Genomic DNA, 45590 nt, shown 5'->3' on the forward strand with positions numbered 1-45590 from the left:
ACAGCATCAGCTCGATCGGTCGGCCCTCTTGACTCGGGACGCGAGCCACGGTGATCCTCGTCCCGTATCTTGCTCCGGTCATGACAACTCTGGGGACGTGGGTAGTGACCATGGCTCAACGCCCGTACCACAGGCGCAAAGACGTCACCGTCTTGTCGCTGCTCCTCTTCGTGCTGGCCATGGCACTGGGCCCCACGCCGAGTTCGGCGGCCGGAACGGACTGGTGGATTCCTGCCGCACGCCCCACGCCGGACTCTCAGATCGACGTCACCGGCGAGCCGTTCAACGGCACGAACTCCGCGGGCGAGGTACGCGGGTTCGTGGACGCCCACAACCACCTGTTCTCCAACGAGGCCTTCGGCGGGCGGCTCATCTGCGGCAAGCCGTTCTCCGACGCGGGCATCGCCGACGCGCTCAAGGACTGTCCCGAGCACTATCCCGACGGTTCCCTCGCGATCTTCGACTACATCACCCACGGTGGCGACGGCAAGCACGACCCGGTCGGCTGGCCGACGTTCAAGGACTGGCCGGCGTACGACTCGATGACCCACCAGGCGAACTACTACGCCTGGATCGAGCGCGCCTGGCGCGGCGGTCAGCGGGTCCTCGTCAACGACCTCGTCACCAACGGCGTGATCTGCTCGGTCTACCCCTTCAAGGACCGCGGCTGCGACGAGATGACCTCGATCCGGCTGCAGGCGAAGCTGACGTACGCCATGCAGGACCACATCGACGAGATGTACGGCGGCACCGGCAAGGGCTGGTTCCGCATCGTCACCGACAGCGCCCAGGCCCGCGAGGTCGTCCGGCAGGGCAAACTGGCCGTCGTCCTGGGCGTCGAGACCTCCGAGCCGTTCGGCTGCAAGCAGATCCTGGACGTCGCGCAGTGCGACAAGGAGGACATCGACAAGGGCCTCGACGAGTTGTACGACCTGGGTGTGCGCAGCATGTTCCTGTGCCACAAGTTCGACAACGCGCTGTGCGGGGTCCGCTTCGACGAACACGGGCTCGGTACGGCGATCAACGTCGGCCAGTTCCTGTCGACGGGCACCTTCTGGCAGACGGAGAAGTGCACGGGCCCGCAGAAGGACAACCCGATCGGTCAGGCGGCGTCGGATGCCGAGGAGGACCTCCCGGACGGCGTGGAGGTCCCGGAGTACGACGAGGACGCGCAGTGCAACGTCCGTGGTCTCACCGATCTCGGCGAGTACGCCCTGCGCGGCATGATGAAGCGCCAGATGATGGTTGAGATCGACCACATGAGCGTCAAGGCCACCGGTCGGGTCCTGGACATCTTCGAGGCCGAGTCGTACCCCGGTGTGCTGTCCTCGCACAGCTGGATGGACCTGAACTGGACCGAGCGGGTCTACTCCCTCGGCGGCTTCGTCGCCCAGTACATGCACGGCTCCGAGGAGTTCGGCGAGGAGGCCGAGCGCACGGACGCGCTGCGCGCGAAGTACGACGTGGGCTACGGCTACGGCACCGACTTCAACGGCATCGGCGACCACCCCGCCCCGCGCGGCGCGGACACCCCGAACCCCGTCACCTACCCCTTCCGCAGCGTCGACGGCGGCTCCCTCATCGACAGGCAGACCACCGGCGAGCGCACCTGGGACTACAACACCGACGGCGCCGCCCACGCCGGCATGATCCCGGACTGGATCGAGGACATCCGGAACGTCGGCGGCCAGGGCGTGGTGGACGACCTCTTCCGGGGCGCCGAGTCCTACCTCGACACCTGGGGCGGAACGGAGCGGCACCAGGCCGCAGCGAATCTCGCCGAGGGCGCCTCGGCCGCGGCCAGTTCGGCGGAGTCGAACCCGTTCACGAGTTACGCGCCGGGACGGGCCGTGGACGGCGACGCGGACACCCGCTGGGCGAGCGACTGGAGCGACGACCAGTGGCTGCGGATCGACCTGGGCTCCACGCACCTGGTCCGGCGCGTCACTCTCGACTGGGAGCGCGCGTACGGCAGGTCGTACCGCGTCGAGCTCTCCACCGACGGCGTGAACTGGCGGACCGCCTGGTCCACGACGACCGGCGACGGCGGCCTGGACACGGCACGGTTCACCGGCACACCTGCCCGCCACGTCCGGGTCCAGGGCCTGGACCGCGGCACCGACTGGGGATATTCGCTCCGCGAGGTGGGCGTCCACGGCAGCTGAACGCCCACTCCGAGTGCCGTCTCCGCAGGAAGCGAGCAATCGCCCCACCGATCTGTTCTGCCGTCATCCCCGCCCTGTTCTGCCGTCATCCCCGCACCCGACGGCCCACCCCCCCACAGGAGGACACCTCACATGAGTCGACGACAGGCCCCGGAGCCCGCTGAGCGCACGGCCTTACCCTGGCGCAACAAGGCGGTCGTGGCCGCGCTGGCAGCCGCCCTGCTGGCCGGGCCCGGTGTCGCGCAGGCCGCCCCGCCGGCCGCTCCGGCGCCCCAGGAACAGGTGGCGGCGGCCAGCATCACCTGGACCCTGGAACGGGCGAGCAACCCCACCCAGGACCAGCAGACGGCCTACAACCTCATCACCTCGGCCATGAACGCCGCGGTGGTCCGGTACAACAACCTCAGCGATCTGGGGAAGAACATCACCGTCCGCTACGACCCGGGCGTGCCCACCGCCGACGGCAACATCAACGGAACCATCCGCTTCGGCAACCGCAGCTACATGACCGAGCGAACCGCGCTGCACGAGATCGCCCACACCATCGGAGTGGGCACGAGCTCCGGCTGGTCCTCCCTTGCCGCGGGAGGCACCTGGCGCGGCGCTCAGGCCACGGCACTCGTCAAGCAGTTCGACGGTTCGAACGCCACGCTGTCCACCGGGGGTGGGCACTTCTGGCCCTACGGTCTGAACTACGAAAACGAGTTCTCGAACACGGCGGCCGATCGCCACGTCCGGATTGTCGCCGCCATGGTTCGTGACGGTATGTGATTCAGGGCTGACGCCTGGGGGCGGTCACCGTCCCCAGGCGCGTCGGCGCCCCCGTCGGCGTCTCCTCCAGCGGGAAGTGGCATGCCGCCGTGTGGCGCAGTGGTCCGGGCGGGGGAGTGGGAGCGGCCTCGGCGCAGATGTCCTCCGCATGCCGGCACCGGGTCCTGAACCGGCACCCGGACGGAGGGTCGGCCGGGGAGGGAATCTCGCCGGTGAGCAGGATGCGCTCCCTCCTCGCCCCGCCGCCGGCCGTCAGGGACGGGGCCGCCGACAGCAGGGCCGCCGTATACGGGTGGCTCGGCCGCTCGAAGACCTCCTCCGACGGGCCCGACTCGACGATCCTGCCGAGGTACATCACCGCCACGCGGTCCGCCACATGCCGCACCACGGACAGGTCGTGCGAGATGAACACGTACGACAGCCCCAACTCGTCCCGCAGATCGCCCAACAGGTTCAGGACCTGCGCCTGCACCGACAGATCCAGCGCGGAGACTGGCTCGTCGCAGACGATGACCTCGGGCTCCAGCGCCAGCGCGCGGGCGATCCCGATGCGCTGCCGCTGCCCTCCGGAGAACTCCTGCGGATAGCGGCGGGCGTCGGACGCGCGCAGCCCGACCATCTCCAGCAACTCACCCACGCGCGCGGCCCGCTGGGCGGCGGGCACGAGATCGCGGTGCGTACGCCAGGGCTCGCCGATCAGATCCGCCGCGCACAGCCGGGGGTTGAGCGAGCCGAACGGGTCCTGGAAGACCATCTGCACCTTGCGGCGCCAGGCGAGCAGCTTCGCACCCGACAGCGAGAACGGGTCCACTCCGTCGAACCGCACGGTGCCCTCGTCGGGACGCTCCAGCATCAGCAGGATCCTGGCCAGCGTGGACTTGCCGCAGCCGGACTCGCCGACCAGGCCGAGGGTCTCCCCGCGTCCCAGGGTCAGATCCACGCCGTCCACCGCGCGCAGCCTGGTGCTGCCCTTGGCGGTGCGCGGTATGGAGAAGCTCTTGACCAGGCCGGTGGCCTCCAGCAGGGTCTTCGTCGCCGGCTCAGGCATCGGCCAGTTCCTTCCCGAAGTGACAGGCGGCGGCGCGGTCGGCTCCGGTCGCGGTCAACTGCGGCCGGTGCGTGGCGCACACCTCGCGGGCCATCGGACAGCGTGTACGGAAGGCACAACCGGTCGGCACGGAGCGCGGGTCGGGCGGGCTTCCGGGGATGGAGCTCAGCCGGGAGCCCTTGAGCTGCTCGGCCGGTACCGACTCCAACAGCCCCCGGGTGTACGGGTGGTGGGGCTTGCCGAACACCTCGGCCACCGGCCCGGTCTCCACGACCGTACCCGCGTACATCACGGCGACCCGGTCCGCGTGCTCGGCGACGAGGCCGAGGTCGTGGGTGATGAGGACCAGAGCCATCCGCTGCTCGCTCCGCAGCTCGCCGAGGAGGTCCATGATCTGGGCCTGCACGGTGACGTCCAGGGCCGTCGTGGGCTCGTCGGCGAGCAGGACCTTCGGCCGCAGCGCCACCGCCATCGCGATCAGCAGCCGCTGGCGCATCCCGCCGGAGAACTGGTGCGGGTAGGCACCCGCGCGGGAGCGCGCCTCCGGGATGCCGACGCGTTCCATCAGCTCCACGGCCTTCGCCCGCGCGGCGCGGCGGGACATCCGCTCGTGGATACGGAACGGTTCCGCGAGCTGCGCCCCGACCGTGTGGACGGGGTTGAGCGCGCTGAGCGCGTCCTGGAAGACGATGCTCAGGCCGGGACCGGCGAGCCTGCGCCTTGCCTGTGCTCCGAGACTCAGCAGGTCTTCGCCGTCCAACCGCGCCTGCCCGCCCACGACTTCGGCGGCCGGATCGAGCAGACCCGCGACGGCATGGGCGGTCATGCTCTTCCCGCACCCGGACTCGCCCAACAGGGCCAGCGTCTCGCCCGAACGCACGGCGAAACTCACGCCGCGTACGACGGGGACGGGCCCGGCGGGCGTACGGATGTCGACCGAGAGGCCGTCCACGGCGAGGGTGTCGGGCGGAGTTGGCGCGGGGGTCGGAACCGGTGTGGTCGCGCTGGGTTCGGTGGTCGGGATCGGTGCGGTGGCTGTGGGTTGGGTGGTGGGGAGTGGTGCGCCGGCTTTGGGCTCGGTGGTGGGGGGCGGTTCGGCTGCCTTGGGTTCGATCGTGGGCAGCGGTGCCGCGGCCTTGGGCTCGGTCGTGGGCAGCGATGCGGTCGCGTCGGGTTCGGTGAGCGAGACCACGCCGCGGCCGGCCCCCGCGCCCCCGTTCACCGGACGAGGCCGCCACGGCCGCCGCCCGCCGCGCCGCAGTCCGTGACGCCAGCGCTGGCCCGGGTCGGTCGAGAGGCGCGCCCAAGCGGCGAGTACGGTCGCGGACACCGTCGTGATGACGATGGCGAGGCCGGGGAAGACCGCGATCCACCACGCGCTCTGCAGCTCCTGCCGGCCTTGAGCCACCATCAGTCCCCAGCTCACGTCCGGCGGCTGGATGCCGATCCCCAGGAAGCTCAGCGACGACTCGGTCAGCATCACGAAGCAGAAGTCGAGGGCGGCGACGGTGAGCAGGGTGGGCAGGACCGTGGGAGCGACATGGCGTCGGATGGTCGCCCAGCTACTGGTGCCGAAGGTGCGGGCGGCGTCCATGAACAGACGGCTGCGCAGTTCGGCGGACTCGGCACGCGCGGTGCGCAGATAGACGGGGATCCGGGCGATGGCAAGAACCAGCACGATGCCGGAGGCGCTCGGCGAGAAGACGTACAGCACGACCACGGCCAGCAGCAGGGAGGGGAAGCTGAGGATCACATCGGCGATCCGCAGGGACACGTTCTCCCGCCATCCGCCGTGATAGCCCGCCCACATGCCCCAGACCGAGCCGACGACGAGTGAGCACAGCACGGCGGGCACGGCCACGGACAGCGTGGTGCCGGCCGCCGCGATCAGCCGGGCGGCGACGGGGCGCCCCAGGGAGTCGCTGCCGAGTACGAAGGCCCAGCCGTGGTCGAGACTGAAGGGCGGGCGGCCCGGATCGCGCAGGTTCTGGCGCGTGGCCAGATCCCCGATGAGATAAGGGCCCAGAACGGCGGACACGGTCACGGCGAGCAGAACCAGCGCCGCCGCGAAGGCGAACCGGTCCTGGAGGAGCAGAGCGGGCCACTTGCGCCGCACCGCCGCCCGGTCGGACCCGAGGGCGGACTCTTGGTCCTGGCCGCTGTCCTTCTCCATGCGCAGCATGTCGCCTCCCTGACTCACGCCGCCGCCCGCTGCCGCACACGCGGGTCGAGGAGCGCATGGCAGATGTCCACCAGGATGTTGAGCGCGAAGATCACCAGAGCGGTCAGCAGCACGGCGGCCTGCAGTACCGCGAAGTCACGCTGAAGCACCGAGTCGATCATGAGCTTGCCGATGCCGGGCCAGCCGAAGATGGTCTCGACGACGACGGCCCCGTTGACCAGCCCGACGGCGAGGTCACCCGCGACGGTGAGCGCCGGTGCGGCGGCGTTGCGCAGGGCGTGCCCGAAGACCACCCGCGACTCACGGGCGCCCTTGCTGCGCGCCACTTTCACGTAGGGGGCGGTGAGCGCGGAGACCATGGCGCCGCGCACCACCTGGACCAGCACGCCGAACGGGCGGATGAGCAGTGTGGCCACGGGCAGGACCCAGGCCGCCGCGCCGTTCGTGCCGGAGGTGGGAAGCCAGCCCAGCGTCACCGCGAAGACCAGCACCCCCATGATGGCGAACCAGAAGTCGGGAACGCTCGCGGCCGTCGAGGACAGAAAGCTCGCGATCCGGTCGGTCGCCGAGTTGGGACGGTACGCCGCCAGGCTGCCGATCACCACGGCACCCACAATGGCGAGCAGCATCGTCCACCCGGCCAGCTGGAGGGTGGCGGGGAAGGCCCGTAACACCGCCTCGCCCGCCGGCTGGGCGGTGCGCAGCGATTCGCCGAAGTCGAGCCGGGCGACCTGGGCCAGGTAGTCGCCGAACTGGGTGATCAGCGGCTGGTCGAACCCGTTGCGGGCGGCGAACTCGGCCCTCATCTCGGGCGTCGCGCTGAGCGGAAGGTACAGATTGGCGGGGTCTCCGGTGAGGCGGGCCAGGAAGAACACCCCGAGGACCACGACCAGCAGGGGGATGACGCTGGAGACGGCTCGGCGGCGCAGCATCGTGAACATCGGTCCGCTCCTCCCTCAGTCCGCGCGGCGCATGTCGGCGAGCCGCATCTCGTCATTGGTCGCCGAGTCGGGTCGGTAGCGGACGTCGGGGGAGAGGGCGAGGATGCCGGTCATGTTGGCCATCACGGCATCCCGTACGACCTCGTCGTTCTGGAGCGCGAACGTCTGCGCGAACGCCTTCTGCCGCTCCTCGCCGGAGGCGAGCTGCGCCTTGGCTATCGCCGCGTCGAGTTCGCGGGTGCCGTAGCTGCTCTGGGCGCCCTCGCTGCCGTAGATCTGGCCCATCGTGAACGCGGCGTCTCCCGCCTGGTTGCCGTGCTGCGCCTGGAGGAGGGTGGGGCCCGCGCCGCGCGGGAAGGGGCGCAGCAGGTACTCGAGCCAGGCGTTGACGTCGAGCATCCTGATCTCGACCTTCAGCCCGGCCTTGAGCAGGCCGTCCTGCACCACCTCCATCGCCTCGGCGGCCTTCGGGTAGATGCCGTTGCGGCCGATGATGGTGATCGTGGTGTCGGTCGGGACTCCGTCGGCGCGGGCCTCGGCGACCAACTCCTTGGCGCGCTCGGGGTCGTACGGCCACGGCCGGATCCGCGGGTTGTAGCCGGTGACGCCCTTCGACACGAGCTGTCCACTCGGCCGGCCCGCGAAGACCGCCGTGACCAGTCCCTCCCTGTCGACGGCGTAGTTGATGGCCCGGCGGATCCGGATGTCGTCGAGGGGCGCTTTGGTGGCGTCCATCCGGAGGTAGGAGACCTCGTTGGTGGCGAACTCGACGGCACGGTCGCCCGCCCCGTCCTCGGGAGCGAGCCCGATCGCGACGTCCGCCTCGTCGTTGGTGACCATGGCCGCGCGAACGCTGCCCTCCGCCCGCCATACGTACTTGGCCGCGGCGAACTCGGGGGCTTTGCCCCAGTACCCGGGGAAGCGCTTCAGCCGTAGGAACCGCCCCTGGCTCCACTCGTCGATCCGGTACGGCCCGGTACCGATCGGCTTGCGAACCCGGGCCCCGGGATCCGTACTCGGCGGCACGATTTCGACGAAGGACAGGCGGAGCGGAAGGATCGGGTCCGGGCTCTCTGTCGAGACCTCAAGTGTCGTGTCATTCACGGGCGTTGCGGTGACTTCCGCGTCCGTGAAGATGTAGCCGTCGACGTTGCACTCGATGTCCGAGTCCGTGGCGCGCTCGATCGAGAACGCGGCCGCCTCTGCCGTGAACGGAGAACCGTCGTGGAACTTGACCCCCTCGCGGAGCGTGAAGGTCCATGAAGTGGGCGAGGTGCGAGTCCACTTGGTGGCCAGGGCCTGTTCCAGCCGTCCGGTGGAGGGATCGCGCTCGGTGAGCGCCTCGGTGATGTTGGCCCGCGTCACGCGACCCGTCGCGGTGAGCGAGGCGTCACAGGGTTCGAGGGTGGGTGGCTCCTCGGGCAGGACGATGCGCAAGGTGTCCGGGCCTTCGCCGATGGGGTCGGCGCCGGCGACCGAGCATGCGGAGACGGCGAGGAGGACGACTGCGGATGTGAACGCGCCCGACGCCCGCAGGCGGCTGCGCCGGGCGAGGGGAGGAGTGTGTCTTAAGCCTGAACCCGCCACTGTGCCTCCGCGCTGGTCGAGGCGATCAAGGATCCTTGTCCATAAGGGAAACCGACGTTTAGATATGTGGACGCCATAGCCATTATTAAGTCGGCGAGGGTGAACGCGTCAAGATGTGCGCAGTGGTGGAAGCCGCTGGTGGGGCGCGGCTCGTGGCCGATCGGTGAGGCGGCCGCGAGATCCTTCGCGGCCGCCTCGTCCGCTGCTCAGCGACGTACGAGTTCGATCTCGTACTTCCTTGTCTGTGCCCCGTCCTCGCTGGTCACGGAGACGACGGCCGAGGCCCGACGGGGATCGCCGGCCCTGTCGACCGCGACGGTGGCGTAGGGGTCGCGTGCCGTCGCCGTGACCACGGCACGGTTCGGGTCGTCGGTGACGACACGGTAGGTCGTGGTGTCGGGGTCGAACGGTGCGACAGGGACCCCCGCCACCTCGATCGACGCGGCGGCCGCCTCCGAGGAGAGCCCAGGTGTCCTCGCGAACAACTCGATCTCGCTCATGGTGATGTAGCCGCCCTGACGGGCGGTCATGACCACGCGCACCCCGGTCGCCGGCCCCGCCTTCAGCGGGACGTCGACCACCGGCGTGCCCCCGGCCCCGACCGCGATGTCGCCGCTCGCGTCGACCCACGTACCGTCGGCGGCACTTCGCACCTGCACTTTCAGGCTCCCAGGGAAGGACACGTTGGTCCCGTCCCGGTGGAAGTGCGCCACGACGCGGTTCAGGTCGCGGGCCGCCGGGAGCGTGAAGGTGATCGTGTCGGACGGGTTCTTGGTCCCCGACTTCCAGTTGGACCAGGCCTTCTCGGACAGGTCGCCGTTGCGCAGGCGTTCCGCGGAGTATCCGTTCTCGGTGAAGGTGGCGGCGACCGAGACGCCGTCGTCGGACGCGATGTTGGTCTCCACCGGTTCGGTGACCTGCACGCGTACGGCCGCGTCGACCGTGCTGCCGTCGACGACCCGCGCGGTGCCGCGCAGCGTCACGACTCCGGTCGTGTCGAACGCCCCGTCAGGTGCCGGGTCCCAGGTGACCGGAAGATCGGCCCTGCCGCCGTTCCTGCCGACGCCGACGACCGTGGTCGGCAGCTCCGGCTTGCCGCCCACGTAGGTCTTGGCGCGGCCGGGGAGGGTCGAGCCGATCGTGTCGATGGTGACGACCGCCTTCGCGGGGAACTCCCGCCCGAGCGAATCGGTCGCCCGGCCCGTGACCCGTACCGTCCCGGGATCACGCCACTTCCGGTCCGGCGGAAGGTTCCACACCACGGGGAGCGAGCCTCGGGCGCCGTCCCGGAACACCGGCGTCACCGCCCCCGGCAGCTTCGGCGGCAGGCCGGGGACGGTGAACGCCTCGGCCGGCTCGGTACGCAGCACCGTCTCGTCGGTCACGGTCCAGCGCTGATTGGCCGCCGAGGTCGGCGTGTACGTCGACACCTTCGCACCGTCCGCCGAGGACTGCCCGCTGACGTCGATCAGGCGGCCGGTGGCGGCGTTGACGAACGTCCATGTGCCGTCGCCGGTCGTCGACATGATCCATTGCGCCTCGTCATCGACCCGGCCGCTCTCCGGTTCCTCGAGGACGGCTTGGTTCTCGCGCACCGCGAGCCGCTTGCCGGTCGTGGCGCTGGTGAGGGAGTAGCGCTCGCGGTTGTCGGTGCCGGATGTCAACTGACGGACGGACCACAGCTGTTCCGCGCTGTCGGCATCCGTCGTGCGGATGACGACGCCGCTGCCGTCGTCCGAAGGAGCCAACGACTTGCCGCTCTGCGCCCCTTGCAACCGGTAGACGTGGCCGGGCTGGACGAGGGCGGCGTCCTTCGCCACGCCGCCGACGCCCTCGATCAGGAAGGTGGTGACCGACTTCGCGGGGACGTCGAGCGTGGCCGACCGGTCGGAGACCCGGACCGGAGTGCCTCGTACGAGGGCGCCGTCGGTGCTTGTGACCACGGGTGTGACGGTGGCCCGCGGTGCGACCCTGCCGAAGCGCGAGAGGTCGAGGGTCACGGAGCGCGCGGACGTGCCGCCGTTCACGTGCACCACGGTCGCCGCGCGGCCGGACTTCTTCACCGCGGCGACGCTGGACGGGTCGTCGACCTTCGCGAAGCGATCGCCGGGGCGGATGTGGTGGGTGAAGTTCCGGATGGTGTGGAACTTGGAGTTGGCGCGGATCGGGCAGGTCTCCAGGGTGTCCTCGGCCGTGCAGTTGAACGGGACGTGGATGCTGCCCCAGTTCTTGCCGGCCGCGGCCTGCGGAACGGAGTCCTCGATCGGCTGCCAGAACACCCAGGCCGAGGGCTCCAGTTCACGCATGTCGTCGACCATCCGGGTGGCGATCCCGAGCCCCGGCTCCATGCTGGTGAAGTCGGTGCCCGTACCCCAGGTGCCCTCGACCTCGCTCATCCAGAGCTTCTTGTCCGCACCCTTGGCGATGTCGCGGGCGCTGGTGCGCATGCTCGTGCCGTAGGTGTGCACGTTGAGCTGGGGGACGGCGGCTCGCGCGGGGTCGCCGTAGGCGTTCCAGTTCTGCGTGAAGATGCCGGGGTTGGTCTCGTCCATCGCGGAAATCTCGGCGCGGGTCTTCGCCTCTTCGAGCGCCTTGTCGAGGGCGAGGACCACCTTCTGCTGGAGTTCCGGTCCGGCGTGCGCGCCTTCCTGGCGCCCGCCCGTGGGCCGGCCGTCCGCTCCGAGCTGGGTGCCCCAGTAGGGCGTGTTGGGCTCGTTGAGCGGCGCGATGGTGTCGAACTTGATGCGGTGCTTCTTCTCCAGCTGCTCGGTCACGCGCACCAGGTAGGTGGCGAAGTCGTCGACGCGGTCGGCCCGGATCTGGTCGGTACTCGCGTCGAAGCCACCGGAGACGTAACCGCTGACCGTCTGGAACCAGGGCGGCGAGTTGCTGAACGCCTCCCAGCGGGTGACCTTCTTCTTGATCTGGTCCACCCACCAGCGCTGGCCCGCGTCGGCGTCCCAGTTCCAGTGATCCGGGTTGTTCGGATCCCACCACTCCATGTCCTGCCGGGTGGTTCCCTCGGGGGCCTTCCAGAAGCCCTCCATGGTCGCGCCGGCCTTCATGTAGTCCTTGCGGACGTCGGGGGCGTTGCCGCCGCCGATGTTGTAGCGGGCGATATTGAGGCCGAGACCGTCCTCGCCGAACAGCATGTCGACGAGCTGTCTTCGGATGGGCTCCGGATAACGGCCCGTGGCGTTGGCGAACCAGACCAGGCTCGTCCCCCACCCCTCGAACTCCTGCTGCTGGTAGGACGGGTCGATCCGCACCGTGATCGCGCTCCGCGGCGGCGAGTCCGCGCGGGCGACGGGGGCGGCGACGAGACCTGCGGCGAGCACCAGGGGGATCGTTGGTGCCAACGCCTGGACGAAGCGATGTCGACCGGACACAGAACTCCCTTCCACAACACGAAGACGCACAGAATCGACCAGAAGTCATCGGGCTCAAGGCATGCTTGATGACGAAAATGAACACGTCAAGACATTGCGCAGACCGTGGCCCGAAACCGCCCCGTGCTGGTCGGCGGTCATCCAGCGCCCGCATCTCACCTGCGGCAACCACCGGGCCTTCAGCTGACGGTGACCACGGGAGCCGCCGCCTCGCGCATGCGGCGGATCACGCCGCGTACCGCGGGGGACGTCTCGCCCCTGCGGTAGGCGCCCACCAGCCGGGTGGTCGGCCGTACGTCCGCCAGCGGACGGTAGGCCACCCCCGGTATCCGTACGCGGCGCAACGAGTCCGGCACCAGCGCCACCCCCCGACCGCCGCCCACGAGGGTGAGGGCGGCGATGTAGTCCCGCACCGGAGGGGCGATCTCCGGGATAAAGCCGCCATGTTCGCCCACCTGGAGGATCTGGTCGCGGCAGCCGTACTCCTCGTCGAAGTACGGCGCCACGAAGCGCTCCTCCCGCAGCGCGGCGGCCGGCACCGACTCGTGGACGGCCACCGGACCTGCTTCCGGCACCGCGAGGACGACCTCCTCCCTGAGCAGGACGGTCGCGGTGACCCCGGGCGGGTAGGCGGGCCGCCAGCGCAGGAAGCCGACGTCGATGTCCCCGGCGGCCAGAGCCTCCAGCTGGGCCGGGGTCTCCAGCTCCCGGACCCCCACGGTCAGGTCGCTGCCCGGGGCCGAACAGCTCGCCAGGATGCCGGTCACGATCCCCGAGAAGGCGGCCGAGGCCACGTACGCGATCTCGGCGTGCCCCAGCTCCCCGCGTCCGGCCCGACGGCCCACGGCCTCCGCGCGGGAGATCTGGGCGAGCGTGCGCTCGGCCTCCGGCAGGAACAGCCGGCCCGCCCCGGTCAGCGCCGGGCGGGCCCGCCGCCCGCGGTCGATCAGGCGCACCCCGAGATGCGCCTCCAGCGCCCTGATCTGGGCACTGAGCGCGGAGGGCGCCAGATGCAGACGGTCCGCCGCCCGCGCGAAGTGCAACTCCTCGGCGACGACGACGAACGAGGCCAGCCAACGCAGTTCCATCGGCTCCTCCCTCCTGACGCATACGGTGATGCTAACGATAGCAATGAGAGTCGGTTGAGTTCCCCGGCCCCCGCGGCAGAAGATTGCGATCATGGCGGCTGTCCGTGACATGTGAGGAGCCGATGCCTGATACCCGCTGTTCCCGCCGACCCGAAACGTGCTGCACCCGATGCCGTGGTGGTCGACGACGTTCCCGACGCTGACCTGCACCTGATCCCCTGAACCGCGTGTGAACTCCTGAATCCCACAGGATTGCTTCGGCCGCGGCCGGGTACGCGAGCAGGACCGCGCCGGGGCGATCTTGTCCCGGGCGGGCCGTACGACCGCCGCTACCAGGGGATTCAGCCATGGACACACCCGCTTACGACAACCCCGTCACACCGGCCCGGCGGGCGCTGGACGCGCTGGCCGAGAACACCGAGGACCAGACGGCGCTGGCCACACTGGCGAGCAGCGAGGTGCTCGTGCCGGTGCCCGACGACGCAGGTCAGGAGGAGGCCGGCGACCCCGGCACGGTGGCGCTGCCCGTCCTGGAACAGGCGGACGGCGCTCCGGTGGTGCCCGTGTTCACCTCGGAACCGGAGATGGCCGACCTTCTCCCGTACGTCTCCCGCTACCGCCTGGTGCCGCTGGCCGCGCTCGCCGCGCAGTGGCCGGCGGACGAGCTGTCGCTGACCATCGACGCCAGCTCGGCCCACCCGTTGACGCTCACGTCCGAGGGGGTCCGCACGCTACTGGCGAGGCCGTAGGGCTCAGCCGGCCTCAGAGCCTGTGTCACAGGGCCTTCCCGGGATTGAGGATCCCCCGGGGATCGAACGCCTGCTTGATCCGCCGCTGGAGCCCGTGGGCGGCGGATCCCAGTTCCTCGGCGACCCACTGCCGCTTGAGCACGCCCACCCCGTGCTCGCCGGTCAGTGTGCCGCCGAGCCGCAGGGCCAGTGCGAAGATCTCGCCCGCCGCCTCCCACGCGGTCTCCGGCAGCCGGTCCAGGGACGGATCCACCACGATGATCGGGTGCAGGTTGCCGTCCGCGGCGTGCGCGAGGGTGAACACGGGGACGTTGTGGCGCGCGGAGATCGCCCGGATCTCGCGCACCGCCTCCGCCAGGCGGGAGCGCGGGACCGCGATGTCCTCGATGAGCGGGCGGCCGAGCCGCTCCAGTGCGGGCAGCGCCAGCCGACGGGCGGCCAGCAGGGCCTCGGCCTCGGCGGGCTCCTCCGTCGTCTCCACCGTGGTGGCCAGGGGCGCGAGCAGCCGGGCGACCGCCGCCGCCTCGGCCGCCGCGCCCGCGCCGTCGCACTGCACCACCAGCAGCGCCGCTCCCCGCTCCCGCAGCGCCGGGTCGATGGCGTGCAGCACGGGCCCGTCGACGAGTTCGGCCAGTGCGGGTTCGACCCCGGCCCGGGTGATGGCGTACGCGCCCTCGGCCGCCGCCTCGAAGGTCGGGAAGTACGCGGCGAGCGTGGCCGTCGCCACCGGCACGGGCCGCAGTCGCAGTGTCGCCGAGGTGATGACCGCGAGGGTGCCCTCCGAGCCGGTGAGCAGCGCGGTCAGGTCGTAGCCGGTGACGCCCTTGACCGTACGGCGGCCCGTGCGCACCACCGTGCCGTCCGCCAGGACCGCCTCCAGCCCCAGCACGCTGTCCCGCGTGACCCCGTACTTCGCGCAGCGCAGTCCGCCCGCGTTGGTCGCGATGTTCCCGCCGATGGTGGACAGGGCCGCGCTCGCCGGGTCGGGCGCGTAGCGCAGGCCGTACGCTCCCGCCGCCCGGTCCAGCTCGGCGGTGATCACACCGGGTTCCACGACGGCGAGCTGGTCGTCGGCCGACAACTCGACGACGCGGTTCATCCCGGACAGGTCCAGGATCAGGGAGCCCTCCTGCGCGGTGGCCCCGCCCGACAGACCCGTGCCCGCGCCGCGCGGCACCACCGGCACGTACAGGGCGTTCGCGTGCCGGAGCGTGACCGTCACGTCCTCCGTCCGCCGGGCGTGCACCACGGCCAGCGGCTCGCCGGCGGGCCGGGTGCCGGAGCGGTCGGTGGCGTGTGCGGTGAGCACGGCCGGGTCGGTGGTCAGCCGGTCGGGCGGCAGATCGCGGGCGAGCAGGCCGAGGAGCCGGGCGGACGCGGTCGTCTCCGGGGCGGCGGCAACGGGTTCAGTGGTCACGGGTTCAGTGCCTTCGATCCGATGGCGAGCAGGGAGATGTCCTCCTGGGGTGCGTGCACGGGCGCGCACTGGATGTCCCGGAAGTGCCGCTCCAGCGGGTTCCCCCGGGCCAGCCCCGGGTTGCCCAGCAGCCGTACGGCAAGCTCCACCGCCCGTACGCCGTGCCGGTCGGCCAGCACCCGGGCACCCAGGGCCTGTTCGGGCGTGTACGACGTGTCGCCGGCGTCCAGCTTCACGCAGCCGTCGAACACCAGCTGCTCGGCGGCCGTGAGCAGCACCTCGATCTCCCCGGCCGTACGCCGGAAGCGCTCCGTACGGGCCACCGGGTGTCCCAGGTTGGCGGGCACGCGCGCGTGGGCGAAGGTGTGGAAGAACGCCTGCGCGGCGCGGGCGACGCCCAAGTAGAGGGCGGCGAGCGGGAGATGGAGGGCCGCGCCCGCCCGGTTGTCCTGTTCGGCGGCCGGTCCGTACGGGCCGATGCCGATGACGTGCTCGTACGGCACCTCCACCGCCTGGAACGTCACCTCGTGGCTGCCGCTGGCGCGCAGCCCCAACTGGTCCCAGCGGCCCGTGATCTCGATGCCGGGCGAGCCGCCGGGCACCAGGAACGTGCCGACCCGCGGTTCCGGCTCGTCGGTACTCGCCCACACGAGGAACCAGTCCAGTCCCTCGGCCCCGGTGACGAATCGCTTGGTGCCGCTGACCTCCCAGCCGTCGGCCGTGCGCCGCGCCCGGGTGGCGGGCAGTCCGCCCCGCGCGGGGGAGCCCAGATCGGGCTCCACGCGCGCGTGGTTGACGAGAACGGGACGCTCGAACGACTCCTTGACCACCCGCGCGTACAGCTCCTCGGGCCAGTGCGGCTCTGCCGCCTGCCGGGCATGCGCGGTCAGCGTCATCGCCGTGATCAGGGCGACGGACGGGTCGGCCCGGCCCAGCTCGTGCAGGATGCGGGCGCTCTCCTCGACGCCCGCTTCCCGGCCGCCGTAGCGCTGTCCGATGGTCGCGGTGAGCAGCCCCCTCTCGTGGGCGATCCGGAAGGACTCGGCGGGAAAGGCCGCCGAACGGTCGTACTCGGCGGCGAGTTCGGCGATGCGCTCGGTCACAGGGCCTTCTTCAGGTCGGCGTTCAGTTCGGTGGTCCAGAACGACTTCACGTCCAAGTGCTCCTTCAGCGCCCCGAGTTCGGTGAAGGCGTCGGCGACCTTCTGCTGCGAGACGACGGCGTCGTCGCCGACCGGCCGCGCCTGCGTCGGGCGTTGGGCCTGGGCGTCGACGAGGTCCTTGCTGGCCTGGGCGAACGGCTGGTGGGTGGCGTCGGCGGTGATCCGGGCGAACCCTTCCTCGTGCCCGTCGCGGACGTAGGCGTACGCCTTGGTGATCCGGGCGATCAGATCGGCCGCGGCCGCCTTCTGCTCCGGACTCTCCAGCACGCTGTCCCGCGCGGACCAGAGGAAGTTGCCGGACAGGATGTCCTTGCCCGAGCCGACCGTGCGGGCGCCCTGCTGGTGCGCGGTGATGATCGACGTGCCGTACGAGGCGAAGGCGTCGATGCTGCCGCCGTTGAGGGCGGCCAGACCGTCGTTCGGCAGGAGCGGCTTGGCGTCGATGTCGGACCACTTCAGGCCCGCCTGCCTCAGCAGCTCGTACAGGAAGTAGTGGGCGGTGGTGTTCTGGACGTAGCCGACCTTTTTGCCCTTCAGTCCGGCGATGTCGTTCACCTTCGAGCCCTTGGGGACGACGACCTCCTGATTGAGGGTGGCCCCACGCTGCACGGCGGCGACCTTGAAGTTCGGTTCACCGTCGGCGGCGGCGAAGACCGGCGGGATCTCGCTGGAGGAGGCGAGGTCCAGGGCTCCGGCGCGGATCGCCTGGAGCTGCTGGTCACCGCCCTGGAACTGGCTCCACTCGACCTCGTACGGGGTGTCGTCGAGGTGGGCGTACTTCAGCACCGCCTCCTCGGCCTTCCAGCCGGTGGCGCCGACTCTGAGGGTGACGGGGGAGGACCCGGCCTGTGCCTCGTTCCCGCAGGCCGCCGCGAACGGCAGGAGCAGGACGAGGGCGGCGGCGGACGTGCGGAGGGTGCGGCGGAACAACATGGGATCTCCATCAGGCGGCGTGGGTCATGGCGCGGTGGGCGAGTTCCTGCCGGACGAGCGGCAGGACGTACCGCGCGTAGTCGATCGCGTCGTTGAGCGGGTCGTAGCCGCGGATCGACAGCAGGTCGCAGCCGATGTCGACGTAGTCGAGGAGAGCCTTCGCCACCGTCTCGGGAGAGCCGACCAGCGCGGTCGAGGCACCTGCGGCATTGGTGGCGACCGCCGGTGCGGTCCACAGGCAGCGGTCATGGACCTCGCCGCGCTCGGCGATGTCGAGCAGCCGCTGCGAGCCGACATTGGCCGGGCGCCCGGTGGTGCGGTAGTGGCGCAGCAACTCCGTGTTCCGCGCCTGGTCCTCGATCACGCCCAGCGTGCGGTGCGCCTTCTCCCAGGCCAACTCGTCGGTGGGCGCGATGATCGGGCGGAACGACACCCAGATACGGGGGTGAGGGCGTCCGGCGGCCTCCGCGACCGCGTTCACGGCGGCGATCTGCTCGGCCGTCTCCTTCAGCGGCTCGCCCCACAGCCCGAAGATGTCGCCCTGTTGGCCGCCGACGCGGTACGCGTCCTGGGAGGAGCCGCCCACCGAGATGGGGATCAGCCCCCGCACCGGCTTCACGTCGGAGTAGTAGCCCTCGAACCGGAAGTACTTGCCCTCGTGCGACACCGGACCCTCGGCCTGCCACACCTGCCTCAGGATCCGGATGTATTCGTCCGAACGCTCGTACCGCTCCGCCTTGCCCAGGTAGTCGCCCTCCCGGCGCTGCTCCTCGTCGCTGCCGCCGGAGATGATGTGCACCGCCAGCCGGCCGTCGCTGATCCGGTCCAGGGTGGCCAGGGCGCGGGCGGCATGCGTGGGGAAGACCACGCCCGGCCGGTGGGCCAGGATCGGACGGATCCGTTCGGTGTGGGTTGCCACGAACTGGGCGACCTGGAAGGCGTCCGGCGAGGCCGAGTGGTAGGCGACCAAGGTGTGGTCGAAACCGCCGTCGTCCAGCGCGCGGGCGTACTTGCGCAGGTGGTCGCGGTCGAAGCCGGTGCGGCTCGCGGCGGCCGCGCCCGAGGCTCCCGCGTCCGTGTGGACGGCGCTGATGAATTCGACAGGCATGAACAACTCCCGTGTCGTATAGGTCACTTGAGGAGAGACGTGTCGGCCGACTCCGCCACGTCGACGTTCGGCTCCAGCACACCGATCTCGTTCATGAGGTCGGCCACGCCCTGGACGGTCTTGTTCACGTCGGCCGTGACCGGCAGGACCTTGCTGTACGCGGCGGAGGCCAGCGTCCTCGCCACGGAGGCGTCGGCGCCGTTGCGCTGCTCGATGGCCTCGGCGTACGCGTCCTGGTGGGTGCTCGTCCACTCCAGGGCCGTACCGAGGCGCTTGAGGAAGTCGGCGAGCGCGGCCTTCTTCGGCGCGTCGGCGAGGGCCTCGTCGGAGGCGCCGACGAAGCCGTACCCGCTGACCCGGCCGTCGGCCCCGTCGACGAGCAGCTTGCCGCCCTGCTCCAGGCCGACGGCCTGGTAGAGGCCGAAGGTCGCCCAGGCCTTGATCTTCCCGGAGGCGAAGGCAGCCTGCGCGTCGGTCGGCAGCAGGTACTGCACCCGCACGTCCGAGTAGTCGAGGCCGTTCCGCCGGAGCACGTTGGCCAGCAGATACTCGGAGATGCTGCCCTTCGCCGAGGAGACGACGACCTTCTGGCCCTTGAGGTCCTTGACGCTGTCGATGCCGGAGTCCTTGCCGACGACGATGCCGACATGCCGGCCGTCGTTCTTCAGCGCGGCCACGTTCTTGAACTCCACTCCGCCGCTGAGCGCCTGGAGCGCGGGCAGGTCCGCGGAGTACGTGGTGTCGGCGGCGCCCGCCTGTACGGCCTGGTAGAGCGGGGCCGCGCCCTCGAACTCGGCCCACTTCACCTGGTAGTCGGCGCCCTTGAGCGCGTCCGAGGCGGCGACGATGGTCTGGAGGGTACTGGCCTGGTCGCCGATGGTGAGGGTGACCCGGCCCTTGCCACCGGCGTCCGCCGATGAGTCCGCGCCGCAGGCGGTCAGCGCCAGCAGGGCGGTGAAGCTCAGCGTGGCGGCTGCGAGTCGGCGTTTCACGAGGGGGTTCCTTCCAGGGTGCGGGTGACGCCGAGCCAGTTCAGGAGGCGGGCGCGCAGGGTGACGAACTCGGGGGCGGTGAGGTCGCGGGGGCGGGGCAGGTCGACGGTGAGCTCATGGGCGATGTGGCCGCCGTCCATCACCAGGACGCGGTCGGCGAGCAGCAGCGCCTCCTCCACGTCATGGGTGACCAGGAGGATCGCGCAGCCGTGCCGCTGCCACAGCTCGCCGACCAGCTGCTGCACCCTGCCCCGGGTGAGGGCGTCGAGGGCGCCGAACGGCTCGTCCAGGAGCAGCAGTTCGGGCTCGCGCACCAGAGCGCGGGCCAGCGAGACGCGCTGGGCCTGGCCGCCGGACAGTGTCTTGGGCCAGACGGTCGCACGGTCCGCGATGCCGACCTCGTCGAGGGCCTTCTCCGCGAGCGCCCGGTCCGGACTGCCCGGCAACCCCAGCACGACATTGCGCCACACCTTCAGCCAGGGCAGCAGCCGCGGCGACTGGAAGGCCGCACTGCGCCGCGCGGGCACGGTGACCTCGCCGCCGATCTCCTCGTCGAGCCCGGCGAGGATCCGCAGCAGGGTCGACTTGCCGCAGCCGCTGTGCCCGAGCAGGGCCACGAACTCGCCCTCGCGGATGTCCAGATCGAGATCGTGCAGAACGGTGTTGCCGTCGAAGGCCCGCGAAAGCCCCCGTATTTCCACGCTGTTGGCCATGGCTGTCACGCCTCGCCCTCGAAGTTGGCCCGCCAGGTCAGCAGGCGGCGCGAAAGGATCCGTACGGCGAAGTCGCAGGCGAGCCCGAGCAGGGCGTACACGACGAGGCACAGCACGATGACGTCCGTACGGAAGTACTGCTGGGCGTTGCTCATCAGATAGCCGAGCCCCGCATCCGCGTTGATCTGCTCGGCGAAGACCAGCGCCAGCCAGGCGGTGGACAGCGCGTACCTCAGCCCCACGAGTGCCCCGGGCAGCGCGCTCGGCAGGATCACGTACTTGATCAGGCCGAGCCTGCCGAGCCCCATCATCCGGGCCGCTTCGACGAGTTGGGAGTCGGTGGAGCGGATGCCGCCGTAGATGTTGAAGTACAGCGGATACGTCACGCCGAGCGCGACCAGCGCGATCTTCGGGGTCTCCTCGATGCCGAACCAGACGATGAACAGAGGGATCAGACCCACCCAGGGGATCGCCCGGAACATGCCCATCGAGGAGTCGATGACGTCCTCGCCGAGCCGGAACAGCCCGGCCAGCAGGGACAGGCTCAGCGCGACGGTCGCGCCGATCAGGAAGCCGGTGGCGGCGCGGCGGCCCGACGCGGCGATGGCGTCGGGCAGTTCGCCGCTCTTCGTGAGCTCGACCGCCTGTTCCACGACGTCCACGGGGGAGGCCAGCACGGATTCGGGCAGGACGCCGGTGGCCGACGTCAGGAACCACAACAGGACCAGGCCGACGGGGCCGGCGCAGCGGCGTACGGAGCGGGGGACGGTGAGGCGGCGCGCGGTCTTCGCGGTGCCGTGGAGGGTGACGCGGGCGGGCTTCGACGCCTCGGCCGCGCTCTGCTTCGGCAGTACGGCCGTATCCAGGGGTTTCGTCGTCATGGGTGGTTTCCCTTCGCGGCCGGGCGGGCCGGATCGGCGGACCAGGCGGACCAGGAGCCGGGGAAGAGCACCGCCTCGAAGCCGGCGATCTCCAGTGCGGCGATCTGGTGGGCGGCGGTGACGCCGGAGCCGCAGTACACGCCGATGCGCGAGGCTCCGCCGGCACCCTTCTCCTCGAACCGCTTGCGCAGCTCCTCGGGCGGCAGGAAGGTCCCGTCCGCCGCGAGGTTCTCGCCGGTCGGGGCGGAGACAGCGCCCGGGATGTGACCCGCGCGCGGGTCCACCGGCTCCACCTCGCCCCGATACCGCTCGGCGGCCCGCGCGTCCAACAGCAGCCCGGACGCGGCGAGTTCGGCGGCACCGTCGGCGTCGGTGACCGGCAGCCCGCCCGCACGCAACACGACGTCGCCGGGCGGCGGGTCGGCCGGGATCCCGGACTCCAGCGGCAGCCCGGCCGACCGCCAGGCGCCGAGCGCCCCGTCGAGGAGCGTGACCCGCGCGAGGCCCGCGTGACGCAGCAGCCACCAGGCGCGGGCGGCGGCGGTGTTGCCCAAGTCGTCGTGGACGACGACCGGTTGACCCTCCTGGACGCCCCACCGGCGCGCCGCGCGCTGCAAGTCGTCGATCCCGGGCAGGGGATGCCGGCCGCCCTCCGGGCTCGGCGGCGCGGCCAGTTCCGTGTCGAGGTCGACGTAGACCGCGCCCGGGACATGACCCTCGGCATAGTGGTCGCGGCCGTACGGATCACCCAGCGCCCAGCGGACATCGAGCACGACCGGGGGAGCGCCGGAGGCGAGCAGCTCGCGAAGCTCGGACACGGTGGTCGTCACGGTCATGCCAGACCCTCCGCGATCGTGGGCAGCTCGGGGGACAGGCGCAGGCGCTCCAGGAAGAGCACGACGGTGGCGGCGGCCGTGCGGTGCAGCGCGTCGTTGAGGACGTCGTGCCGGCCACCGTCGAAGGTCACCGTCCGCACGTGCGGGTGTCCCGCGTACACGATCAACGCCTCCTCGACCGGGCTCACCGTGTCGTCCGTGCCGTGCAGGGCGAGCACCGGAACACGCACCAGGTCCAGGCGCAGATCGGGCAGGTCGGGGGTCTCGTCGAGCGCGCCGCGCCGGAAGTCCGGGTCGTGGGCGAGGCGGGTCCGGTGCGTGGGACAGGCGGTACGGGCCTGGATCTCGTCCTCCCAACTCGCCGATGTCCAAGAGGCGGTGGGCAGGCCGGCGAGGATCAGCGCGTCGACCTCCGCGTCCTGCTCGGCGGCGAGACGGACGGCGTACCGCGCGCCCGAGTCCGAACCGACCAGCACCTTCGGGCCGGGCAGCGACTCGTCGGCGAGCAGCTTCGCCGCCTGATCGAGCACGGACGGATCGGCGGACGGGTCGCCGAGGGCGCGGACCCGATAGGCGTCGAAGGCGAGACGGCGGCCGAACCGCTCGTACACACCGCCGTGTTCACCCCGGCCGGCCAGCACGATCAGCGTGCCGCGCGCGGCGAGGCCTTCGGGTTCGTCCCAGGAGAAGGATGAGGGCATGAGGGGGCAGCTCCCGTGTCTGGGGATGTCGGGGCGGGGGGCATCCGTACGGAAAAGGGCAGTACGGAAAAGGGCAGTACGGAAAAGGGCAGTCAGGGAAAGGGCAGTACGGGAAAAGGCAGCCGAAAGCGACTGTCACGTGTCAGTGCAGAGCAGGGGCAGTCAGCTCGGACTGCGGAGAGACGCCGGTGTGCGGCGGGAGATCAGCGACAGCGCGCGCTGCACGCCACGCCGAAGTCGATGACTCGGCGCTGCGTCAGAAGGGCAGCGGAAGCGGTCGCGTGCAACATGCGCCCATCATGACCGGCTCCGGCGGACCGCGTCCAACGACGATTCCGCATCGAAACCGATCAGGGATCGCGATCGGTCGCCCGGACGGGCTACTGTCGCGGCATGCCCCAACCGGTCCTCGACATCGTGGCTCTGCGCAGCCTGACCGCGATCGCCGACTGCGGCGGCTTCCACCGCGCCGCCCGGACACTGTCCCTGAGTCAGTCGGCGGTCAGCCAGCACGTCCGCAAACTGGAGAAGACGCTGGGGCGGCCGGTCGTCGAACGCGAGGGACGCGGCACCCGGTTCACCCCCGAGGGGCGGCTGCTGCTGGAACAGGCCCGGCGGATCCTCGCCGTGCACGACGAGGCCGTACGCACCCTGACCGACCCGGACGGCGACACCGTCACCGTCGGCTCCACCGAGCACGCCGCCGACCAGTTCCTGCCCCGGCTGACCGCCGCCGTCCAGGCGGTGCGCCCCGGCTGCCGGGTCCGCTTCCGCATCGACCGCTCCGCCCGCCTCGTCGAGGCAGTGGAACGAGGCAGCGTCGACGTGGCGGTGTACGTCACGGAGGCCGCCGCCACCGAGGGCACATCCGTCGGCGGCCTCCCGCTCACCTGGCATGCCGTCCCTGGCTGGCAGGCGCCGCCCGCACCGGCCCCCGTGCCCCTGGTCGCCGTCGAGGACCCCTGCGCGATCCGCCGCCGGGCCATCGCGACCCTGGCCGCGCACGGCGTGTCCGCCACGGTCGTCGGGGACGCCGGTTACCTCGCGGGCGTCCTCGACATCGCCCGCACCGGCCAGGGCGTGGCCCTCCTCGCCGCCGTCGGCCCGGCCCCGGACGGTCTGACGCCGTACGACGGTCTGCCCGCGGTCACGCCCATCCCCATGAGCGCGCTGGCCCGTCCCGGCGCGGATCCGGCGACGGTCGAGGCCGCCTTCACCGCCGTGAGGGAGCTGCTGGGCTGAGAGCCTGTGTCACCTCCCAGGCTCTGACGGGGGTCAGCCCAGCATCCGGGCCAGAACGTCACGCTGCAGCGGCAGCACCTCTGCGTGCAGGTCGCGGCCCTTGCGGGTCAGGGACACCGATACGCCGCGCCGGTCCTCCGCGCAGACGGCGCGCTCCACCAGGCCTTCCTTCTCCAGCCTGCCGATCAGCCGGGACAGCGCGCTCTGGCTGAGATGCACCCGGCCGGCGAGGTTCTGCACCCGGCACCGGTCGCCCTCCTCGGGCGGGGCGCTCGCGAGGATGTCGAGCACTTCGAAGTCGCTCGCGCCCAGCCCGTGCGGATGCAGCACGCGGTCGATCTCACACATCGTGCGCGCGTGTACGGACAGGATGTCCCGCCACTGTTCCTCGAGCCGGGCCCCGGCCGCGTTCACTGCCATACACCCAATGTTAATGCGTATGCATCGACATTCGGGCCGGGGCCGGAGGAGCTCAGGCGTCCTGGAGGAGCCCGACGAGGTTTCCGTCGGCGTCCTTCACGGAGGCGATCAGCCTGCCACCGCCGACGTCGTGGACGTCCTGGAGCAGCTCGGCGCCCGCGTCGAGCAGGGCGGCGAGGCGGCCACGGATGTCGGAGACGTGCCAGTAGGGGACCGGGCCGGTCATGCCCTTGGCGTGCCCGTTGGGGTCGAGGCCGACGTCCTGGCCGGCGTCCTTGAACCCGACGTAGTACGGCTCGTCCGCGTAGGGCTCGACCTCCAGCAGGGCGCTGAACAGGGCCTTCGTGCGGGCGATGTCCTTGACGGGGTAGATGATCGTGGTGAGGCCGGCGGTCATGGCGTGCTCCCTGACGTGAGTCGGTGTCGGTGGTTTCACGCTAGGCCGGGAGGCGGGGAACCGCTTCTTCGATCCTGACCGGTTGCCGTGGACGTGCTCAGCGAGCGCCCGCTGGAAGCGGGCACACGTGGCCAGGTCCTCGTGAGCGCAGCCCGAGACTGGATCGCCGAGCAGCGCGCCCGCGCGCGGAGAGGGACCGGCTGTTCCTGGCCGTCCCGATGTTCCTGGCCGTCCCGATGTTTCTGGCATAGACCACCGGCCGCCCCTGAGACGCTACGTCGACTCCCGCTTCACCAGCTCCGTCGGCAGAATCACCGCCGCCGGATCCTCGCCGCCCATCTGGGCCAGCAGCACCCGGACCATCTCCGCGCTGATGCGGTCCCAGGGCTGCCGGATGGTGGTCAGCTCGGGGCGGGCGGCCAGCGCGGCCGGCGAGTCGTCGAAGCCGCCCACCGCCACGTCCTCGGGCACCAGCCGCCCGGCCCGCTCCAGTGCCGTCAGCACGCCCTGTGCCATCAGGTCGGAGGCGACGAACACGGCGTCCATGTCGGGGGCCTGCCCGAGCAGCCGTTCGGCGCCCGCCTCACCGCTGGCCCGGCTGTAGTCGCCGGAGACGATCAGCCGCTCGTCGATCTCGACGCCCGCCTCGGCGAGCACCTCCTTGTAGCCGGCGAGGCGCTCGACACCGCCTGGGGTGTCCAGCGGACCGGTGACCACGCCGACGCGGCGGCGGCCCAGGGAGAACAGATGGCGCACCATGTCGCGGGCGCCGTCCCGGTCGTCGGCCGCCACGTAGCTCACCCGGGAACCGAGCCCGATCGGCTTGCCGCACGCGACCAGCGGCACGCCCGCCTCGCGCAGCTCCTCGGCGATGGGGTCCCCGGAGTGGCTGGAGACCAGCAGCACGCCGTCGACGTGACCCGCGGTGATGTACCGCGTGATGCGCCGCCGCTCGTCCTCGGTGCCGGCCAGCATCAGCAGCAGCGGGATGTCGTGCGCGGCCAGCGCCTGGGTGCAGCCGCGCAGCAGGACGTTGAAGTTCGGGTCCTCGAAGAACCGCTCCTGCGGCTCCGTGAGCAGGAAGCCGATCGAGTCGGAACGCCCGGTGATCAGGGAACGGGCGTGCCGGTTGACGACGTACCCCGTCTTTCGGATGGCGGCGTTGACCGCCTCCTGGGCGGCGGGGCTGACGTAATGCCCGCCGTTGAGCACACGTGAGACGGTGCCGCGTGAGACCCCGGCCTCCCGCGCCACGTCGTGGATCGTCGGCGGTTTACGCCGGCCCCCCGCACTGTTCATGGTCCTGACTTTAAGGCCCCGGAGGACCGAGCGAGGTCGTCCGAACCGTCGGATGATGCCTAGTGACCTCGCGCTTCTGTGATCGTGCACAGCAGACCCTCGGTTACCGTACTTGGCAAGCGTCACCCTCGTGCGGTTATCTTGGGCTCGGTCGTTGAGACCCGTGTGTGCACGTTCCCATCCGCGTTCCCAGCCATTTGCATCGGGAGAGATCCATGCCGGAGACCACCCCCAGGGGCCTCACCAGGCTCGCCTTCGGCGGGGACTACAACCCGGAGCAGTGGCCCGAGAGCGTCTGGCAGGAGGACGTGCGGCTGATGCGGGAGGCCGGCGTCACCATGGTGAGCGTCGGGATCTTCTCCTGGGCGCTGCTGGAGCCCTCGCCCGGCACGTACGACTTCGGCTGGCTGGACCGCCTCCTCGACCTGCTGCACGAGAACGGCGTCCGCGTCGACCTCGGCACCCCCACCGTCGTACCCCCTGCCTGGTTCTACCGCGCCCACCCCGACGCCCTGCCCGTGACGGCCGACGGCGTCCGCCTCGCGTTCGGCTCGCGCGGCGCCATCTGCCACAGCAACGCCGACTACCGCGCCGCCGCGGCGACCATCACCACCCGGCTCGCCGAGCGGTACGCCGACCACCCGGCCCTGGCGATGTGGCACGTGCACAACGAGTACGGCATCCCCGTCTCCGCCTGCTACTGCGACTCCTGCGCCGCCCACTTCCGCCGCTGGCTGACCACGACGTACGGCAGCGTCGACGCGGTCAACGAGGCCTGGGGCACCGCCTTCTGGGGCCAGCGCTACGCCGGCTTCGAGGAGATCACCCCGCCGCGCACGGCGCCCACCGTCGGCAACCCGGGCCAGGCGCTGGACTACAAGCGCTTCGCCGACGCCACGATGCGCGAGAACTTCGTGACGGAACGGGACATCCTGCACCGCCTCTCGCCCGGCATCCCGGTCACGACCAACTTCATGACCGCGCTCAGCCAGTGCGACTCCGTCGACTACTGGGCGTGGGGACGCGAGGTCGACCTCGTCACCAACGACCACTACCTGATCACCGACGGCCGCCGCACCCACGTCAACCTCGCGATGGCCGCCGACCTCACCCGCTCGGTCGCGGGCGGCGCCCCCTGGCTGCTGCTCGAACACTCCACCTCCGGCGTCAACTGGCAGCCCCGCAACCCCGCCAAGGCCCCCGGCCAGATGGCCCGCAACTCCCTCGCACACGTGGCGCGCGGCTCCGAGGGCGCCCTGTTCTTCCAGTGGCGACAGTCCCGGCGCGGCGCCGAGAAGTTCCACTCCGCGATGGTGCCGCACGGCGGCACGGACACCCGCGTCTGGCGCGAAGTGGTCGAACTGGGCGCCTCGCTCGACTCGTTGAGCACGGTCCGCGGCACCCGCACCACCGCCGACGTGGCCGTCCTGTGGGACTGGCACTCCTGGTGGGCGCAGAACCTCCAGTGGCGCCCCAGCGAGGACCACGACCCGCGCGAACGCGCCGACGCCTTCTACGAGGCCCTCTACGACCGCCACCTCACCGTCGACTTCGCCCACCCCGAAGCCGACTTGTCGAGCTATCCCCTTGTCGTCGTCCCCGCGCTGTACCTCATGACTCAGGCGGCCGGCCGCAATATCGAGGAGTACGTCGAGAGAGGCGGCACCCTCGTCGTCTCGTACTTCTCCGGCATCGTCGACGAGCACGACGCCGTGCACGAGGGCGCCTACCCCGGGCCGCTGCGGGACGTGCTCGGGCTGACAGTCGAGGAGTTCTCGCCGTTGCTCCAGGACCAGTTGGTGCGCATCACCGGCCCCGACGGCTCGGAGCTCACCGGTGACGTGTGGACCGAGTTCGTGGTGCCGCGCGGCGCCGAGACCGTGTGGACGTACGCCGACGGCCTGACCGCCGGGCACCCCGCCGTCACCCGGCACCGCCTCGGCGCGGGCACCTCCTGGTACGTCTCCACGCGCCTCGGCGCCCAGGGTCTCGACGCGCTGCTGGGCTGGGCGGTCGAGGACGCCGGGATCAGCGCGCGCGCCGACCTGCCCCGGGACGTCGAAGTGGTACGCCGTACAGGCGAGTCGGGCACGTACCTGTTCGCGATCAACCACACCGCCTCCGACGTCAAGGTGCCGCTGGACGCGGACGGCACCGAGCTGCTGACCGGGGAGCGGGCCGCCGGCCGCCTGTCCCTCCCGGCGGGCGCCGTCCGGGTCGTACGACTCGACGGCTGAACCGACTCCCCTCCGCCCGTGCGAGCGCACGAGCCGCGGGCGGAGGGGCCTCTCCCACCGCCGGCGCGAACAGCGCGCCCGCGAGGGTCCTCGGCCGACAGGCATGCCGAACAAGTCCCCGCCGCGAAGGAGTTCGGTACCGGACAAGGTTACGGAGTCCCGGACGTGATGGCTTCGACTGCGCGACAGTGGGCACACGCGCTACGAGGACCTCGGACGGAGGGAACGAGATGCTGAGGACTCCCACCGGCGAGCGGCGCCTGGACATCCTCGAATGGCTGAAGGACCCGGCCGCGCACTTCCCGCCGCAGCGGCACGGCGACCTGGTGGAGGACGGCGTGACCGCGGACGCCGTCGCCCGGAAGCTGGGAGTGCGCCGCGCCGTCGCCGAGACCCACCTCGACCTGCTCGCGGACCTCGGCATGCTGCGCACCAGGAGAATCCGGCGGCGCACCCACTACCGACGCGACGAGGTGCGGATCGCCGAGGTGGCGCGCATGTTCGAGAAGGGCTGGTAGAGGTCTCTCCGGACGGGTACATCTGCGAGGACGAGCCCTCTGGCGATCGGCGAAGGGCAGGCGCACATGGACCGTCCCGCAGCTCTCGTCCCCCGTCACTACGTCGCCGTCGGGGGCCGCGGCCCCGAGGACGTGGTGGCCGACGCCCGCGGCCGGGTGTTCACCGGTGTGGCGGACGGCCGCATCCTGCGCCTGGACGGGGTGACGAAACCCGTCACGGCCCGGGTGGAGGTGCTCGCCGAGACCGGCGGCAGGCCGCTCGGCCTCGCCCTCCTCCCGGACGACGCCCTGCTGGTGTGCGACGCCGAACGCGGACTGCTCGGCGTGGATCTCGCCGAGGGCACCGTGCGCGTCCTCGCCGACGAGGTGGCGGGGGAGAGGCTGCGGTTCTGCAGCAACGTGCTCGCCCTGTCCGACGGCAGCGTGTACTTCACCGTCTCCAGCCGCCGCTACCCGCTTCAGCACTGGATCGGCGACCTGGTCGAGCACACCGGCACCGGCCGGCTCCTGCGTCTCGTCCCCGGCAGCGACACGCCCGAGGTACTGCTGGAGGGGCTGCAGTTCGCCAACGGGCTGGCCCCGAGCGGCGACGAGACCTTCCTGGTCGTCGCCGAGACGGGCGCGTACCGGCTGACCCGCTACTGGCTCACCGGGCCGAAGGCGGGCCGGAGCGAGCCCTTCGCCGAGGATCTTCCGGGGATGCCCGACAACCTCTGGCGCGGCTCACCTCAGGGCCCGGTCTGGGTGTCGCTCGCCGGACCCCGCGTCCCCCCGCTGGACCTGCTGCACCGCGGCACACCGTCCGTACGTCAGGCCGCCGCGCGCCTGGCCGTGCGCGCCCCTTTCCGCCCCTCGGGCACGATCGGCGTCCTGGCGGTCGACGACACCGGCCGCGTGGTCCACCACCTCGTCCGCCGCCGTTCCGGCTTCCGCATGGTCACGAGCGTCTGCGAGACCGAGGGCCATCTGGTCCTGGGAAGCCTGTGGGAGCCGGGCGTCGCGGTCTGCGAGGCACCGGCCGGGAAGTGACCTCGGCCGACCGGAGGGTTACCCTGTTGACCGGCCGCGATCACCCCGCGGCGCGGCGGTGGGGCCCGCCGTACCCGAACCGCGGCACAGGTGCCGCCAACGGTCCCTACTTGCGATATAGCGCGCCCGCATGCCTGGGCCCCGGCGAGTAGGAGACGTACGACCATGACAGCCCCGGACACCGAAAGCCTCGGCGCCCCCGCGCGCCCCCGACGGCGGCCCGCGGACCGGCGGGGCCAGGCACCGGTCGTCGCGGTGGTCGCGCTCGGCGGAGCCCTCGGCGCCACCGCCCGGTACGCGGCCGCCCTGTGGTGGCCCGCCCAGCCGGGCGGATTCCCCTGGGCGACCTTCTGGACCAATGTCGTCGGCTGCGCCGTGATCGGCGTGTTCATGGTGGTCATCACCGATGTGTGGGCCGCCCACCGCCTCGTGCGCCCCTTCTTCGGCACCGGCGTGCTCGGCGGCTTCACCACCTTCTCGACGTACGCCGTCGACATCCAGAAGCTGGTCGACGCCGGCCACCCGCGCACGGGGCTGGCCTATCTCGCCGCGACCCTGCTCGCGGCGCTCACCGCGGTGTGGCTCGCGGCCACGGGCACCCGCCGCGTCCTGAAGTGGAGGCAGCCATGACCAGGCTGACCGGCCGCGCCTTGCGCGTGACCGTCCTCATCGGCGAGAACGACACCTGGCACCACCGGCCGCTCTACACGGAGATCGTGCACCGCGCCCACGCGGCCGGTCTCGCCGGTGCCAGCGTCTTCCGCGGCATCGAGGGCTTCGGCGCCTCCTCCCTGATCCACACCTCGCGCCTGCTGTCCCTGAGCGAGGACCTGCCGGTCGCCGTCGTGATCGTGGACGCGGAGCAGCGCGTACGCGCCTTCCTGCCGCAGCTCGACGAACTCGTCACCGAAGGCCTCGTGGTCCTCGACGACTGCGAGGTCATCCGGTATGTCGGCCGGGGCCACGACCAGGGCGACAACCAGGGCGACAACCAGGGCGAACCGGACGCGAAAGGTAAGAAGTCGTCGTGAACTGGCTGCTGGTGATCGCGGGGGCCGCGGTGGGTGCCCCGCTCCGCCATCTCACCGACCGCGCGGTGCAGTCCCGGCACGACTCGGTGTTCCCCTGGGGCACCTTCGCCGCGAACGTCACCGGCTGTCTGATCCTCGGCCTGCTCACCGGAGCGGCCACTGCGGGAGCCGCGAGTTCCCACCTCCAGCTGCTCATCGGCACCGGCCTGTGCGGCGCGCTGACGACGTACTCGACCTTCTCGTACGAGACCCTGCGGCTGACCGAGACAGGGGCGGGCCTGCACGCAGCCGTCAACGTGGTCGCGAGTGTGGTCGCGGGGCTCGGGGCGGCCTTCGCGGGAGTGGAGCTGGCACACGCGGTGTGGGCATAGGGCCGGATTCTCGCCCGCGTGTAGTAGGACTGTGCCCGCCGTACTTCCCTCGCCCTGAGAAGAACTGGATCCCATGAGCGTCATCAGCGTCGGTCAGGCCGTCGTCCTCGGAGCCGTCGAGGGGGTGACCGAGTTCCTGCCCGTGTCCTCCACCGGCCACCTGAAGATCGTCGAGGGGCTCATGGGCATCCCCGTGGACGACGATGCCGTCGTCGGGTTCTCGGCCGTGATCCAGGTCGGGGCGATCGCCGCCGTGCTCGTGTACTTCTTCAAGGACATCGTGCGGATCGTCTCGGCGTGGGGCCGGGGGCTGACCAACCGCGAGGAGCGCTACCACCACGACTACAAGTTCGCCTGGTGGGTGATCTGCGCGACGATCCCGATCGTCGCCGTCGGCCTGGCCGCCAAGCCGCTCATCGAGGGGCCGCTGGCCTCCCTGTGGGTGGTGGCGGGCTCGCTGATCGTCGGCAGCGGGGTGATGTGGGCGGCCGACCAGATGGGCCGGCACAAGCGCGGGGAGGACGACACCTCGTTCAAGGACGCGATGCTGGTCGGCGGCTCGCAGATCCTCGCCCTGCTCTTCCCGGGCTTCTCCCGCTCCGGCGCCACCATGTCCACGGCGCTGATCCTGGACCTGGACCGCGTGGCCGCGACCCGGCTGTCGTTCTTCCTCGGCATCCCCGCCCTGACCGGCGCCGGGCTGTACGAACTCAAGGACGCCCTGGGGACGGGCGTGGGCGCGGCCCCGCTCGCCGTCGGGACCGTCGTCTCCTTCGTCGTCGCCTACGCCTCCATCGCCTGGCTGCTGAAGTTCGTCACCAAGCACTCCTTCAACGCCTTCGTGGTCTACCGGATCGTCGTCGGCGTGCTGCTGTTCGGGCTGCTGGCCACCGGCGCGCTCAACAGCTGACCGGCGGGGGTGTGAGGCCGCTTACAGGCTTCACGCCCCCTGAAATTCCTCTTTCAGTCACCTTGACAGGGCCCCCGCACCACCCGGAGTATCGCTCCCGTGAACCTGTCAGACAGCCAGACAGGTGGCGGGGGACCGCGGCGCGTCAGCGCCATGGAAGCGGTGCTCTCCCACCTTCGCGGCGCCATCGAGCGCGGCGACTACGCGATCGGCGACAAGCTCCCCTCCGAGGCGGAGCTGTGCCGGACCCTCGAGGTCTCCCGGCCCGTGCTCCGGGAGGCGCTGCGGGCCCTGCAGGCCCTGGGGCTCACCGTCTCCAAGACCGGCAAGGGCACCTTCGTCGTCGCCGGCGCCGTCGAGGACCCCACCTTCGGCGACTACGCGGCCAGCGACCTGCTGGAGGTGCGCCGCCACGTCGAGATCCCGGTCGCCGGGTACGCGGCCCGGCGCCGCACCCCGGAGAACCTGGACCACCTGGCCCACCTCCTGGACCGGATGGAGCGGGAGACCGACACCACCGCATGGGTCGCGATGGACTCGCTCTTCCACCTCGGCGTGGCCGAGGCCGCGCAGAACCCGGTCTTCCGCCGGGTCATCGAGGAGATCCGCGACGCGCTGGCCCGCCAGTCGGCGTTCCTGAACCAACTGGGCGGCCGGCGCGAGCAGTCCAACCGCGAGCACCGCGCGATCGTCGAGGCGCTGATCGACGGTTCCGAACACGACGCGGTGGAGGCCATGGCCCACCACCTCGACCGCGTCTCGACGACCCTCACCGACATCGTGCGCCCCACGCGCACGGACACCCCCACGGAAGGCGGACCCGAGGCGTGAGCGAGCAGCACCTCCAAGAGGAGACACGCAAACCGGCGGTGCACGTCGACGCGGGAGACGCGGGCTACAGCAAGTCCCTGAAGTCACGGCACGTCAACATGATCGCCATCGGCGGCGCCATCGGCACCGGCCTGTTCCTCGGCGCCGGCGGCCGCCTCGCCGACGCAGGCCCCTCCCTGTTCATCGCCTACGCGGTCTGCGGCATCTTCGCCTTCCTCGTCGTGCGCGCCCTCGGCGAACTCGTCCTGTACCGGCCCTCCTCCGGCGCCTTCGTGTCGTACGCCCGCGAATTCCTCGGCGAGAAGGGCGCGTACACGGCCGGCTGGATGTACTTCCTCAACTGGGCGACCACCGGCATCGCCGACATCACCGCCGTGGCCACCTACACCCACTACTGGGGCATGTTCTCCGACATCCCGCAGTGGGTGATCGCGCTGATCGCGCTCGCGGTCGTGCTCACCGTGAACCTCATCTCGGTGAAGATCTTCGGCGAACTGGAGTTCTGGTTCGCCATCATCAAGGTCAGCGCGCTCGTCGTCTTCATGCTGATCGGCATCTTCCTGCTGGTCACCCAGCAGCCCGTCGACGGTCACACTCCCGGCCCGTCCCTGATCGCCGACCACGGTGGCGTCTTCCCCAGCGGCCTGCTGCCGATGCTGCTGATCATCCAGGGCGTCGTCTTCGCCTACGCCTCCGTCGAGTTGGTCGGTGTCGCGGCCGGTGAGACCGAGAACCCCGAGAAGATCATGCCGAAGGCGATCAACTCGATCATGTGGCGCGTGGGTCTGTTCTACGTCGGCTCGGTCGTCCTGCTGTCGATGCTGCTGCCGTGGGACAAGTACACCGCCGGGGAGAGCCCCTTCGTGACCGTGCTGTCCAACATCGGCGTCCCGGCGGCCGGCGGCGTGATGAACCTGGTGGTGCTCACGGCGGCCATGTCCTCCCTCAACTCCGGCCTGTACTCCACCGGCCGCATCCTGCGCTCGATGGCGATGTCCGGCTCCGCGCCCAAGTTCACCTCGGTGATGAGCCGCAGCAAGGTCCCGTACGGCGGCATCCTGCTCACCAGCGGCTTCTGCGTCCTCGGCGTCGGCCTCAACTTCGTCGTCCCCGCCGACGCCTTCGAGATCGTGCTGAACTTCGCCGCGATCGGGATCCTCTCCACCTGGGGCATGATCATGATCTGCCACCTGATGTTCTGGCAGAAGACCCAGAAGGGCGAGCTGTCCCGCCCCGGCTACCGGCTGCCGGGATCCCCCTGGACCGAACTCGTGACGCTGGCGTTCCTCGCCTCCGTCCTGGTCCTCATGTACGCCGACGGCGGCGCCGGACGCACCACCGTGCTGTGCCTGCCGCTGATCGTCGGGGCGTTGGTCGTCGGATGGTTCGGCATCCGCGGCCGTACGGCGCGCGAGTCCACCACCGGAGCCGACGCGTGAGGCACGCGGCGGCCCATGAGATACAGGCAGTGATGTACAGCAGTTCCATAGCGGACGCACCCCTTGTCCGCGAACCCCTCCACGCCCCCGTCGCCCACCTCATCCGCGGTGGGCTGATCGAGGGCCTCCACTACGGCTCCGTCGTCGTCCTCGGCGCCGACGGCGGGGTCCAGCTCCAACTCGGCGACATCGAGGCCGCGTTCTACCCGCGCTCCGCCCTCAAGCCCGTCCAGGCCGCCGCCATGGTCCGGGCCGGGTTCCCGCTCGACGGGGACCTGCTCTCGCTCACCGCGGCCAGCCACTCCGGCGAGGAACGCCACCTCGCCGGCACCCGGCGCATCCTCGAGCTCGCCGGGCTCACCGAGGACCATCTGCGCAACGTGCCCGACCTGCCCTTCGACCCGGTCGTCCGGGACGACTGGACACGGGAGGGCCGCCTGCCCTCCCGGCTCGCCCAGAACTGCTCCGGCAAGCACGCGGCCATGCTCTACACCTGCAAGCTCAACGGCTGGTCCCTGGACGACTACCTCGACCCCGGCCACCCGCTCCAGCAGGCCATCGCCGAGATCGTCGAAGACCTCACCGGGCAGCGCATCGCCCGGGTGACCGTCGACGGCTGCGGCGCGCCCCTGTTCTCCGTCTCCCTGCACGGTCTCGCGCGGGCGGCCGCCCGGATCACCACCGCCGCTCCGGGTACGCCGGAGGCGCGCGTGGCCGACGCGATGCGCGAGCACGCCGAGATGGCGTCCGGCTCCGGCCGGGATGTGGCCGCGCTGATGCGGGCCGTGCCGGGGCTGCTGGCCAAGGACGGCTTCGAGGGCGTTCACGTCGCCGCGCTGCCGGACGGCCGGGCGATCGCCGTGAAGATCGCCGACGGCGCCAACCGGGCACGCATCCCCGTCGCCGCGGCCGCCCTCGCCAGGGCCGGCGTCGACCCGGCGGCGCTCGCCGAGTTCGCGGGGGAGCCGCTGCTGGGCGGTGGCGCACCGGTGGGCTGCGTCCGTCCGGTGCGTGCGCTGGACCCGGTCAGCGTGCCGGCCTGAGCTTGACGGCAAGCCGGGCGAGCGACGTAGGGGGTGCTGTGTTCGACCGGCTGCGGCGGCGCTGTTGCTGGTCGCACCCCCGCGGCGGAGCCGCACATTGTCGGAGCACCGCGCCCCTGGGCAGGCCGGCGCCGCCCGCGTCGTATCGCTCGGCCGGCCCATGTACCGCCGGCCCCGTCGTCCCTCCCCTCCCGCTCCGTCCGCTCCCTCACCCTCGCCCCTCAGAAAGAGGCCGCATCCTCATGACCGCCGCCGTCACCCGCAGTGAACACGACCTGCTCGGAGACCGGGACGTCCCCGCTGACGCGTACTGGGGTGTCCACACCCTGCGCGCCACGGAGAACTTCCCCATCACCGGCACCCCGATCTCCGCCTACCCGCACCTCATCGACGCCCTCGCCGCCGTCAAGGAGGCAGCCGCCCTCGCCAACGAGGAACTCGGCCTGCTGGAGCCGGAGAAGGCCGCCGCGATCGTCGCGGCCTGCCGGGAGATCCGCGAGGGGGAGCTGCACGAGCAGTTCGTCGTCGACGTCATCCAGGGCGGGGCCGGCACCTCGACCAACATGAACGCCAACGAGGTCATCGCCAACCGGGCGTTGGAGCTGCTGGGGCACCACAAGGGTCAGTACGAGCACCTCCACCCCAACGAGGACGTCAACCTCGGCCAGTCGACCAATGACGTCTACCCGACGGCCGTCAAGATCGCGACGGTGTTCGCGGTCCGTGGACTGCTCAAGGCGATGTCGGTGCTGCAGGACGCCTTCGCGGCCAAGGCCGTCGAGTTCCATGACGTCCTCAAAATGGGCCGTACACAGCTGCAGGACGCGGTGCCCATGACGCTCGGTCAGGAGTTCTCCGCATACGCCGTCATGATGGACGAGGACCGTAGCCGTCTTGCCGAGGCCGTCGAGTTGATCCATGAGATCAACCTGGGCGCCACGGCGATCGGCACGGGTCTCAACGCTCCCGCCGGATACGCCGAGTCGGCCCGCCGTCACCTCTCCGGGATCACCGGACTCCAGCTGGTCACCGCCGCCAACCTGGTGGAGGCCACCCAGGACTGCGGCGCGTTCGTCCAGATGTCCGGCGTGCTCAAGCGGATCGCCGTCAAGCTGTCCAAGAGCTGCAACGACCTGCGCCTGCTGTCCAGCGGACCGCGCGCGGGACTCGGCGAGATCAACCTGCCGCCGGTGCAGGCCGGTTCGTCCATCATGCCCGGCAAGGTCAACCCGGTCATCCCCGAGGTCGTCAACCAGGTCGCCTTCGAGGTGATCGGCAACGACGTCACCATCACCATGGCCGCCGAGGCCGGACAGCTCCAGCTCAACGCCTTCGAGCCGGTCATCCTGCACTCGCTGTCGGAGTCCGTCACGCACCTGCGCGCGGCCTGCCTCACCCTCGCCGAACGCTGTGTGTCCGGCATCACCGCCAACACCGAGGTGCTGCGCGCGACGGTCGAGAACTCCATCGGCCTGGTGACCGCCCTCAACCCGCACATCGGATACACGGCCGCCACCGACATCGCCAAGGAAGCCCTCGTCACCGGGCGGGGCGTGGCCGAACTCGTCCTGGAGAAGGGCCTGTTGCCTGCCGAGAAGCTGGCCGACCTGCTGCGCCCGGAGGTCGTGGCGGGCAGCGGACCGGCCCTCGTCTGAGCCGCGGATACGCGCCCGGACCGGCCCGTAGGGAGAATGGTGATCATGACGTCGTCCATGCCTTTCCAGCCGGTCCTGGAGCGCATCGCCGAAGAGATCGAGCGGATGCCGGGCCGAGGCCGCCCCGCCGACTACATCCCCGCACTCGCGGCCTGCGACCCGCGCCGCTTCGGCATGGCCGTCGCGGAGTTGGACGGCACGGTGTACGGCGTGGGGGACTGGCGCGAGCCGTTCTCCACGCAGTCGCTCACCAAGGTCTTCACCCTCGCGCTCGACCTGGCCCGCGAGGGAGACGAACTCTGGGAGTACGTGGGCCGCGAGCCCTCCGGCAATCCCTTCAACTCCCTGGTGCAGCTGGAGTACGAGAACGGCATCCCGCGCAACCCGTTCATCAACGCGGGCGCGCTCGTCGTCACCGACCGCCTCCAGACCCGTACCTCGGACGCGGCCGGCGAACTGCTGACCTTCCTCCGCTCGGAGAGCGGCAACCCGTCCCTGGGCTTCGAACAGGAGGTCGCCGCCTCGGAGGCGGCGCACGGCGACCGCAACGCCGCTCTCGCCCACTTCATGGCGTCGTACGGCAACATCGTCAACCCGATCCCGGTCCTGCTCGACCAGTATTTCCGCCAGTGCTCCGTCACCGCCTCGTGCGCCGACCTGGCCCTCGCCACCACCTTCCTGGCCCGGCACGGCGTCCGCGCCGACGGCACCCGCCTGCTCACCCGCAGCCAGGCCAAGCAGGTCAACGCGGTGATGCTGACCTGCGGAACGTACGACGCGGCAGGCGACTTCGCCTACCGCGTGGGCCTGCCCGGCAAGAGCGGAGTCGGCGGCGGCATCATCGCGGTCGTACCGGGGCGCTGCACGCTGTGCGTGTGGAGTCCGGGGCTGGACGAGCGGGGCAATTCGGTGGCGGGCGTAGCGGCGCTCGACCGCTTCACGACCCTGACCGGCTTGTCAGTGTTCTGAGGGCACTTGTCAACGCTGGACAGGGACATGCCCTCAAGGGGCGCGGGGCTGTGACAATGTGCGGCTCCGCCGCGTGGGCGCGACCAGCCCCCACGGCCCGCAGCCGACGAACCACCCCCGAGCCACACGCCGGTCACATCTCGGCCCCCGCCCGGCAGGGCCCCCGTCGCTTTCCGGCCACCCGGCGTTGACACGCTTCCCGAGTGTTGGCCATGGCTTTTCCCGTCGATCTCCGCCGCTGCCAGGTGCTCGGTCTTGCCGGAACCGCCTTTCTCGCGGCAGGAGGTGAGAGCGCCGGAGCCCTGCCCGTCCGGGAGCTCCTCGCCCCGTCCTCCGTCCACGCCGCCCTCGGCCTGGTCGGTGTGTACTTCGGGCTCGTCCTGCTGATCGCGGCCTGGCTCCTCCTGGGAGGGCTGGTCCGCGGCGCCGAACCGCCGAGTCCGCGCGCCCTGATGGCGGTCCTCGTGATCTGGGCCGCCCCACTGCTGCTCGCGCCCCCGCTGTTCAGCCGGGACGTCTACAGCTACCTCGCGCAGGGCGCCATGGTGGACGCGCACATGGACGTCTACGCCCACGGCCCCGCGCGGCTCGGCGGCCCGCTCGCCGACGAGGTCTCCCCGCTGTGGCAGCACACGGGCGCCCCGTACGGGCCGGTCTTCCTCGGCATGGCCTCCGTGCTGTCCGGGCTGACCCGGGGCGAGCTCCCCGCCGGTGTCTTCGGGATGCGGCTGGTCGCGCTGCTCGGGGTCGGGCTGATGGCGGCCGCGCTGCCCCGCCTCGCCCGGCACAGCGGCGCCGATCCGTCCGCCGCGCTCTGGCTCGGCGCCCTCAACCCGCTGGTTCTGCTCCATCTGGTCGCGGGCGCCCACAACGACGCCGTCATGCTCGGCCTGCTCGGCATCGGCCTGGTCGCGGCGCTCGGCCGGTGGCCCGCCCTGGGCGCCGTACTCGTCACGCTGGCCGCCCTGGTCAAGGTGCCCGCCGTGCTCGGTCTCGCCGCGGTCGTCGTCCTCCAGGTCCGCGCGGGCAGCAGTCCCGCGAAGGCCGTGCTGACGACGGGCGTCGCGGCCGGGGCCACCACGGTCGCCGCGACGACCCTCGCCGGGACGGGATACGGCTGGATAGGCGCCCTCAACACGCCCGTCTCTCCGCAGAACTGGGCGCTCACCAGCCTCCTCGGCCGCGCCACGCGGGCCGTGCTGGAACGGCTCGGCAGCGACCTGGCGCCCCTGGCCGTCCCGGCCTGGCATGTCCTCGGGTCCGCGATCGCCGTGGCCGCCGTCCTGTTCATATGGCTGCGGCTGCGCGTGCGGCCGGTGTACGCGCTCGGCCTGAGCCTGGCGGCGGTGGCCGCCCTCGGACCGGCCATCCGCCCCTGGTACGCCCTGTGGGGGCTGTTCCTCATAGCCGCGGCGGCGCCGAGCACCTCGGTACGCCATCGAGTGGCGGCCGTGACGGGCGTCCTCGCGCTCGCCGTGCTGCCCAGCGGCGGTCCGGCGGACGCCGGGCAACTGGTCCTGGCCGTCTCCGGCGGCGTGCTCGCGGTGGTCGTCCTGTGGCAGGCCCGCCAGGCGGAGCTGGCTCCGGCGCCGGGGCGTACCGCATGAGGCTGCCCCGCACCGACCGCGGCCGCCTGCTGCTGGTGCTCACCCTCGCCACGGCCGTGACCGTCTTCACCGCGACCGTGCCCCTGCTGCGCGGCTGGTTCGACCTGCGCGTGTACTACGGCGCCGTGGACAGCTGGGTCCACCACGGCGGACGGCTCTACGACTACCGGGTGCCGGGGACGACGTACGGCTTCACGTATCCGCCGTTCGCGGCCGTCGCCATGCTGCCGATGGCACTTCTCGGCCTGCACGCGGCGATCGCCGCCGCTCTGCTGCTCAATCTGGCGGCCCTGGCCCTGGTGCTGCGCATCCTCACCGGACAGGCCTGGCGGCGCTACGGCTGGTACGGCTGCGCCCTGGCCGCCTGCGCCCTCGCCCTGTTCGAACCACTGCGCGACACCTTCAGCTTCGGCCAGGTGAACGTGCTGCTGCTGGCCCTGGTCCTCACGGACGCCTGGCTGCTCGCCACCGGCCGGAAGCGCTGGGTGGGCATCGGGATCGGTCTGGCCGCCGCGGTGAAACTCACGCCCGCCCTCTTCATCGGCCTGCTGCTGCTCGCCCGGCGTTGGCGCGCGGCCGCGGTCGCCACGGCCGTCGCCGTCGCGGCGACGGCGCTCGCGGCCACCGTGGCCCCGGACGCCTCGCGCTTCTACTGGACCGAGGCGATGTGGGACACCACCCGGGTGGGCCGCCTGGACTACGTCTCCAACCAGTCACTGCAAGGGATCCTGGCCCGCCTCGGCGAACCGGACCGCGCGGTCTGGGCGGTGGCGGTGCTGCTGGTCCTGGGCGTCTGGGCGACCCGGGCCCGCCGTGCGGTGGCCGCGGGGGAGTGGACGACGGCGTTCGCCCTCACCGGCCTGACCGCCTGCCTGGTCAGCCCGATCACCTGGGTGCATCACCTGGTCTGGCTGCTGCCGTCCTTCGCGGTGCTGGTCCGCGCCGGGCACCCGCGCATCGCCGCCGCTCTGTACGCGGTGCTGTGCACCAGCGTGGTGTGGCTCTGGTTCGACGACGCGTCCGGCATCGACGGATTCCTCGGCAGCAACACCTACACCTGGATCACGCTCGGCCTCCTGCTGTGGCTGCCGATCGGTCAACGCCGACGCGCCCGGCCGACCTTGGCCCGTAGCGCCAGCACCACCGCACCCACAGCCAGCCCGGCGGCGCCCGCGATCGCCCCCGCCCCCGACCAGCCCGAGCCTTCGTCCGGCGTACGGGCCACCGCCTTGGGCGCCGCGGCCGGCCGCGCCTTCGGCCTGACCCGCAACCCGTCGAGCGACCCGACCGGCTCCACCCGGCCGCCCGCGTCGAACCCCCAGTCGAGCAGCGCCCGGGCCTCCTCGTACACGGCGAAACCACCGCCCGCCTGAGGGTTCAGCACGGTCACGACGAGCGTGCGCCCGCCCCGGCGGGCGGCGGCGACAAGGGTGTGGCCGGCCTTGCTGGTGTAGCCGTTCTTGATGCCGATCAGCCCGGGATACGGTTCGACGCCGCCGGCGCCGGTCAGCAGCCGGTTGGTGTTTTGGATCATGTACGACCATCGGCCTCCGCCCGGGAACCGGGCCCGGTGCATCCCGCAGTACCGCGCGAAGTCCGCATCGCGCAGCCCTGCCCGGCCGAAGACGGCGAGGTCGTACGCCGAGGACACCTGGCCCGGCGTGTCGTACCCGTCCGGCGACAGCACACGCGTGTCGAAGGCGCCCAGCGACCGGGCCTTGGCCTGCATCCGTGCGGCCGTGGCGCGCCGGCCCCCGTTCAGTTCGGCCAGGACGTGCACGGCGTCGTTGCCGGAGCTGAGGAAGACCCCGTGCCACAGGTCGGCGACCCGGTAGGTACGCCCCTCGGTGACACCGACCCGGCTGCTCCCGGGGCCGACGCCGGTCAGCTCGTGCCCGCGGACCGTGTGCCGGACGCCGCCGGGGAGAGCCGGCAGCAGAGCCAGGGCGAACAGGGTCTTGAGAGTGCTGGCGGGCGGCAGCCTGCGGTGCGCGTCGTGCGCGGCGAGCACCTCGCCGGTGCGGGCGTCGGCCACCAGCCACGACAGCGCGGAGACGTCCGGCACCTTGGGCGCCCCGGGCCGCGGCCGGACCCGCGTGCCGGGACGGAACAGCAGGGAGGGCTGCGGCGTGGCCGCCCGCGGCCCATCGGGCTTGCCGGGGTCCGCCCCGGTGCGGGCCACCGCGCCGGCGGGGGCGAGCGCCAGCAGGCCCGCCACACAGATCGCGCAGGTCGACACGGCAGCCCGGGAAGTAAATGCGATCGTCATACCGCAAACGTAGGAATGGGCGGACCGAACACCCCGCTGGCCGGGCCGTGCGGTACGTGCGAGCACCCGGATGCCACACGTCGGACGCGCGATTCGGGCGCGGCCCGGCAGTCCGGCGCGGTCCGTCAGCCGGTGGGCAGAGTCGGCTGGATGCGGCGCAGGAAGGTCGCGTTGTCCGGGGTCTCGCGCATGCGCTGCAGCAGGGTTTCCAGGTTGGTCTGGCCGTCCCGGGTCTGCAGGGCGCGGCGCAGGCCGCGTGTGCCGTTCAACTCGGTTGCGGGGAGCAGGAGTTCCTCGCGGCGGGTGCCGGACTGGGTGATGTCGACGGCCGGGAAGACGCGGCGGGAGGCGGGCTCGCGGTTCAGGCGCAGCTCCATGTTGCCGGTGCTCTTCAGTTCCTCGAAGAAGAAGTCGTCGGCGCGGGAGCCGGTCTCCACAAGGGCGGTGGCGAGGATCGTGAGCGAGCCGCCCTCCTCGGCCAGCCGGGCGGCACCGAAGAACCGCTTGGGTCCGATCAGCGCGGTCGCGTCGACGCCGCCGCTGAGGGTGCGGCCACCGGCGGCGGCCGCGTTGTTGTGGGCCCGGCACAGCCGGGTGAGGGAGTCGAGGAGGATGACGACGTCCTCGCCGGCCTCGACGAACCGCTTGGCCCGCTCGATGACGAGTTCGGCGAGGGCGATGTGCTGCTTCGGGCTCCGGTCGAAGGTCGAGGCGTACACCTCGCCGCGCACGGAGCGCCGCATGTCGGTGACCTCCTCGGGGCGCTCGTCGAGCAGCACCACCATCAGCCGGGCCTCGGGGTGGTTGCCGGCCACGGCGGCGGCGATCTGCTGGAGGAGGACGGTCTTGCCTGTCTTGGGCGGGGCCACGATGAGCCCGCGCTGGCCCTTGCCGACGGGCGCGATCAGGTCGATCACGCGCCCGGCCAACCCGGCCGCAGGGTGTTCGAGACGGAGCCGCTCGCGCGGGTGCAGCGGTGTCAGGTCGTGGAAGTGACGACGGCGACGGCCTTCGTCGGGTGTGCGCCCGTTGACCCGGGCGACTTCGGTCAGGGCGCGCTGGGTTCCGCGCACTCCGTCCACGAGGTCTCCCTTGCGCAGGCCGTAGCGGCGGATCAGCGCGGGCGGGACCTGGAGGTCGGCGGGCGAGGGCAGGAGGTCCAGGGGCCGCAGGTGTCCCTTCCCGTGCGTGTCGATGTCGAGGACGCCGGTGGCGACCCGGGCCGGGAGCTGCTGCTGGACAGGGGGGCGTTCGAGTGTGGTGGTCATGGTGGTCGGTCCTTTCACGGACGGAAGAGCATGTGACATGCGAAAAGAAGGGAGGAAGCCGTGAGGGGAGGCGGACAGTGCGCCTCGCGACGGCGGGAACAGCACCTCGGGTACGGCAGAGAACCGGCCTTCTACGAGGTGGTGCGGGGAAGCCGACGTGCCGGCCGGGAAACGGCGGGCGTTTCGGCTGACTGAAGGGGAATTCGCACCGGCGCCCGAAACGGGGGCGTACACAAGTGCTGGTCGCAATCTACCACGCGGTGCGCGGTCGCGTCTGTGAGTTGCGACTCAGCGTTCGGCGAGCAGGCCGTACAGGAGGGGGATGCGCGGCTGGGGCAGCCGCCACCAGCCGGACGGGGTGCGGACCATTCGCGGCCAGCGCTGCCAGGGCAGTTCGTCGCTCTCACGCAGTCGTCGGACGGTCAGTCCCACCCCGGTCAACGCGTCGATGACCTCTCCTATTCCGTGCATCCACTCATAGCTGTCCGTGGCGCCCTCGACGGCCGGGCCGTCGGTGTAGGTGTGGGTCGCGTCCCGGTGCACGGGGCCCTCGCCGCCCAGATAGTCGTGGCGGAGCAGCAGTTCGGGTCCCTCGCCCGGACCGGGCTTCGGGCCCAGCGAGTTGAGCAGTGGATGAAACTCGACGATGTACAACCGGCCGCCCGGACGCAGGAGTTGGGCCACCACACCCGCCCAGCGCGTCAGGTCGGGCAGGTAGCACAGGGCGCCCTTGCCGGTGTAGACGACGTCGAACCGCCGCCCCTGAAGGGCCTCCACGGCGTCGTACACGTTCGCCCGAACGTAGTCGACGTCGACGCCGGCCTTGGCGGCGATGCCGGCCGCCGCCGCCACCGACGCCTCGGAGAAGTCCAGGCCGACGGCCCGGGCGCCACGCCGCGCGAAGGCGATCGTCTCGGTGCCCAGGTGACATTGCAGGTGAAGCACGTCGCGGCCGGCGAGCTCACCGAGGTCGTCCCACTCGAACGCGGCGAACCAGCGCTCGGGGTCGAGGTCCTGGTCGAGACCGTAGAACCGGCTGGCGAGGTGAACGGGGGTACGGGCGTCCCAGTTGGCCTGGTTGGCCCGCATGAGCCGCGCGTGCTCGTCGGTGGTCATGCCGTCATCCAACCGTGGACGGGCGGGGAGTACCAGCAGGCGGCGTTCAGGGCGCCTGTGGCGGCCATCGTGATCACTCCTTTGATCAACCCTGCCGCGCCGCGGCGGGCGCACCCCGGACGCCCGGCCGGCGGGACTGCGGCTGGGCTGATGATCAGTGTTGTGATGAGCGTCACAACAGGTCTAGGGTGAAGTCGCTTGGAGTATTCGCCGGGCGGCGCGTCGAACAGCGGCGGGACCCGGCCGTCTCCGGGTGAGGGAAGTGATCCCTTTGTCCGTCGCCTGGGACGACATCGGCGGTCTCGTCGATGCCCACGAACGTTTTCTGGCGGGTGCGCTCGTCGACTCCGCGGTCCGTGACTCGGTGCTCGACTCCTGGAAGCGATGCAGGTCCGCGGGGCTTCAGCCGCACCAGCTGCTGGTCCCCTACGCCTCGGACCTGACGCTGGAGGAGCGGTTCCTGCGCGCCGCCGACCCCGTCCTGAAGGATCTGACCGCGTCGCTCGCCCAGGTCCGCATGACCATCGCGTTGTGCGACGCGCAAGGCCGTATGGTCCAGCGGCTCGGCGGTGACCGGCAGCTGCGCGACCGTCTCGACGAGGTGAACTTCGCCCCCGGCTTCGACGCCTCCGAACGGGTCGTCGGCACCAACGGCGTCGGCACCGCGCTGGCCGAGCGCAGCCCTGTCTACGTCGTCGGCCGCGAGCACTTCGCCGACTGCCTCCAGCCCTTCGCCTGCGCGGGCGCACCCGTCCGCGACCCGCTCAGCGGCCGTATCGAGGCCATCCTCGACCTGACCTGTCTGCGTGACGACGGAGACCCCACCATGGTGCGGCTGGTCCGCGAGGCCGCCCGCGGCATCGAGGCGCGATTGCTGGAGCAGGCCACGCAGCGGGAGAAGGCCCTGCTCGCCGCGTACCGACGGGCCGGCCGCGCCGCCGGCGGATGGCCCAAGCAACCGCTGCTCACGGCCGCGGGCCACGGGAACGGGCACGAGACCTCGGACCTCGGCCGGATCGACCTGGCCGTGCTGCGGGAGAAGGCCGAGGAACTCCTCGCCTCACCGCAGCGCACCCTCGACGAGGTCGTCCTGTCCGGCGGCCGGATCGCCACCCTGCTGCGCCGCCCGGTCATGGGCGCGTCGGGCGAGACGGGTGTGGTCGTCGAGGCCCGGATCCTCGGCGGCCCACGGCTGCGCCAGGCCGGTTCGAGCGCCGTGAGTGGGCTGACCGTGCCGGGGGCGGTGGCCGTGTCGACGGCGGTGGACGTCCCGACC

Annotated in this window: 38 protein-coding genes and 3 pseudogenes; 19 read left to right on the plus strand and 22 right to left on the minus strand. The window is 71.4% G+C overall.

The annotated features are described in order from the left end of the window. The first annotated feature begins 110 nt into the window (after positions 1 to 110). Complete coding sequence (locus CLM62_RS23485; protein WP_095751914.1) at positions 111 to 2165, plus strand: discoidin domain-containing protein; 2055 nt, start codon at positions 111 to 113, stop codon at positions 2163 to 2165. A 132-nt stretch (positions 2166 to 2297) separates the two neighbouring features. Beyond that, complete coding sequence (locus tag CLM62_RS23490) at positions 2298 to 2936, plus strand: hypothetical protein (protein ID WP_095751873.1); 639 nt, start codon at positions 2298 to 2300, stop codon at positions 2934 to 2936. A gap of 1 nt (position 2937) precedes the next feature. On the opposite strand, the gene CLM62_RS23495 is transcribed toward CLM62_RS23490, so the two are convergent. The 7 genes and pseudogenes from CLM62_RS23495 to CLM62_RS23525 form a co-directional block, all read right to left on the minus strand. Beyond that, positions 2938 to 3984, minus strand: coding sequence for an ABC transporter ATP-binding protein (locus tag CLM62_RS23495; protein WP_095751874.1), 1047 nt, complete (start codon positions 3982 to 3984; stop codon positions 2938 to 2940). Beyond that, a complete protein-coding gene (locus CLM62_RS23500; RefSeq protein WP_257004042.1) occupies positions 3977 to 4936 on the minus strand; it encodes an ABC transporter ATP-binding protein in 960 nt (319 codons plus the stop codon). The genes CLM62_RS23495 and CLM62_RS23500 overlap by 8 nt, the downstream gene beginning before the upstream one ends. 363 nt (positions 4937 to 5299) lie before the next feature. Further along, a pseudogene (locus CLM62_RS23505) lies at positions 5300 to 6166 on the minus strand (ABC transporter permease); the annotation flags it as partial. A gap of 14 nt (positions 6167 to 6180) precedes the next feature. Beyond that, positions 6181 to 7107 carry an ABC transporter permease gene (locus CLM62_RS23510; protein ID WP_095751875.1) on the minus strand — a complete coding sequence of 309 codons (927 nt, stop codon included), beginning with the start codon at positions 7105 to 7107 and terminating at the stop codon, positions 6181 to 6183. Positions 7108 to 7122: 15 nt separating this feature from the next. Beyond that, positions 7123 to 8694 carry an ABC transporter substrate-binding protein gene (locus CLM62_RS23515; RefSeq protein WP_257004035.1) on the minus strand — a complete coding sequence of 524 codons (1572 nt, stop codon included), beginning with the start codon at positions 8692 to 8694 and terminating at the stop codon, positions 7123 to 7125. 206 nt (positions 8695 to 8900) lie between these two features. Then, a complete protein-coding gene (locus tag CLM62_RS23520) occupies positions 8901 to 12083 on the minus strand; it encodes a glycoside hydrolase (protein WP_095751876.1) in 3183 nt (1060 codons plus the stop codon). 179 nt (positions 12084 to 12262) lie between these two features. Continuing rightward, positions 12263 to 13171 carry a LysR substrate-binding domain-containing protein gene (locus tag CLM62_RS23525; protein WP_095751877.1) on the minus strand — a complete coding sequence of 303 codons (909 nt, stop codon included), beginning with the start codon at positions 13169 to 13171 and terminating at the stop codon, positions 12263 to 12265. 347 nt (positions 13172 to 13518) lie between these two features. Here CLM62_RS23525 and CLM62_RS23530 point away from each other — a divergent pair, with 347 nt between their 5' ends. Continuing rightward, the gene (locus CLM62_RS23530; RefSeq protein WP_095751878.1) at positions 13519 to 13920 is read left to right on the plus strand and encodes an SseB family protein; all 402 of its coding nucleotides are present in this window, start codon (positions 13519 to 13521) and stop codon (positions 13918 to 13920) included. A 25-nt stretch (positions 13921 to 13945) separates the two neighbouring features. Here CLM62_RS23530 and CLM62_RS23535 read toward each other — a convergent pair whose 3' ends face one another. From CLM62_RS23535 to CLM62_RS23575, 9 genes are read right to left on the minus strand one after another with little or no spacing between them, the layout of a single operon-like run. Then, the gene (locus CLM62_RS23535; protein WP_257004038.1) at positions 13946 to 15337 is read right to left on the minus strand and encodes an FAD-binding oxidoreductase; all 1392 of its coding nucleotides are present in this window, start codon (positions 15335 to 15337) and stop codon (positions 13946 to 13948) included. After that, entirely contained in the window at positions 15334 to 16440 is a 1107-nt protein-coding gene (locus tag CLM62_RS23540) for an acyl-CoA dehydrogenase family protein (protein WP_095751879.1), read from the minus strand. The genes CLM62_RS23535 and CLM62_RS23540 overlap by 4 nt, the downstream gene beginning before the upstream one ends. Then, positions 16437 to 17432 carry an ABC transporter substrate-binding protein gene (locus tag CLM62_RS23545; protein WP_095751880.1) on the minus strand — a complete coding sequence of 332 codons (996 nt, stop codon included), beginning with the start codon at positions 17430 to 17432 and terminating at the stop codon, positions 16437 to 16439. The genes CLM62_RS23540 and CLM62_RS23545 overlap by 4 nt, the downstream gene beginning before the upstream one ends. A gap of 10 nt (positions 17433 to 17442) precedes the next feature. Further along, positions 17443 to 18540: an LLM class flavin-dependent oxidoreductase gene (locus CLM62_RS23550; RefSeq protein WP_095751881.1), complete on the minus strand. Its 1098-nt coding sequence runs from the start codon at positions 18538 to 18540 to the stop codon at positions 17443 to 17445. Between the two features lie 23 nt (positions 18541 to 18563). Further along, the gene (locus CLM62_RS23555) at positions 18564 to 19532 is read right to left on the minus strand and encodes an ABC transporter substrate-binding protein (RefSeq protein ID WP_095751882.1); all 969 of its coding nucleotides are present in this window, start codon (positions 19530 to 19532) and stop codon (positions 18564 to 18566) included. Beyond that, the gene (locus CLM62_RS23560; RefSeq protein ID WP_095751883.1) at positions 19529 to 20245 is read right to left on the minus strand and encodes an ABC transporter ATP-binding protein; all 717 of its coding nucleotides are present in this window, start codon (positions 20243 to 20245) and stop codon (positions 19529 to 19531) included. The genes CLM62_RS23555 and CLM62_RS23560 overlap by 4 nt, the downstream gene beginning before the upstream one ends. A 5-nt stretch (positions 20246 to 20250) precedes the next feature. Beyond that, positions 20251 to 21126: an ABC transporter permease gene (locus CLM62_RS23565; protein WP_095751884.1), complete on the minus strand. Its 876-nt coding sequence runs from the start codon at positions 21124 to 21126 to the stop codon at positions 20251 to 20253. Next, positions 21123 to 21962, minus strand: coding sequence for a sulfurtransferase (locus tag CLM62_RS23570; protein WP_095751885.1), 840 nt, complete (start codon positions 21960 to 21962; stop codon positions 21123 to 21125). Before CLM62_RS23570 ends, CLM62_RS23565 begins: the two co-directional genes overlap by 4 nt. After that, positions 21959 to 22663 (minus strand): alpha/beta hydrolase, encoded by a 705-nt coding sequence (locus CLM62_RS23575; RefSeq protein ID WP_095751886.1) that lies wholly within the window; start codon positions 22661 to 22663, stop codon positions 21959 to 21961. Before CLM62_RS23575 ends, CLM62_RS23570 begins: the two co-directional genes overlap by 4 nt. A 393-nt stretch (positions 22664 to 23056) precedes the next feature. Here CLM62_RS23575 and CLM62_RS23580 point away from each other — a divergent pair, with 393 nt between their 5' ends. Continuing rightward, positions 23057 to 23905: a LysR family transcriptional regulator gene (locus CLM62_RS23580; RefSeq protein ID WP_095751887.1), complete on the plus strand. Its 849-nt coding sequence runs from the start codon at positions 23057 to 23059 to the stop codon at positions 23903 to 23905. A gap of 33 nt (positions 23906 to 23938) precedes the next feature. Here the strand turns inward: CLM62_RS23580 and CLM62_RS23585 are convergent, their stop codons facing one another. The 3 genes from CLM62_RS23585 to CLM62_RS23595 all read right to left on the minus strand — a co-directional run bounded on the left by CLM62_RS23585 (position 23939) and on the right by CLM62_RS23595 (position 26021). Then, complete coding sequence (locus CLM62_RS23585; protein WP_095751888.1) at positions 23939 to 24325, minus strand: MarR family winged helix-turn-helix transcriptional regulator; 387 nt, start codon at positions 24323 to 24325, stop codon at positions 23939 to 23941. 52 nt (positions 24326 to 24377) lie between these two features. Continuing rightward, positions 24378 to 24722, minus strand: a complete 345-nt coding sequence (locus CLM62_RS23590) for a VOC family protein (RefSeq protein WP_095751889.1) — start codon at positions 24720 to 24722, stop codon at positions 24378 to 24380. A 273-nt stretch (positions 24723 to 24995) separates the two neighbouring features. Beyond that, a complete protein-coding gene (locus CLM62_RS23595; protein ID WP_095751890.1) occupies positions 24996 to 26021 on the minus strand; it encodes a LacI family DNA-binding transcriptional regulator in 1026 nt (341 codons plus the stop codon). 215 nt (positions 26022 to 26236) lie between these two features. Here CLM62_RS23595 and CLM62_RS23600 point away from each other — a divergent pair, with 215 nt between their 5' ends. From CLM62_RS23600 to CLM62_RS52740, 14 genes are all read left to right on the plus strand, one after another. Further along, on the plus strand, positions 26237 to 28258 hold the full coding sequence (locus CLM62_RS23600; protein ID WP_095751891.1) for a beta-galactosidase: 2022 nt from the start codon (positions 26237 to 26239) through the stop codon (positions 28256 to 28258). 230 nt (positions 28259 to 28488) lie between these two features. After that, positions 28489 to 28776 carry a helix-turn-helix domain-containing protein gene (locus tag CLM62_RS23605; protein ID WP_095751892.1) on the plus strand — a complete coding sequence of 96 codons (288 nt, stop codon included), beginning with the start codon at positions 28489 to 28491 and terminating at the stop codon, positions 28774 to 28776. 66 nt (positions 28777 to 28842) lie between these two features. Continuing rightward, positions 28843 to 29805 (plus strand): SMP-30/gluconolactonase/LRE family protein, encoded by a 963-nt coding sequence (locus tag CLM62_RS23610; RefSeq protein ID WP_095751893.1) that lies wholly within the window; start codon positions 28843 to 28845, stop codon positions 29803 to 29805. 165 nt (positions 29806 to 29970) lie between these two features. Further along, on the plus strand, positions 29971 to 30435 hold the full coding sequence (crcB, locus tag CLM62_RS23615) for a fluoride efflux transporter CrcB (RefSeq protein WP_095751894.1): 465 nt from the start codon (positions 29971 to 29973) through the stop codon (positions 30433 to 30435). Then, positions 30432 to 30836, plus strand: coding sequence for a DUF190 domain-containing protein (locus tag CLM62_RS23620; protein WP_095751895.1), 405 nt, complete (start codon positions 30432 to 30434; stop codon positions 30834 to 30836). The genes crcB (CLM62_RS23615) and CLM62_RS23620 overlap by 4 nt, the downstream gene beginning before the upstream one ends. After that, complete coding sequence (crcB, locus tag CLM62_RS23625; protein ID WP_095751896.1) at positions 30833 to 31207, plus strand: fluoride efflux transporter CrcB; 375 nt, start codon at positions 30833 to 30835, stop codon at positions 31205 to 31207. The genes CLM62_RS23620 and crcB (CLM62_RS23625) overlap by 4 nt, the downstream gene beginning before the upstream one ends. A 73-nt stretch (positions 31208 to 31280) precedes the next feature. Continuing rightward, positions 31281 to 32117, plus strand: coding sequence for an undecaprenyl-diphosphate phosphatase (locus CLM62_RS23630; RefSeq protein ID WP_095751897.1), 837 nt, complete (start codon positions 31281 to 31283; stop codon positions 32115 to 32117). A gap of 153 nt (positions 32118 to 32270) precedes the next feature. Beyond that, positions 32271 to 32948: a FadR/GntR family transcriptional regulator gene (locus CLM62_RS23635; RefSeq protein ID WP_095751898.1), complete on the plus strand. Its 678-nt coding sequence runs from the start codon at positions 32271 to 32273 to the stop codon at positions 32946 to 32948. Next, positions 32945 to 34387, plus strand: a complete 1443-nt coding sequence (locus tag CLM62_RS23640; RefSeq protein ID WP_095751899.1) for an amino acid permease — start codon at positions 32945 to 32947, stop codon at positions 34385 to 34387. Before CLM62_RS23635 ends, CLM62_RS23640 begins: the two co-directional genes overlap by 4 nt. Positions 34388 to 34419: 32 nt before the next feature. Beyond that, the gene (locus tag CLM62_RS23645; RefSeq protein WP_095751900.1) at positions 34420 to 35430 is read left to right on the plus strand and encodes an asparaginase; all 1011 of its coding nucleotides are present in this window, start codon (positions 34420 to 34422) and stop codon (positions 35428 to 35430) included. 242 nt (positions 35431 to 35672) lie between these two features. Further along, a complete protein-coding gene (gene aspA / locus CLM62_RS23650) occupies positions 35673 to 37085 on the plus strand; it encodes an aspartate ammonia-lyase (protein WP_095751901.1) in 1413 nt (470 codons plus the stop codon). A gap of 36 nt (positions 37086 to 37121) precedes the next feature. Then, entirely contained in the window at positions 37122 to 38054 is a 933-nt protein-coding gene (locus CLM62_RS23655; RefSeq protein WP_095751902.1) for a glutaminase, read from the plus strand. A gap of 212 nt (positions 38055 to 38266) precedes the next feature. Further along, the gene (mptB, locus tag CLM62_RS23660) at positions 38267 to 39661 is read left to right on the plus strand and encodes a polyprenol phosphomannose-dependent alpha 1,6 mannosyltransferase MptB (RefSeq protein WP_095751903.1); all 1395 of its coding nucleotides are present in this window, start codon (positions 38267 to 38269) and stop codon (positions 39659 to 39661) included. After that, the gene (locus tag CLM62_RS52740) at positions 39658 to 41034 is read left to right on the plus strand and encodes a glycosyltransferase 87 family protein (protein WP_095751904.1); all 1377 of its coding nucleotides are present in this window, start codon (positions 39658 to 39660) and stop codon (positions 41032 to 41034) included. Before mptB ends, CLM62_RS52740 begins: the two co-directional genes overlap by 4 nt. Before the next feature lie 59 nt (positions 41035 to 41093). On the opposite strand, the pseudogene CLM62_RS23670 reads toward CLM62_RS52740, so the two are convergent. The 3 genes and pseudogenes from CLM62_RS23670 to CLM62_RS23680 all read right to left on the minus strand — a co-directional run. Next, positions 41094 to 41930 (minus strand): annotated as a pseudogene (locus CLM62_RS23670) (D-alanyl-D-alanine carboxypeptidase family protein); the annotation flags it as partial. Positions 41931 to 42055: 125 nt separating this feature from the next. Further along, positions 42056 to 43198 carry a transcription termination factor Rho gene (gene rho / locus CLM62_RS23675; RefSeq protein ID WP_095751905.1) on the minus strand — a complete coding sequence of 381 codons (1143 nt, stop codon included), beginning with the start codon at positions 43196 to 43198 and terminating at the stop codon, positions 42056 to 42058. A gap of 288 nt (positions 43199 to 43486) precedes the next feature. Continuing rightward, complete coding sequence (locus tag CLM62_RS23680; RefSeq protein WP_095751906.1) at positions 43487 to 44314, minus strand: class I SAM-dependent methyltransferase; 828 nt, start codon at positions 44312 to 44314, stop codon at positions 43487 to 43489. A 262-nt stretch (positions 44315 to 44576) separates the two neighbouring features. Between CLM62_RS23680 and CLM62_RS23685 the strand changes: the two are divergent. After that, a pseudogene (locus CLM62_RS23685) lies at positions 44577 to 45590 on the plus strand (protein phosphatase); the annotation flags it as partial.

This window comes from Streptomyces sp. SA15, assembly GCF_002291145.1.
Taxonomy (GTDB): domain Bacteria; phylum Actinomycetota; class Actinomycetes; order Streptomycetales; family Streptomycetaceae; genus Streptomyces.

Coding starts and splice junctions, on each gene's coding strand:
- CLM62_RS23485 (WP_095751914.1), top strand. CDS start 111: ATGGCTCAACGCCCGTACCACAGGCGCAAAGACGTCACCGTCTTGTCG.
- CLM62_RS23490 (WP_095751873.1), top strand. CDS start 2,298: ATGAGTCGACGACAGGCCCCGGAGCCCGCTGAGCGCACGGCCTTACCC.
- CLM62_RS23495 (WP_095751874.1), bottom strand. CDS start 3,984: ATGCCTGAGCCGGCGACGAAGACCCTGCTGGAGGCCACCGGCCTGGTC.
- CLM62_RS23510 (WP_095751875.1), bottom strand. CDS start 7,107: ATGTTCACGATGCTGCGCCGCCGAGCCGTCTCCAGCGTCATCCCCCTG.
- CLM62_RS23525 (WP_095751877.1), bottom strand. CDS start 13,171: ATGGAACTGCGTTGGCTGGCCTCGTTCGTCGTCGTCGCCGAGGAGTTG.
- CLM62_RS23530 (WP_095751878.1), top strand. CDS start 13,519: ATGGACACACCCGCTTACGACAACCCCGTCACACCGGCCCGGCGGGCG.
- CLM62_RS23545 (WP_095751880.1), bottom strand. CDS start 17,432: ATGTTGTTCCGCCGCACCCTCCGCACGTCCGCCGCCGCCCTCGTCCTG.
- CLM62_RS23550 (WP_095751881.1), bottom strand. CDS start 18,540: ATGCCTGTCGAATTCATCAGCGCCGTCCACACGGACGCGGGAGCCTCG.
- CLM62_RS23560 (WP_095751883.1), bottom strand. CDS start 20,245: ATGGCCAACAGCGTGGAAATACGGGGGCTTTCGCGGGCCTTCGACGGC.
- CLM62_RS23565 (WP_095751884.1), bottom strand. CDS start 21,126: ATGACGACGAAACCCCTGGATACGGCCGTACTGCCGAAGCAGAGCGCG.
- CLM62_RS23570 (WP_095751885.1), bottom strand. CDS start 21,962: ATGACCGTGACGACCACCGTGTCCGAGCTTCGCGAGCTGCTCGCCTCC.
- CLM62_RS23575 (WP_095751886.1), bottom strand. CDS start 22,663: ATGCCCTCATCCTTCTCCTGGGACGAACCCGAAGGCCTCGCCGCGCGC.
- CLM62_RS23580 (WP_095751887.1), top strand. CDS start 23,057: ATGCCCCAACCGGTCCTCGACATCGTGGCTCTGCGCAGCCTGACCGCG.
- CLM62_RS23585 (WP_095751888.1), bottom strand. CDS start 24,325: ATGGCAGTGAACGCGGCCGGGGCCCGGCTCGAGGAACAGTGGCGGGAC.
- CLM62_RS23590 (WP_095751889.1), bottom strand. CDS start 24,722: ATGACCGCCGGCCTCACCACGATCATCTACCCCGTCAAGGACATCGCC.
- CLM62_RS23595 (WP_095751890.1), bottom strand. CDS start 26,021: ATGAACAGTGCGGGGGGCCGGCGTAAACCGCCGACGATCCACGACGTG.
- CLM62_RS23600 (WP_095751891.1), top strand. CDS start 26,237: ATGCCGGAGACCACCCCCAGGGGCCTCACCAGGCTCGCCTTCGGCGGG.
- CLM62_RS23605 (WP_095751892.1), top strand. CDS start 28,489: ATGCTGAGGACTCCCACCGGCGAGCGGCGCCTGGACATCCTCGAATGG.
- CLM62_RS23610 (WP_095751893.1), top strand. CDS start 28,843: ATGGACCGTCCCGCAGCTCTCGTCCCCCGTCACTACGTCGCCGTCGGG.
- crcB (WP_095751894.1), top strand. CDS start 29,971: ATGACAGCCCCGGACACCGAAAGCCTCGGCGCCCCCGCGCGCCCCCGA.
- CLM62_RS23620 (WP_095751895.1), top strand. CDS start 30,432: ATGACCAGGCTGACCGGCCGCGCCTTGCGCGTGACCGTCCTCATCGGC.
- CLM62_RS23630 (WP_095751897.1), top strand. CDS start 31,281: ATGAGCGTCATCAGCGTCGGTCAGGCCGTCGTCCTCGGAGCCGTCGAG.
- CLM62_RS23635 (WP_095751898.1), top strand. CDS start 32,271: ATGGAAGCGGTGCTCTCCCACCTTCGCGGCGCCATCGAGCGCGGCGAC.
- CLM62_RS23645 (WP_095751900.1), top strand. CDS start 34,420: ATGTACAGCAGTTCCATAGCGGACGCACCCCTTGTCCGCGAACCCCTC.
- aspA (WP_095751901.1), top strand. CDS start 35,673: ATGACCGCCGCCGTCACCCGCAGTGAACACGACCTGCTCGGAGACCGG.
- CLM62_RS23655 (WP_095751902.1), top strand. CDS start 37,122: ATGGTGATCATGACGTCGTCCATGCCTTTCCAGCCGGTCCTGGAGCGC.
- mptB (WP_095751903.1), top strand. CDS start 38,267: ATGGCTTTTCCCGTCGATCTCCGCCGCTGCCAGGTGCTCGGTCTTGCC.
- CLM62_RS52740 (WP_095751904.1), top strand. CDS start 39,658: ATGAGGCTGCCCCGCACCGACCGCGGCCGCCTGCTGCTGGTGCTCACC.
- rho (WP_095751905.1), bottom strand. CDS start 43,198: ATGACCACCACACTCGAACGCCCCCCTGTCCAGCAGCAGCTCCCGGCC.
- CLM62_RS23680 (WP_095751906.1), bottom strand. CDS start 44,314: ATGACCACCGACGAGCACGCGCGGCTCATGCGGGCCAACCAGGCCAAC.